Origin of the sequence: Methanofollis formosanus, from assembly GCF_019633745.1 — an archaeon.
Lineage (GTDB): Archaea > Halobacteriota > Methanomicrobia > Methanomicrobiales > Methanofollaceae > Methanofollis > Methanofollis formosanus.
The window spans coordinates 1338288-1395958 of sequence record NZ_CP037968.1 but is presented as its reverse complement, the minus strand read 5'-3'; the positions used below and the strand labels follow the sequence as shown (position 1 = coordinate 1395958).

Annotated in this window: 43 protein-coding genes and 1 tRNA gene (2 of these 44 cut by a window edge); 30 read left to right on the top strand and 14 right to left on the bottom strand. The window is 61.5% G+C overall.

Annotated features, from left to right (window positions below; genetic code table 11):
- The 5 genes in view from E2N92_RS06210 to E2N92_RS06190 are tightly spaced (at most 13 nt apart) and all read right to left on the bottom strand, a layout consistent with a single transcriptional unit that may run on beyond the window.
- Window positions 1–1743: the 5' portion of a CoB--CoM heterodisulfide reductase iron-sulfur subunit A family protein gene (locus tag E2N92_RS06210; protein ID WP_220682814.1), read on the bottom strand. 273 nt of this gene lie to the left of the window's left edge; 1743 of the gene's 2016 nt are visible here — the first part of the coding sequence; it begins with the start codon at window positions 1741–1743; its stop codon lies beyond the left edge, outside the window.
- Window positions 1744–1756: 13 nt separating this feature from the next.
- Entirely contained in the window at window positions 1757–2647 is an 891-nt protein-coding gene (gene hdrB / locus E2N92_RS06205; protein WP_220682813.1) for a CoB--CoM heterodisulfide reductase subunit B, read from the bottom strand.
- Entirely contained in the window at window positions 2648–3229 is a 582-nt protein-coding gene (gene hdrC, locus E2N92_RS06200) for a CoB--CoM heterodisulfide reductase subunit C (RefSeq protein ID WP_220682812.1), read from the bottom strand. It abuts the gene before it with no gap.
- Window positions 3230–3238: 9 nt separating this feature from the next.
- Entirely contained in the window at window positions 3239–4405 is a 1167-nt protein-coding gene (locus tag E2N92_RS06195) for a 4Fe-4S binding protein (RefSeq protein WP_220682811.1), read from the bottom strand.
- Window positions 4406–4414: 9 nt separating this feature from the next.
- On the bottom strand, window positions 4415–4693 hold the full coding sequence (locus E2N92_RS06190; RefSeq protein WP_209630558.1) for a 4Fe-4S binding protein: 279 nt from the start codon (window positions 4691–4693) through the stop codon (window positions 4415–4417).
- A gap of 310 nt (window positions 4694–5003) precedes the next feature.
- On the opposite strand from E2N92_RS06190, the gene fhcD reads away from it, so the two are divergent.
- The 19 genes from fhcD to E2N92_RS06095 all read left to right on the top strand — a co-directional run bounded on the left by fhcD (window position 5004) and on the right by E2N92_RS06095 (window position 29314).
- The gene (fhcD, locus tag E2N92_RS06185; RefSeq protein WP_220682810.1) at window positions 5004–5888 is read left to right on the top strand and encodes a formylmethanofuran--tetrahydromethanopterin N-formyltransferase; all 885 of its coding nucleotides are present in this window, start codon (window positions 5004–5006) and stop codon (window positions 5886–5888) included.
- A 579-nt stretch (window positions 5889–6467) separates the two neighbouring features.
- A complete protein-coding gene (locus E2N92_RS06180; protein ID WP_220682809.1) occupies window positions 6468–7298 on the top strand; it encodes a hypothetical protein in 831 nt (276 codons plus the stop codon).
- 238 nt (window positions 7299–7536) lie between these two features.
- Window positions 7537–12729, top strand: coding sequence for an Ig-like domain-containing protein (locus E2N92_RS06175; protein WP_220682808.1), 5193 nt, complete (start codon window positions 7537–7539; stop codon window positions 12727–12729).
- Window positions 12730–13473: 744 nt separating this feature from the next.
- The gene (locus tag E2N92_RS06170) at window positions 13474–14439 is read left to right on the top strand and encodes a tRNA(Ile2) 2-agmatinylcytidine synthetase (protein WP_220682807.1); all 966 of its coding nucleotides are present in this window, start codon (window positions 13474–13476) and stop codon (window positions 14437–14439) included.
- On the top strand, window positions 14411–15325 hold the full coding sequence (gene mmp11, locus E2N92_RS06165) for a methanogenesis marker protein 11 (protein ID WP_220682806.1): 915 nt from the start codon (window positions 14411–14413) through the stop codon (window positions 15323–15325). The genes E2N92_RS06170 and mmp11 overlap by 29 nt, the downstream gene beginning before the upstream one ends.
- Window positions 15307–16272: a radical SAM protein gene (locus tag E2N92_RS06160; protein WP_220682805.1), complete on the top strand. Its 966-nt coding sequence runs from the start codon at window positions 15307–15309 to the stop codon at window positions 16270–16272. Before mmp11 ends, E2N92_RS06160 begins: the two co-directional genes overlap by 19 nt.
- Window position 16273: 1 nt before the next feature.
- Entirely contained in the window at window positions 16274–17416 is a 1143-nt protein-coding gene (locus E2N92_RS06155; protein WP_220682804.1) for a thiamine pyrophosphate-dependent enzyme, read from the top strand.
- The gene (locus E2N92_RS06150; protein ID WP_220682803.1) at window positions 17397–18533 is read left to right on the top strand and encodes a homocitrate synthase family protein; all 1137 of its coding nucleotides are present in this window, start codon (window positions 17397–17399) and stop codon (window positions 18531–18533) included. Before E2N92_RS06155 ends, E2N92_RS06150 begins: the two co-directional genes overlap by 20 nt.
- A complete protein-coding gene (locus tag E2N92_RS06145) occupies window positions 18530–19744 on the top strand; it encodes an aconitase/3-isopropylmalate dehydratase large subunit family protein (protein ID WP_220682802.1) in 1215 nt (404 codons plus the stop codon). The genes E2N92_RS06150 and E2N92_RS06145 overlap by 4 nt, the downstream gene beginning before the upstream one ends.
- Window positions 19741–20214 carry a LeuD/DmdB family oxidoreductase small subunit gene (locus E2N92_RS06140; RefSeq protein ID WP_220682801.1) on the top strand — a complete coding sequence of 158 codons (474 nt, stop codon included), beginning with the start codon at window positions 19741–19743 and terminating at the stop codon, window positions 20212–20214. The genes E2N92_RS06145 and E2N92_RS06140 overlap by 4 nt, the downstream gene beginning before the upstream one ends.
- Window positions 20211–21029, top strand: a complete 819-nt coding sequence (locus E2N92_RS06135; RefSeq protein WP_220682800.1) for a DUF7714 family protein — start codon at window positions 20211–20213, stop codon at window positions 21027–21029. The genes E2N92_RS06140 and E2N92_RS06135 overlap by 4 nt, the downstream gene beginning before the upstream one ends.
- Window positions 21004–21954, top strand: coding sequence for an isocitrate/isopropylmalate dehydrogenase family protein (locus E2N92_RS06130; protein WP_220682799.1), 951 nt, complete (start codon window positions 21004–21006; stop codon window positions 21952–21954). Before E2N92_RS06135 ends, E2N92_RS06130 begins: the two co-directional genes overlap by 26 nt.
- Window positions 21955–22394: 440 nt before the next feature.
- Window positions 22395–22688 carry a nucleotidyltransferase family protein gene (locus tag E2N92_RS06125; protein ID WP_220682798.1) on the top strand — a complete coding sequence of 98 codons (294 nt, stop codon included), beginning with the start codon at window positions 22395–22397 and terminating at the stop codon, window positions 22686–22688.
- Window positions 22685–23029 (top strand): HepT-like ribonuclease domain-containing protein, encoded by a 345-nt coding sequence (locus E2N92_RS06120; protein WP_220682797.1) that lies wholly within the window; start codon window positions 22685–22687, stop codon window positions 23027–23029. Before E2N92_RS06125 ends, E2N92_RS06120 begins: the two co-directional genes overlap by 4 nt.
- Before the next feature lie 872 nt (window positions 23030–23901).
- Entirely contained in the window at window positions 23902–24414 is a 513-nt protein-coding gene (locus E2N92_RS06115; protein ID WP_220682796.1) for a hypothetical protein, read from the top strand.
- Between the two features lie 268 nt (window positions 24415–24682).
- Window positions 24683–25525: a deoxyribonuclease IV gene (locus E2N92_RS06110; protein WP_220682795.1), complete on the top strand. Its 843-nt coding sequence runs from the start codon at window positions 24683–24685 to the stop codon at window positions 25523–25525.
- Between the two features lie 163 nt (window positions 25526–25688).
- Window positions 25689–26816: a CPBP family intramembrane glutamic endopeptidase gene (locus E2N92_RS06105; protein WP_220682794.1), complete on the top strand. Its 1128-nt coding sequence runs from the start codon at window positions 25689–25691 to the stop codon at window positions 26814–26816.
- Window positions 26817–27095: 279 nt separating this feature from the next.
- Entirely contained in the window at window positions 27096–28613 is a 1518-nt protein-coding gene (locus tag E2N92_RS06100) for a NosD domain-containing protein (RefSeq protein ID WP_220682793.1), read from the top strand.
- A 92-nt stretch (window positions 28614–28705) separates the two neighbouring features.
- Complete coding sequence (locus E2N92_RS06095; RefSeq protein WP_220682792.1) at window positions 28706–29314, top strand: DUF2238 domain-containing protein; 609 nt, start codon at window positions 28706–28708, stop codon at window positions 29312–29314.
- Window positions 29315–29771: 457 nt separating this feature from the next.
- Here E2N92_RS06095 and E2N92_RS06090 read toward each other — a convergent pair whose 3' ends face one another.
- Window positions 29772–29933, bottom strand: coding sequence for a hypothetical protein (locus E2N92_RS06090; RefSeq protein WP_220682791.1), 162 nt, complete (start codon window positions 29931–29933; stop codon window positions 29772–29774).
- Between the two features lie 137 nt (window positions 29934–30070).
- Window positions 30071–30988 carry a metallophosphoesterase gene (locus E2N92_RS06085; RefSeq protein ID WP_220682790.1) on the bottom strand — a complete coding sequence of 306 codons (918 nt, stop codon included), beginning with the start codon at window positions 30986–30988 and terminating at the stop codon, window positions 30071–30073.
- 318 nt (window positions 30989–31306) lie between these two features.
- On the opposite strand from E2N92_RS06085, the gene endA reads away from it, so the two are divergent.
- The 4 genes from endA to pheT are packed head-to-tail and all read left to right on the top strand — an operon-like array spanning window position 31307 to window position 36659.
- Complete coding sequence (gene endA, locus E2N92_RS06080) at window positions 31307–32320, top strand: tRNA-intron lyase (RefSeq protein ID WP_220682789.1); 1014 nt, start codon at window positions 31307–31309, stop codon at window positions 32318–32320.
- Window positions 32321–32328: 8 nt separating this feature from the next.
- Window positions 32329–33582, top strand: coding sequence for a tryptophan--tRNA ligase (locus E2N92_RS06075; protein WP_220682788.1), 1254 nt, complete (start codon window positions 32329–32331; stop codon window positions 33580–33582).
- Window positions 33582–35015, top strand: coding sequence for a phenylalanine--tRNA ligase subunit alpha (pheS, locus tag E2N92_RS06070; protein WP_220682787.1), 1434 nt, complete (start codon window positions 33582–33584; stop codon window positions 35013–35015). Before E2N92_RS06075 ends, pheS begins: the two co-directional genes overlap by 1 nt.
- A 3-nt stretch (window positions 35016–35018) precedes the next feature.
- On the top strand, window positions 35019–36659 hold the full coding sequence (gene pheT / locus E2N92_RS06065) for a phenylalanine--tRNA ligase subunit beta (RefSeq protein ID WP_220682786.1): 1641 nt from the start codon (window positions 35019–35021) through the stop codon (window positions 36657–36659).
- Here pheT and hisF read toward each other — a convergent pair.
- Entirely contained in the window at window positions 36616–37422 is an 807-nt protein-coding gene (hisF, locus tag E2N92_RS06060; protein ID WP_220682960.1) for an imidazole glycerol phosphate synthase subunit HisF, read from the bottom strand. The two genes, pheT and hisF, sit on opposite strands and share 44 nt — an antisense overlap.
- A gap of 118 nt (window positions 37423–37540) precedes the next feature.
- Between hisF and E2N92_RS06055 the strand changes: the two genes are divergently transcribed.
- From E2N92_RS06055 to E2N92_RS06045, 3 genes are all read left to right on the top strand, one after another.
- Window positions 37541–38767, top strand: coding sequence for an adenosylhomocysteinase (locus tag E2N92_RS06055; RefSeq protein WP_220682785.1), 1227 nt, complete (start codon window positions 37541–37543; stop codon window positions 38765–38767).
- Window positions 38768–40698: 1931 nt separating this feature from the next.
- Window positions 40699–44601 carry a lectin like domain-containing protein gene (locus E2N92_RS06050; protein WP_220682784.1) on the top strand — a complete coding sequence of 1301 codons (3903 nt, stop codon included), beginning with the start codon at window positions 40699–40701 and terminating at the stop codon, window positions 44599–44601.
- Between the two features lie 39 nt (window positions 44602–44640).
- Window positions 44641–44838 (top strand): hypothetical protein, encoded by a 198-nt coding sequence (locus tag E2N92_RS06045; protein WP_220682783.1) that lies wholly within the window; start codon window positions 44641–44643, stop codon window positions 44836–44838.
- 738 nt (window positions 44839–45576) lie between these two features.
- Here E2N92_RS06045 and E2N92_RS06040 read toward each other — a convergent pair.
- Window positions 45577–46263, bottom strand: a complete 687-nt coding sequence (locus E2N92_RS06040) for a TIGR00266 family protein (protein WP_220682782.1) — start codon at window positions 46261–46263, stop codon at window positions 45577–45579.
- A 369-nt stretch (window positions 46264–46632) separates the two neighbouring features.
- On the opposite strand from E2N92_RS06040, the gene E2N92_RS06035 reads away from it, so the two are divergent.
- On the top strand, window positions 46633–49998 hold the full coding sequence (locus E2N92_RS06035; RefSeq protein ID WP_220682781.1) for a lectin like domain-containing protein: 3366 nt from the start codon (window positions 46633–46635) through the stop codon (window positions 49996–49998).
- A gap of 224 nt (window positions 49999–50222) precedes the next feature.
- Here the strand turns inward: E2N92_RS06035 and E2N92_RS06030 are convergent, their stop codons facing one another.
- The gene (locus E2N92_RS06030) at window positions 50223–50384 is read right to left on the bottom strand and encodes a hypothetical protein (protein WP_220682780.1); all 162 of its coding nucleotides are present in this window, start codon (window positions 50382–50384) and stop codon (window positions 50223–50225) included.
- A gap of 197 nt (window positions 50385–50581) precedes the next feature.
- Here E2N92_RS06030 and E2N92_RS06025 point away from each other — a divergent pair, with 197 nt between their 5' ends.
- Entirely contained in the window at window positions 50582–53875 is a 3294-nt protein-coding gene (locus tag E2N92_RS06025) for a lectin like domain-containing protein (RefSeq protein ID WP_220682779.1), read from the top strand.
- Window positions 53876–54381: 506 nt separating this feature from the next.
- Here the strand turns inward: E2N92_RS06025 and E2N92_RS06020 are convergent.
- The 4 genes from E2N92_RS06020 to E2N92_RS06005 form a co-directional block, all read right to left on the bottom strand.
- Window positions 54382–54453: transfer RNA gene (locus E2N92_RS06020), tRNA-Ala, on the bottom strand.
- A 154-nt stretch (window positions 54454–54607) separates the two neighbouring features.
- Entirely contained in the window at window positions 54608–55618 is a 1011-nt protein-coding gene (locus tag E2N92_RS06015) for a transcription initiation factor IIB (protein WP_220682778.1), read from the bottom strand.
- Window positions 55619–55946: 328 nt separating this feature from the next.
- A complete protein-coding gene (locus E2N92_RS06010; protein WP_220682777.1) occupies window positions 55947–56603 on the bottom strand; it encodes a histidinol phosphate phosphatase domain-containing protein in 657 nt (218 codons plus the stop codon).
- The gene (locus E2N92_RS06005; RefSeq protein ID WP_220682776.1) at window positions 56600–56872 is read right to left on the bottom strand and encodes a signal recognition particle subunit SRP19/SEC65 family protein; all 273 of its coding nucleotides are present in this window, start codon (window positions 56870–56872) and stop codon (window positions 56600–56602) included. The genes E2N92_RS06010 and E2N92_RS06005 overlap by 4 nt, the downstream gene beginning before the upstream one ends.
- A gap of 54 nt (window positions 56873–56926) precedes the next feature.
- On the opposite strand from E2N92_RS06005, the gene hypB reads away from it, so the two are divergent.
- Window positions 56927–57574 (top strand): hydrogenase nickel incorporation protein HypB, encoded by a 648-nt coding sequence (gene hypB, locus E2N92_RS06000; RefSeq protein WP_220682775.1) that lies wholly within the window; start codon window positions 56927–56929, stop codon window positions 57572–57574.
- Window positions 57575–57658: 84 nt separating this feature from the next.
- On the top strand, window positions 57659–57671 hold the 5' end (the start) of the coding sequence (locus E2N92_RS05995) for a 30S ribosomal protein S8e (RefSeq protein ID WP_220682959.1). The gene runs 365 nt beyond the window's last position; only the first 13 of its 378 coding nucleotides appear in the window; its start codon is at window positions 57659–57661; the stop codon falls past the right edge of the window.

Below are 57671 nucleotides of genomic sequence, written 5' to 3'. Positions count from 1 at the left end.
GATCGGGATGGATGCTGCGGATGCCGCACCCTCGGCCTGGGCGACGGTGTCGGGGATATCCTTGGGCCCCTGACAGACGCCGGCGAGGAAGACACCGGCGGTCGTGGTGCCGCACGGGTTGAGTTTCGGGTGAGCCTCAAGCATCCAGCCGTCCTGTGAACAGGAGACACCGAACATCTTCCTGACCGGGTCGATGTTCTCGGTGGGCTGGATCGCAGCTGCAAGGACGACCATGTCGACTTCGAGGTCGACCGGACGGCCGAGAAGCGTGTCTTCGGCATAGACGTGGAGGTTCTTGGTTTCCGCGTCCTCAAGAACGTTGGCCACACGGCCGCGGATGAACTTCGCACCCTCGTTCTGGATACGGTAGTAGAACTCCTCGTACATCTTGCCAAACGACCTGATGTCCATGTAGAAGATGTACGGCTGGCAGCCTGGAATCTTCTCCATGAGCTGGTGGGCGTGCTTGAGCGAGTACATGCAGCAGAACCGGCTGCAGTACGGCTTGCCGACACCGGTGTTGTCACGGGACCCGGCACAGAGCACGAAGGCGACCTTCATCGGGGTCTCGCCGTCGGACGGACGGATCAGGTGACCACCGGTCGGGCCGGAGGCACAGATGAGACGCTCGAACTCGAGCGAGGTGATGACGTTGTCGAACTGTTTGTAGCCCCACTCGCGCTTCTTCTCGATCTCGAACATGTCGTACCCGGTCGAGAGAATGACGGTGCCGACCTTGACGGTCTCGAAGGTGTCGGTCATCTCGAGGTCGATGGCCTTCTTCTCGCCACACGCCTCGACACAGAGCCCGCACTTTACACAGGCGTCGAAGTCGATGGTGTAGACGAGAGGCACGACCTGCGGGTGGTAGATGTAGATCGCCTTTCTCGGGGCCATGCCGAACTCGAAGGGGTTCGGCTTGATGACCGGACAGGCCGCCGCACAGTCGCCGCAGCCGTTGCAGCCGCCGCCGACGATGCCCTTGGCCGCGGCCTCGTCCTGGCTCATGACACCGCGGGCCTTCTTCCTGAGGGTGATGTCGAAGTTGCCGATGTAGCCGTCGACTTCCTCGACCTCGGTGTAGGTGTGGAGTTCGATGTTCGGGTGACGCCCGACGTCCACCATCTTCGGGGTGAGGATACACTGGGAACAGTCGAGGGTCGGGAAGGTCTTGTCGAGCTGGGACATGCGTCCGCCGACGGTCGGGTTCTTCTCGACGAGGTAGGTCTTGATCCCGGCGTTTGCCAGGTCGAGTGCAGCCTGGATCCCGCCGACACCGGCGCCGACGACCATGGCGGCGTGCTCGACCGGGACGCTCTTGGGGTAGAGGTCCTCGAGGAGGGACGCCTTGGCGGCGGCGATCCTGATGGCGTCCTTTGCCTTTGCAGTGGCGCCTTCGGGGTCGTGCATGTGGACCCAGGAGTTCTGGTCACGGATGTTGGCCATCTCGAACCTGAACGGGTTGAGACCGCCCTCTTTCGTGGCCGTCCTGAAGGTCGGCTCGTGCAGACGCGGAGTACAGGCGGCGACGACGATGCCGGTCAGGTCATGGTCCTTGATGGCGTCGATGATCTTTGCCTGACCCGGGGTCGAGCACATGTACTGGTAGTCATCGGCGACGATGACGTTGGGGAGGGTCGCGGCATATTCCTTGACTGCCTCCACGTCGATGGTACCAGCGATATTGGTACCGCAGTGGCACACAAACACACCAATTCTAGGTTGTTTCTTCTCTTCTGCCATTGATATTCCTCCCTTACAGGATCTTGTCCAGGAACGGCTTGCAGTCGATGGCGTGGAGGTCAAGTGCAAGTTCCTGGGGGCTCATTCCCTGGGCAAGGCCCAGCAGTTCGTTGTAGTGGAGTACGGGGATGCCCCACTCGATGCCGAACTTCTCCTGGATCTCGATCTGGCCGCGGTCGAACTGGAGCTGACAGAACGGGCAGACCTCGGTGAGTGCGTCGGCACCTGCCTCGTTGATATTGATCAGCTTCTCGTTCGTGATGTCCAGCGAGTGGGCGAGGTCGAAACCACGAACACCGCCGCCGGCGCCGCAGCACTGCATCTTGTTGCGGTACTGAACCGCCTCAGCACCGACTGCTTCGACGAGTTCCTCGATCCACATCGGGTTCTCGGAGTCGTCGAACCGGCGCTCCTTGAGTGGCTTGAGGAGGTGGCAGCCGTAGTGGACCGCGATCTTGGTGTTGTCGAGGGGCCTGACCACGGACTCGCGGATCTTCTCGACACCGCAGATCTTGGGGTCGTAGTAGAGTTCGGCGAGGTGGTAGACGTCGATGGAGCCCTTGAACTCCATGTCGATCTCGGCGAGGACTTCGTTGGCCTCGTCGCGGAGCTCGTCGTCTTCCTTGAGCCGCTCGTTGACCTCGTAGATCGACTTGTAGCAGCCGTTGCAGATGAGGGCGATGTCGCGGTTCATCTCTTCGGCGAGACAGATGTTGCGGGCGGCCATGGCGTACCAGACGCGGAGGTCGACGGCGCCGAACGCACCCGGTGCCGGGCAGCAGCTCGCGCCCTTCAGCGGGAGAAGTTCGATGCCGACGTTCCGGCTCGTCCTGATGGCGGCTGCTTCACAGCCGGGGTAACGGTTCGGTGCAATGCAACCGAGGAAAAACGCATACTCATGCATTTACTGCTCACCCTCTGAGAGGATTCTGTCTGCATTCTCTTTCATCTGATAGTGGTCCAGGATCTTCTGGATGCCCGGGATGAACTCGGGGTACTTGTGGGTCGTCTCAGGTTCGGCTTCAAGACCCAGTTTGACACGGGCGGCACGGTTCACGTCGTTGTTGGGGACGCCGTGGCCGGTGTTGTAGATGAGCTGGATCGTCTTGAGGAAGTTCCTGGGGACGATGTCCTCCTTGAACGCGAGGTTGCGCATCGCCATGATGACGTCGGTCGGGGCAATTTCGCGGGGGCACCGGTCGCTGCAGCTGTAGCAGGTGGTGCAGAGCCAGAGGTCCGGGTCGGTCAGGGCTTCTTTCTCAAGCCCGAGGACGGCACGGCGCATGAACTTCCGGATCCGGTAGCTCGACCGGGGGGCCGAGGGGCAGGAGCCGGTGCAGGTACCGCACTGGAAGCACATGTGTGCAGGGGTACGGCCGAGACGCTCGATTTCCTTGATAAATTCGGGGTTGCTTTCCGTCGTAGCGTGGAAGTACCTGTCCTGGAACTTCTCTTCCATTGCAGGGTCATTATATCCTTTTGCCATGTCACTACCTCACGCGTTTTCAAGGGCCTTGAGTTCCACTTCGCCGGGCGTGACGCCTTCCTTGACCTTGGAGGTCCGCGGGGTGAAGAGCTTTGCCTTGATCTTGTTGAACAGGTCGGTCTCCTTGCCCTTCATACGGATGCCGGTCCGCTTCAGGACGATGATGTCCTCACCGGGGCAGGCGTTGACACATGCGCCACAGAGGATGCAGAGGTCCTTGTTGACGGCGATGTTCGGCTCCTTCTCGCCCTTCATCTCGGCAACGGGTGCAGGGGAGGGGAGATAGATCGCGTGGGCCGGGCAGATCTCGGCACAGGTCGAGCAGCCGCCGGGGCACTTCTCGGCGTGGAACTCGATCTCGCCCTCGAAGATCTTCTCGACGGTGATCGCCTCGGACGGGCAGTTCTCGGCACACCAGCGGCAGGTGCAACAGTCATCCTCGATGATGTTGACCTTGCCGGGGAGCTTCTTGGTCTCGACCTCGCGGACGACGGTGATCGCCTCTTCGGGGCAGGCTTCGACACAGACCTTACAGGCGTCACAGAGGTTCTCGTCCCAGAGGACGTCGCCTTCGACCGCACCGGTCTCGGCGGTGAATGCCTTGCGCTTCACCGTGATTGCCGGGCAGAGCGAACCGCAGATGCCACAGACCGTACACTTGTCGGTGTCGACCTCGAAGGTGGTCTTTGCGGTCAGTGCGGTCTGGCGCTCGCGCCCGTCCTCGACGCTGCCTTCGTAGGCCGGGACGTCGCGGTCGATCGCGTCACGGGGACAGACGTCCTCGCAGACGGTGCACCGTACGCACTTCTCTTCGTCGATCTTGGCGAGCATGTCGTACTGCGGGAAGCCTTCCCGCTCTACGATGGGGAGAGACTCTTCGCCGTCGATCTTCAGGGTCAGCGAGTTGAAGGGGCACATGACCACACAGACACCACAGTATGAACACTTGACCTCGTCGATGTTCACGGGTGCTGCGTAGCTGATACCCTTGTTCCTCTTGGTCGCACCAACCATGCTGACCGTGATCGCTTCTTCAGGGCATGACTCAGAGCAGATGCCACATCCCGTACACCGCTGGGTGTCGAGAATGAGGTGGTTGACCTGCTTGAGGAGCCGCTGCTCATTGATGATATTCACACCATCTCTTGTCTTGGAGAATTTCGGAAAGATCGCCATGAGTAACCCTCACTCCTTTGCTGTCATCGGGGCCGGAGACCCGGACTGCATTGATCCAACGACCAGCCGTATAACATTGTATGGGCATGCCTCAACGCATACGCCGCAGCCGGCGCAGAGCTCGTGATCAACGTCAAGGACGGTTGCCTTGCCGTTCATCACCTTGTAGATCTTGTCGGTGGTGACAGGATCCACGGTGTTGAGCTCCAGTGCGTCCACTGGGCACGCGACCACACAATTGTTACAACCGGTACACCGTTCCATGTTGACGTGCACTGCAAATGCCATGGTTTCACGCACCAGCTATCTCGATTGAAAATCGATTAAGAAAGAGTTGGCAAATAATATAGATAAACTTTCTGAATCACCACACCCATTAAAAAGGCCCGGAAAGGCTCTCAGACAAGTGGATTATGTTGATTTTGCCCGGTCATTAACTGAAGATCCTCTATGGGCCCTGTGATCCGGATTTTTCGAGCCTTTTATCAGGTCTCGCATGGATGATCGGGTCCGGTCGTCCGGGCGGGCCGTCCGGTCACGGGTGATTTAGAAATGTTCTTCTGTTTCCCTGTTGCAACTCTGTAGCGGTGTACACATAATGGAGTATAACGGTGTGACCATCGACGAGACGTACGCTGAAGCGTTCCCCACCTGGGTGTCCAGGGTGATCATTACCGCCGTGACCGAGGAGTGGGCTTACAAGGCCGCCGTTGAGGCGACCGGGTTTGCCACCTCGGCGATCGGCTGTCCGTGCGAGGCCGGGGTGGAGGGTTTTGTCCCGGCTGAGGAGACTCCTGACGGCAGACCGGGGTATGCGATCCTCATCTGTGCCGGCAAGAAGAAGCTCAAGGAGCAGGTTGTCGAGCGTCTGGCCGAGTGTGTCCTCACCGCCCCGACGACCGCCGTCTTCGACGGTCTGCCCGAGGCCGAGGAGCGGATCCCGGTGAAGCTCCACTTCTTCGGTGACGGGTACGAGTACAAGAAGGAGGTCGGCGGCCGGCAGTGCTGGGCCATCCCGATCATGAACGGCGAGTACGTCGGTGAGGAGGACTTCGGGATCGTCAAGGGCGTTGCCGGCGGCAACTTCTTCATCATGGGCGAGAACCAGATGGCCGCGCTCATGGCCGCTCAGGCGGCGGTCGACGCGATCGCTTCGGTCTGCGGTGTGATCACCTCATTCCCGGGCGGCATCGTGGCGTCGGGTTCGAAGGTCGGGAGCAACAAGTACAAGTTCATGTCGGCGAGCACCAACGAGAAGTACTGCCCGACGCTGCGCGAGCAGGTCGAGGACTCTCTGGTGCCTGAGGGCGTGAAGGCGATCTACGAGATCGTCATCGACGGTGTCGACGAGGAGTCGGTGAAGGAAGCGATGTCCGCAGGTGTCAAGGCGGCGACCAGGGTGCCGGGCGTCGTCTTCATCAGCGCGGGCAACTTCGGCGGCAACCTCGGGCCCTTCAAGATCGAACTCAAGGACCTCTTCTAAATCTTTTTTTTCTGATCGGTCTCGATCGTCCCGGTGGGGTCGTGTCGGGGGATTGGCCGTGTCGGTGTCTGTCGCCTGGAAGACTTGAGAGGTTGTTCGGATTTTGGTGGGTTGATCGCTCTCTGTGTAGGTGATCGGGAGCCGAATGCAACGCGCAGGAGCGGTGGCTTGCAGCATTTTCTTATTTGATCTCGTATCGGCCGATGTGCCGGGAGTGGCCGTGCAGCATCTTTGGGTTCTTTTCTCTCTATCTGGAATGAAAATGGCTATTTTGTGATTGGGTTCTTTGTGGGGGATGTAGTGTTGGGGGGAATGATATCTGGTATCGATAGAAGTGGTTGTTCTTTTTTAAAGTGGATCCGTTTTTGGTTGCTATCTCTATTTGCACGGAATTGCGTCAAGAATTTGGGGCTATATTAATTCGACAATTATATATCTGATGATTTTCTGGGTATTGATCGTTGACAGTGGCCTTAAGTAAATCTTTTATAGTTTACTAGGTGTTGTCCGGCTTCTGTTGGCAGGATCCTGGTGTCTCTACAGGTGCCCGGATCACATGAACGAAAGAGATGATCTCTGATGAAACATGAAGGAAAAGCAATGGTACTGAAGGTGGCGATGGCATCGGCAGTTGTCCTGATGCTCGCCACATGTGTCGCGCCGGCTTCTGCGGCTGAATTTGCTGACAACAACCAGACGTATATCGAGATGGCAAACGGGGCGTTCTATGATCCTCATGGCGATGGCACCTACTATTTCAACTTCTCAAAAGCTGGTGGCGGCCTCAAAGCAATTCATATCACGAACAGCACGACGAACAAAAATGGGGCTGTATATGCCAATCAAAATCTGAACGGGACGTTTTACATCTCAGACACGAGTAAGAACCCGGGGTGCAGTGATTCCGCCATCGTCATGTTCGGAGTGCCGGGAGGGGCCGATACCACGAATCTTGCATTGAGCATCACGGCTTCCGGATACAACTGGACTCTGACACCGACGATTATGTTCCCGTCGTCGGGCAGTCTCACGTACTATAGTAATGCTAGTATCGGCACGTTTGGTAACGGCGATTTCCTTGAGAATGATTTAGAGTTAGAACTCGTTGACTGCAAGTGGCGCCCGTATTTCGATGAAAACTATCCGATGTACTACGGCCAGGACATGACGAACACTTCAGACACCTACAAGGTCATGTTCATCGACACTGGGCTTGGGACTCTGAACGCCACTGGTCTTGGTCTTACGGACAATGGCATGATCAAAGTTGACTATGGCATTACAGGTTATAGCGGAAATGCCCTATTCGACATCTACACCTGGTGCAATCAGTCGGTTCAGGGAAAATCCGTCTCCTGGACGAACAGAATAACAGGTACAGGAAGCAGTGGGTGGACCATCGGTTTCTAATCTTCATTTTTTATTTTTTTGAGTATTGATTCTGTAGATGTTCTCTTGATTGATCCGGATTGTTTTCTCTGTGAGGGGGGGGATCGTTTTTGTGTATATTTCCGATGTTTATGAACTATGTTATGTTGATATATTTAACAGAATAATAAATCGAAAGAATTATTATTTTACTAATTCTCGTTTAATGTATATTGTACGTCGAATGATTCCCAAATTCGATGGCTTTCGAGGTCTGATCATGAAAAAATCTGATATTCATCCCCCTGAAAAAAACCGGCAGAGAAATGTTTCCTCGCCGGTGTGGTTGATCCTTGCGATTTTCGCTGTGGTCGCGCTCTGCGTCGTCCCTGCGTGGGCGGAGAACGTTTCCGCCTCCGGCGCGAACGTATCCGGCATCGATGGCGACATGAACGGCACCGTGCTCTCTCCTCTGGATCCAGAGTCCGGAGGAGACGGCAACGTCACGACATCGATGCTGCCTGTGATCTCGTGGGTGAACGTCACGCCGGCATCCGCCGAAATGACAGTGGGCGAGGTGCGGTCGTTTTCGGCGGCGGCATATGATCCTTCGGGTGCGGTCGTTCCCGATGTCGTGTTCAGTTGGGAGAGCAGTGACCCATCGGTCGGTACGGTGAACGGCACCGGATCGTTCACGGCACTCACCCCGGGATCTGTCGTGATCATCGCCACGGTCGCGAACGGCACCGTGAACGGGAGTGCGGCGGCGACGGTGACGGCCCCGTTGCCCGAGGTTTCGCCGACACCGGTGGACACCATGGAGGTGTTGTCCTCTGTTCGTGACGTTTTCGGGGGCGTGATTCCGGCAGTGGACGACGTGTACCTGAAAGTTGCAAACGACGAAGGGGCGAGGTTCAACGATTTCGGCAACGATACATTTCGGATCAAATGGACCGGTGGGGGTCTGAATGCGGTTCACATCTCGAATTCAAGCGGGTATATGCAATATGGACAGGTCACCAACACCCACGACCAGTCAGGAACTTTTTATGTAACGGAGACCGGAGGACGCGGGTATCATGACGAAATATTCCTCTGTGTTGCAGTAAACGGAACGATTCCCGACGATTTCAAGGTACATATTCGGGCTGACGGATACCAGTGGGTACCGAATCCGATCCCTCATGCAGAACCCGCCCCCGGCACAGAACATTACGAACCGGTGACACTTGATGAGTGGTTCACCAAAGATGATTTTATCTATGGTCCGCAGACATGGCGGCCGGCGGCAGAGACCCGGTATCCGGTATTTCCCGGTCAGGACCTGAGTGATACATCAAATACATTCAGGCTGATGTTCGTCGACCTTAATGGCGGCATTCTTCGCGCTCATCCTCTCAGGGTACAGTACGAGGTTGAAAATCTGAACACCCTGCTGGCTTTCAATGTCTATGGTTATTGCAAAAACGCCGACCCTGGCGTATATAATCTCACTTCCTGGACCAATCGACTGACCGGGCCTTATCCAACAGAATTCAGTGGCTGGTACGTATCCGGTGTTCCGCTGCCTGATGCTGCAACGCTCTCGATTTCGCCTCCTTCTGCTGAAGTGCCTGCAAACGGAAAACAGAGGTTCACGGCAAGAGCGTATGATGCAAATGGTGATGAAATCAAAGGGGCACAGATCTCGTGGTCCAGCAGCGACCCTGGTGTTGGGACTATCGATAATAAGGGAATTTTCACTTCAGTCTCCGAAGGCTCGACGATTATTACCGCTTCTACAAAAGGTGCATCCCAGACTGCATCCGTAACAGTAACCGCTCCTGTTGAGAAGGTTCTGACATCCATTCTTTTAGAGCCGTCAGATGTTGTGATGTACGCGGATCAGATTGAGAACTGTACATTCACTGCAACGGGGTATGATCAGTTCGGAGACGAAATCTCTCCGGTGTTGGTTACATGGTCAAGCACGGTTCCGTCCGTCGGAACCATCGATGAAAATGGTTTGTTTACCGGACGTGGAGAAGGAACCACCATTGTCCGGGCAACTAACGGCAGCGTTTCTGGGAATGCTACGGTTGTAATCAAATCACATCCTGACTGGAACATCAACCTGATCGGAGCGGTGAACGGAATGCTGAATCGTTCAACGATCATCGACCTCTCCAAAGGCGGGCTTCTCTCATATACCGACCCCAGCGGAAAGCTGTGGGAGGGAGTCAGCCTCTCTGCAGTCATCGGGCTTGTCGATGATCAGGATCCTGCAACGTTCAATACGTCGCTGGCATCTCGCGACTATACTGTCACCGTCATCGGCAAAGCAGCAGGCAATGATAAGACCATCCAGATTACCAGCCGTGAGTTCCTCGATGGTGATAAGACCTTTATTGCCGGCTATAAAGTGGACGGGTTCGAGATCCCCGAAGAGCCGATTGATGGAAGAACATACTGGCCGCTGAAGTTGACGGGTTCGGGAATTGCGCATGTTGGTAAAAATATCGAAGAGGTCACAGAGATCTCTCTTGAGTTCCCTCCTGATATCAGAGAGATAAACATCACGCCTGATATTGTAAGGATCTGGGAGAGTGGTGAACCTCTCCAGTTCAGTGGGGAGGCGTACGATCCATCCGGGGCTGAGATCCCGTTTGTTCCATTTAGGTGGACGAGCAGCAACACCTCAGTTGGCGCCGTGAACCAAACCGGATACTTCACTATTATGGGCCCGGGCACGACTGAAGTTCGGGCCAGTTTTGCCGGAGTCGAGAGCTCAGCGACAGTCTATGTCTATCCCGACGACCTTCCCCCACATACATGGATCGTCGATCAGAGCGGCGAAGGTGATTTCAGGACAATTACTGAGGCTGTTGCCTGTGCACGAGATATTGACACCGTCCTCGTCAGGGATGGAATCTATGATGAACTGTTTAAGATTGAGAAAGGGATAACACTCAGGTCAGAGAACGGCCCTTCGGGCACAACCATCACGAATGATAAAAGGGCTTTTATGATCGAGGTTCTGGCTGACAATGTTTCAATATCAGGTTTTACCCTAAAACAGACAGGATCTGCAACATTTGCAAGTAAAAATGCAATAAGAATCACGGAAGGCGACAATTGCACGATCTCAGGAAATATTTTTTCAGATACACAGTATTGTATCTACGTCTATAAGCAGCATGTAAGTAATCTGACCCTCGCTGGGAATAAATTCAACAATTCTAAAACATCAGTTTATTTAAATACTTGTGACCATGCTCTTGTCAGGGACAATATTATCGAAAATGCCTTTGATACGTCAATTAGCATTATGGGAGATGGACGATCCTCTGGAAATATTGTGGAGAACAATACAATCTCCTCTATCTACAATAGAGGTACTGGCATTTCCTTTCTGAGGTGTAGAGACGGGAGAGTCTCAAATAATGTAATTTACAATGGTGTGAGCAAGGGACTGTATATTGTTGATACACAAAACACAGTTGTTAAGGACAATTTCATTGACGAATGCGCGGAATCGAATGTTAATTTAAGAAATTCAATAAAAGACATTACGTTCACCGGAAATGAATTAAAAGGCGGTAAAATAGGATCTTTCTATCTCAATAGCATCAAAGATGGTGACTCCTTCAATGTCTATATGAATAACATCAGTACTCATCCTAATAATCCTGGTGGCTATTTTTACTGTAGAAGTTCCTCTCCCCTAACTCTGAACTCCACGGAGCCGATCAATTACATCTACAACGGCACAACATACACCAACTTTGTCGGAAATCATTATTATCAAACCTACGCTGGCAACGACACCGACGGTGACGGCCTCGGCGACACGCCGTTTGTCGCCGGCGGCGTGAATCACTACCACCCCCTCATCTCCCCGATCGACGCCTATCTCATCCTCACCCCCACGACAGTCACCGTCTCCCCGGCCGCCACAACCCTCGAAGTAGCCGAGAGCGTGAACTTCACCGCCGAGGTCTTCGACCAGCGTGGGGAGGCGATGCCTGGCGCGGTGCCGATGTGGTCAAGCAGCAACACGACTCGTGGTGTCGTGAACGCGACCACCGGGTGCTTTGAAGCGCTCTCGCCGGGAGAGGTGACCGTCACCGCCGGGTGCGAGGGGTGCACGGCTTCTGCGATCGTCACGGTGGTCCCCGCGACGAAAAAGACGGAGACGGTCTCCTTCGAGATGCCGGACTGCACCTTCGCTGAGAACAACAGCGGGGCGCCTTCCATCTCGGTCAACGCGAGCGCCGCCAGCATCAACGGCAGCTGCCTCGCCCTGCAGGGCGACGGCTTCACCCTGACGGTCATGACCACGTCGATGGAGGAACCGGCGGGCGGGCGGATCAACGCGACCTATGACGGCATGGTCCTCGAGACCGATCCCCTCGTCGCCGACCTCCCGCTCCCCGGCACGGTCTCGGGCAGCATCCGCGCCAACCTCACCGGCCTCCCGGCCGGGGCGGGGATCACCACTACCCTCAACCAGACCATCTCCGATGAGATCATCTCCGCCTTCCAGCTCGCCGCGAGCAACGACGGCCTGGAGGTGGACGCGGTCGCCTTCACGATGAACATCGTGAAGACGAACCTGACGAACGGGAAGGAGATCACCAACGCCTCTGTCAGGATGGCCGTCAGCCCGGCATGGGTCAGGGCCCACGGCGGCGTCGGTGCGGTCCGGATCATCAGGTGGGCGGAAGACGACACGAAAGAGGTGCTGGAGACCAGGCTGGTCGGCACCGATCCCGCGGGCAACCTGATCTTCGAGGCATATTCCCCCAACGGCCTCTCGCTCTTCGGGCTGTCGGCGATCTCCCGGCCTGCGGCCGAAGGCCGGTCGTCGTCTTCGGGCGGTGATCTCTCGGACGTAGCGTCATTTGCCGGGTCGGTCCCTGCAGGGGAAGCGCGGTCGTTCTCGGTGGACCGCACCGCGATCGGCCGGGTCACGGTGAAGGCCCGCGATGCCGTCTCCGACCTCCTGGTCACTGTGGAGAAGGCGTCTCTCCCCAAGGACGTCAGGATGCCCGGCTCGACGGTCTATGAGATCGAGAAGATGACCCTGTATCGCGCCGGCCCCTCCACGATCGCGGGTCTTGTCATCGAGTTCTCGGTGCCGAAGACCTGGCTGGATGCACACGGCCTATCTGGCAGCCAGATCATGTTCCTGCAGTACACCGACGAGGGAATGAAGAATCTTCCCGTGACGCTCCAGAAGGAGGACGAGGAGAGAGTTTATTACTCGGCCGAAGCCGACGGGTTCTCGTACTTCGCGATCGTCGCGGGGAAGATCGTCGCCGCGGAGGCGCCGGTGCAGGCGGAAGAGACGCCGGTCCCGACGACTGAGGTGGTGCAGACCGCCGAGACCTCCGCGCCCCCGGCAAGCACCACCGTCCCGAAACAGACTCCGGTGATGGAGGGGCTTGCGATCCTCGCCCTCGGGGCGGCGGTCGTGATGAGAAGAAGATAATTCTTTTTTTTGCTCTGTTGAATCGAGCATGAACCCGGGGCTCAAGCATACGTGGTGAACATTCTTGTGGCTCCCCGGTGTGAGGACGGATCGATCCTTGATCCTTCTTGCGTTCGATGAACGAACAGAAATCGAGCATTGTGCCGCCCCTCGGCTATCTTCGTCGTGGGGGGTCCGGGGGGCAAGGCTCCCCGGCGCGAGATGATGGTGGAGATTCTGCGATTGGGTGGCGGCACGCCTGATCATCACGCCGGGGGCTCTGCCGCCGAACCTTCGGGATGAAGATAGGGGGGGAGGCAGAGGACGAATCGTTTGGATACAGCGTTCATATTTTGTGGGGCGGGCTGAAAACACCTCCTTTCATCTGCGATTCTGCCACTCCCCGAGCATTCGGTAGCCCGAACAATCGCGGCGATTTCCACGCGTCTACGACAGTCATATGTCGCCTCTTCTGGAGAAGAGATGTCTTGATATCTCTCACGCTCATATGGGGCACCACGGGGCCGGAAAAGTCCATGATCCTGCCGGTGTTTCGTGAACAGATGCCTCTCTGCCCCGATTCCACAATCTCTCCAATCTGAACCCGGATCAGCGGCCCTCCTCCCGGATCGGAGGGCAATCTGGACGTGGTTCTCTCTGGCCGGGGGCGGACAGAGGGGGGAGCTGTTCCTCTTGCTCACCTGCGATCCATTTATCCGTGATGCCGCCGAATATTTCGTCAACGAAATTTTCGGTGTATATGCTATGATCGTGCTGACCCCTGATGAAGTGAGAGAGCGCTTTGGACCGCTCTTTGCAGAGAAATTTATCGTGATGGTGGACGAGGAGAAGGGCCTGGCCGAGATCCTGGAGACCTGCCGGCACCGCGGCACCATCGAGTGGGACGTGATGAACCGTCGGCGTGCCGGCGGGGCGCTGACCGCCGCCGACGTCCAGGGGTCGTCGATGACCATGACCGCCCGTCTGGGCGCGTACGAACCCCACTTCGGGGCGGCCGGGCAGGAGATCGGGGGCCAGGCCCTTGCCGGCGTCGAGGTGGAGGGCGACGAGGTCGTGACCACCTGGGCCGGGATCGCCGGTGCCGGTGTCGGCGTCGCGGCGTGTCTCCCGCAGGCGCCCGGCGTGATCAGGGCCGAGTACCCGAGCGAGGAAGATCTCCACATCGGCGGGGCGCGGGCCTGTCGGGTGCGGATCGTCTCGCCGAAGTACGAGAAGGTGAGCATCGGGATCGACGACACCGATACCAAAGAGGAAGGGGCGACCTGGGTGCTGGCCCTCCAGTGTGCCGAGGCGTGCAAGGTTGAAGGAGCAGAGTACCTTAATATGAGACTGGTTCAGCTCAACCCCAAGGCGCCGAAGAAGACGACTAACTGCGTGGGGTCGGTGCTGAACTTCGCGGTCAGGCCCGGTGCGGTCGACGACCTCCTCGCCTTCGTGAAGGACTATATCGAGGAGCACGCGGTCTCGGGGGACACCGGGATCGCCTACTACCGCGGGATCGGCCTGCCCGAGACCGAGTACGCAAGGAAGATCAAGACCGAACTGCTCACCCGGGAGGAGGTGGAGGCCGAGGCGACGAGGCTCGGGATCACCTTCATCGACTCCGCGGCGAGCAAAGGCCGGATAGGTGCTCTTGGAGCTGTGCTCTGGGGCAACCGCGGCGTGGAGGCGGCTGGTCTCTATGGCGAACGACCGGATGGGAGTCTCTGAAGATCTGGTAGACCCGTATGTGATCTCGTATCCCGGGATCGTCGCCGTCGCCGATGCCGGCGGCGACCGGGCCGAGGTCGTTGAGTTCTACGAATGTATCGGCGGGGCGCAGTGGGTCCGCCGCCACTATGCGCAGAGCCCGCTCGTCGAGTCGGCACGGACGGTCGGGCCGACGACGCGCTACCTCCTGCGGACCGGTGCGGTCGACCTCGGGCTCGAAGGCTCGAAGTTCCCCGCGGGGATTGCCGGGGCGTCGGTCGAGGGCGACGAGGTCTCGGTCACCTATCTCGGGATGGGCGGCGGTGGCGTCGGTGCCTCAGCCTGCCGGGCGCGGGGCCGCGGCGTGATCCGGGCCGAGTGCGACGAGTCGGGCGGCGGGAAACTGGCCGGATCGACGGTCTGGCTTCCCCGCCGCGAGCGGGTGGTGATCGGGGTGGACGACACCGACACTCCTGAGGCGGGGGCGACCTGGACCCTGGTCCACAACATCGCCCGGCAGATCGCGGACGAGGCCTCGGTCTACCTCTCGCACACCATCGTGCAACTCTTCCCGGTGCCGGAACGGACAAAGAACTGCGTGGCCTGTGCGGTGGAGTTCGCCTCCACTGATCCCGACGGCCTCATCGAGCGGTTCGCGGCATTACTCAAACGCTACACCCTCTCCGACCAGACCGGGATGGCGGCCTTTGTGGGGTTCGACCCCTCGCCCCTCCGTGAGTATGGCGAGGCGGTGAAGCGGGGGAAGGTCTCGCGTGCCGACCTCGAAGCGGTGCTCCCCCACGTCAGGGTCGTGATGGACGGGAACGGGCTCATCGGAGCGGTCGGTGCGATCCCCTTCTACACCGACTTCGAGGAGGCGCTTGCCCTATGGACTGGCTCGGACTGAAGGCCGAACTCCTGGCCAGGGGCCGGGTGAAGGTGGTCGGGGTGCTGGCGAAGCCGTATATCTCCTCCTCGACGGCCGGGCCCGGCGCCGGCGGCAGAGGTTCTCTTTTTTTCTCGGTCGACGGCCAGCGGGTCAGGCTCGCGGTCGATCCAGAGGCCGACCTGACGCTCGTCCACGAGGGGATGGGGCGGGCGACCATCCCATTCGGGGGAGAACTGGTGCGGGGCATAATCGAACCCGCCCCTCTCCACTGTCCAGGCCAGGCCTACATCACTCTCTCTGAACAGTGCATCTTCTCGTGCAAGTACTGTGCCGTGCCGCTCAGGCAGGGCCGGGTGAAGAGCCCAGACGAGGTGGTCGGGATGGTGCGCTCGGTCCTCGGAGAGATCGACGCCATCTCGATCACCAGCGGGGTGGCCGGGAGCGTGGCGGAAGAGGAGGCGCGGGCGGTCGAGGTCGTCAGGCTTCTTGTTCCCTTCGGTCTTCCGATCGGGGTCTCCATCTACCCGACGCCGCAGACCCCGCGGGTGCTGCGGGCGGCGGGGGTCGCGGAGGTGAAGTTCAACCTCGAAGCGGCGACGCCCGGACTCTTCGCCGAGATGTGTCCTGGACAGGACTGGAACCTCCTCTGGGAGGTGCTCGAAGAGTCGGTCGGGCTCTTCGGGAAGAACCATGTCCAGAGCAATGTCATCGTCGGGCTCGGGGAGAGCGACGAGGAGATGGAAGCGGTCGTCCGTCGGCTCTGTTCCATCGGGGTGATTCCGGTGCTCCGGCCGCTGGCGCCCGGCGCCGGGCTCGCCCACTTTGCCCGGCCGTCGGCCGAACGGCTGCTCCGTCTTCATGCGGTGCTGAAGGAGGCGCTGCACGAGGCCGGGCTCGACCCGGCCGCGGCCCGAACGATGTGTGCGGCCTGCGCTGGCTGCGACCTGATCCCGGGGAGGGACTGATATGCGAGGGATCGAGTGTCTGGCGAACGCTCTCCAGGCTGCGGCCGATAGCGTCTACGGGGTGCCGGGCTACCCGGTGACCGACCTCGCCGCCGCGGCCGGGGCCGAGGTCTGCACCAACGAGAAGGTGGCCCTGGAGTACGCCCTCGGCGACTCGCTTGCTGGCAGGCGGGCGGCGGTTGTCGTCAAGAACGTGGGGATGAACCTGCTTGCCGACCCGATGGTCCAGGCGACGGCCCAGGGGATCGGTGCCGGCGTCGTGGTCGTCGCCGGCGACGACCTCCAGGCCCGGGCGTCGCAGGCGGCCGAGGACTCCCGTGCCTTCGGGCCGGTTGCGATGGTCCCGGTGGTGGAGCCCGAGGGGGGGTTCGCCCTCCCGGCCGCGGTCGAAGAGGCGTTTTCCCTCTCCGAGGCGCTCTCGCGGGCCGTCATCCTCAGAATCCTCCCCGAGACCCTTGAGGCGGAAGCGGCGGGTGCGCCTCTTCCCAGGACACCGGGCTCCGGCACGCTCGCCGACCCCGGCCTGACCAACCAGGGACGGTGGCAGCATGCCCTCCAGGTCATGGCTGCTTCATCGAATCGGCCGGCCCCCGCGGGGGTGAGAGTCACCTACCCCGCGGTGACCGCCCCTGAAGGCCCGCCCGAGCGCTTCTCAGACCGCGGGTATTCCCGGACCCTCTGTCCGAACTGTCCCTTCCGCCCGCTCTTTGCCCTGCTCGCAGAGCGAGGGATGCGGACGGCGGTCGATGCCGGGTGTTCGCTCCTCGCCGTCAACCCGCCGTACCGCATCGGGACGGCCAGTTACGGCCTGGGATCGGCGGTGGGAGTGGGGGCGCGGAGCACCGGAGTGGCCCTGATCGGAGACTATGCACTCCTCCACTCCGGGCTCAACGCCCTCATCGATGTCTACGAAAAGGAGCTCCCGCTCCTCTGTATCGTACTGGAGAACAGGCGTATGGGCATGGTCGGCGGCCAGGAGACGCCCGGTGTGGAGCGGTATCTCGAATGGGCCGATCCTGAATTCTGCCGGGCCGACGACCTGCCCGGACTGCGGCGGCTGATCGTGCCGGCAGACCGTCCGAAGACGGTGATCGTCGGCGGTGAATGCCCTGCTGGTGAATCTCATGAAAAAGTTGCATGTTGAGATCTGTGATGTAACATTGCGTGACGGCGAACAGACGCCGGGCGTCACGTTTACCCGTGAAGATAAGATGGAGATCGCGTCCCTCCTCGACGCGACCGGCGTCGAGGTGATCGAGGCAGGGTTCCCCGCGGTCTCCGCAAAGGAACAGGAGGCCGTGCGGGCGGTCTGCCGGATGGACCTCGGCGCCCGGATCTGTGCGCTCTCCCGCGCGAGAAAGGGTGACGTCGATGCCGCCCTGGACTGCGGTGTCGATATGATCGGGCTCTTTGCCGCCACTTCGGACCTCCATATCAGGACCAAATATAAGAAGAGCCGGGAAGAGGTGATGGCCGAGACCTGTGCGATGATCGAGTACGCCCACGACCACGGAGTCCAGGTACGGTTCGGGGCCGAAGACGCTTCGCGGACCGATCTCAAGGATCTCATCGATGCATACCGACAGGCGACGGAGGCCGGGGCCGACCTCGCCACCTTCGCCGACACCGTGGGGTGCATGACCCCGATGGAGACCTTTGAGCGGATGCAGGCGATCCGCAGGGAGGTCGACCTCCCGCTCTGCATCCACTGTCATGACGACCTCGGGTGCGCCACGGCAAACACCCTCGTCGCCGCGGAGGCCGGGGCCTTCCAGCTCCATACGACGGTCAACGGCCTGGGCGAACGGGCCGGCAACACCCCGCTCGAGGAGGTGCTCGTCGTCCTCGCGACGAAGGCCGGGATCAACCGCTACGACCTCTCGCAGATCGGCGCCCTATCCGACCTGGTCGCCCGGACGTCCGGGGTGGAAGTGGCCAGGAACAAGGCAGTGGTCGGTGCCAACGCCTTTGCCCACGAGAGCGGGATCCATATCGCCGCCCTTCTCGAAGATCCCTCGACCTACGAGTATTACCGTCCGGCGCTGGTGGGGCGGGAGCGGACCTTTGTGCTCGGCAAGCATACGGGACGGCACGCGATCGAGCATGTGGCGGCGTCCCTCGGCTACCACCTGAATGACGAAGGGGTGCGCTGGGTGCTGCATGAAGTGAAACGGCGCAGCGAGGCGAAGTGCAATGTGACGCCCGAGGTGCTCCGGGACCTCCTCTGCACCGCGGTGCGGGGAAGGGAGGTGCGCGGATGAGCACGCTCTCAGAGCAGATCCTCGGTGCGCCGGCCGGCGAGTATCTCGACCGGCGGGTGGACCGGGCCTTTGCCCATGACGGCACCGGCGTGCTGGCCCTGGAGGCCTGGCGGGCGATCGGCAGCGGGGTCTTCACCGATTCCGACCGCCGCCATCTCATCTTCGACCACATCGCCCCGGCCAACGCCTCGCTGACCGCCGACCTCCAGCACGAGTTGCGTGCCTTTGCGAAGGAACAGAAGGTCCATTTCTCCGACGTCGGCGGCGGGGTCTGCCACCAGGTGATGGCCGAGGGGTGCGTCCTGCCCGGCGAGGTGGTCGTCGGCGCCGACTCGCACACCTGCACCCTCGGTGCCCTCGGCGCCTTTGCGACCGGGGTCGGGGCGACCGACCTCGCGGGGGTCTGGGCGACCGGGGAGACCTGGTTCCGGGTGCCGGAGACGACCGGGATCTTCCTGGAAGGGACCTTCTCCGGGGCGGTCGAGGCGAAGGACCTCGCCCTTGCCTATGTCGCCGCCCTCGGGATGGACGGCGGGACGTACCGCGCCCTCGAGTTCGTGGGTGAGGGGGCCGCTGGGCTCTCGATGGCCGACCGTCTCACCCTCTCGAACATGGCGGTGGAGACCGGGGCGAAGGCCGGACTCTTCTATGCGGACGAGACGACCAGGCGGTACCTCGCCGGGTTCGGGCACGAGGTCGAGGTCCAGCGTCGGGAGGTCGACGGTTATCCCGACGAGGTCACGATCGACCTCGAGAACCTCGAACCCCTCCTCGCCCTCCCGCCGCGGGTGGACACCGTCTGCCCGGTCGCGGAGAAAGAGGGAGTGCCGGTCGACCAGGTCTTCCTGGGCACCTGCACCTGCGGGCGCTACGAGGACCTGGAACGCTTTGCTGCGATCGTCAGGGGGAAGACGGTGAAGGTGAGGACGGTCGTCGTCCCGGCGTCGAGGGCCGTGCTCCTCAGGGCGGTGGAGACCGGCGTCCTCACCACCCTCGTCGAGGCCGGGTGCGCCGTCGGGACGCCCGGGTGCGGGCCGTGCCTGGGTGCACATATGGGCGTCATCGGGGAGGGGGAGGTCTGCCTCTCGACGGCGAACCGGAACTTCAGGAACCGGATGGGCATCGGCGGCGAGATCTATCTCGCCTCGCCCTCGACCGCGGCGGCGACGGCGCTTGCCGGTGAGATCGCTTCCCCGGAGGGATGCCTGTGAGGGCCGAGGGCCGCGCGGTCTGCGTGGGCCGCGACATCGACACCGACCTGATCATCGCGGGCAGGTACCTGCGGACGAAGGACCGCTCCGTCTGGGCCGAGCATGCCTTCGAGGACCTCGACCCCGCCCTTGCCGGCCGGCTCAAGGGGGCGGTGATCGTCGCCGGCCCGAATTTTGGGTGCGGGTCGTCGAGGGAACAGGCACCGGTCGCCCTGAAAGAGGCGGGAGTCGTGGCGGTCGCCGCCCCGACCTTTGCCAGAATATTCTTCAGGAACGCGGTCAATATTGGTCTTCCAGTGCTTGAGTGCGAGGTCCCATGCCAGGAGGGTGAAGCGGTGCGCTTCGATCTCGATGAGGGATGGATCGAGGCCGCCGGTGTCCGCCGGCCTCTCCGACCGCTCTCCCCGCGGATGCGGGAGATCCTCCGGGCCGGGGGCCTCGTCCCCTATCTCAGCGGAGGACGTGGATGATATTTCCCGAAGAATGCAAATACGTGGGGATCGCCACCTCGCAGCCCCTGGGCGAGAAGGTCTACTTCCTCTCCCGCTGGCTGATCCGGGAGACGGCCGAGGGACCGGAGGTGCTCGCGGTCAGACTCGCCGACGGGAACGGGCTGATGCGCGAGGTGAAGGCCGGGTGGGTGCTCGCCACCCCGGACGAGACGGTGGTCTGGCCCGAACCGGTGAACTTCAACGACCGCTCCCGTCTGCTCCGCCTTGCCCGCGAGAGCGGGAAGCGGTGCACGATCTTCACGAGCCCGGACGAGTCGCGGACCTTCATCCTCGACCCGGAACCGGGGAGCCTCCTCACCGTCCATGTCTACGACATCGTCCCGCCGCGGGCCCATCTGGTCGCGGTGCTGGAGGAACTGGAGGGCGTCGGGCTCTTTGGCGACCTCAACATCACCTTTGAATATCATATCAGAGATATCCGCGACCTGGAGGCCGAGGTCTATCCCTGCCGGGCGGGCGGGTTCGACCGGACGCTGGACGCCGACCGCCTGGAAGGGACCGAGCGGGTGGCCGGGTGCCTGACGGCCAGGCAGTTCTGTGCCGAGAACTATGGCGAGGGGATCGAGATCGCCGAGATCTGTCCGCTCACCCAGGTGGCCGAGGAACCCTTCATCGCCCGGTGTTGCCGGGCCGAGCGCGAGGGTGTCGGTGTCTGGAACAAGAAGTTCGGCGGCGTGGTCCATTGGGGTGCGTCGCCGCACACCGTCGACCAGGTGCTGAGGGATATGCTGAAGGAGTGGCGAGAGGATGAAGGTAGCAGTCGTCCCAGGTGACGGGATCGGGGAGGAAGTCGTCCCGGTGGCCGAGGCGGCGCTCAGGCGCCTCCATCCCGAGTGGGACTACTTCCCGGTCGAGGTGGGGTACGGGCGGTGGAAGCGGTGCGGGGCGGCCATCGGTGCCGAAGAACTCCGGGCCCTCCGCGAGGCCGACGCGGTGCTCTTCGGGGCGGTGACCACCCCGCCAGACCCGGACTACCGGAGCGTCATCGTGATGCTCCGCAAGGATCTCGGGCTCTACGCCAACCTCCGGCCGGTCCGCGGGCCCGGCGTGGACCTCACCATCGTGCGCGAGAACACCGAGGGCCTGTACTCCGGGATCGAGTGGGAACTCCCGGGTTCGGCCTGCACCCTCCGGGTGGTCACCGAGGTCGGGAGCAGGCGGATCGCACGCTTCGCCGCGGCGCGTGCGAAGGGGCGTCGCCTCACCATCGGGACGAAGGCCAACGTGCTCAAGTCCGACGCCCTCTTCCGCCGGTGCGCCGTCGAGGAGGCCGAGGCGGCGGGGGTCGAGTGGGAGGAGAAGTACATCGACGCCCTCTGTCTGGACGTGCTGATGCACCCGGCGCACTACGCCGTCGTGGTGACCACCAACATCTTCGGCGACATCCTCTCCGACGCCGCCGCCTCCCTGGTCGGGGGCCTCGGGCTCCTCCCGTCGGCAAATATCGGGGACGACCACGCCCTCTTCGAACCGGTCCATGGTTCGGCGCCCGACATCGCGGGGAAGGGCATCGCCAACCCTGTGGCGGCGCTCAGGAGTGCAGCGATGTTGCTGGACCATGCCGGCGACCGCGAGGGAGCGGCGGCGGTCGAGGCGGCGGTGGAGAACACGCTCGGTGCGGGAATGAAGACGCCCGACCTCGGGGGGTCGGCGACGACGGTCGCGTTCGGTGAGGCGGTGCTGGAGCGTCTGGGGTGAGACGAACATTCGGAAGGGCTGCCCCAATGGAATGTTTGGATTCTCATCTGTTTTTTCATGCCGGGGGCAGCGCCCCCGGCGCGTATGGTGAGGGAAGGCATGATGATCCGACGTGCCGCCCCAATCTCACAGAATTTAGATCGTCATCTCGCGCCGGGGGGAGACCCCCGGTCCCCCCACGATGAAGATAGGTAGGGGCGGCGGTGGAACGAAGTCCCCACTAGTTCTCCTGTTTTTATAAAATGATCCAGCAACAGGAAATTTTCCTCCCTTACGCTGAGGTGTGTTCTCGCCTCATGCTCAATTTTACGAAGCCTAAATTTATTCTTCCGCCTTCCCTGCTCCCTCCTGAGGCGGAGGGCCGTGGGTGAGACAAGACGGGCAATACCTTAAAGCACCCCGGCGGCAAAAGGGGGACGTACCAGCAGGATATAACGCCTATGAAAACCCGTGCTGAAGTCCTCGATATCCTCCGGTCCCTGAAAGGAGAACTCAGAGAGCGATACCATGTCGAGCGCATCGCCCTCTTCGGGTCATATGCCCGCGAGGAACAGGGGGAGGGCAGCGACATCGATCTCCTCGTCACGTTCGGCGCCGGTGCCGACCTCTTTGATTTTGTCGGGCTTTCACAGTTTCTCGAAGAAAAACTTGGTCGTAGCGTCGATGTCGTACCGGAAACGGCACTCCGCCCGGAGATCCGTAGCCAGGTGACGCGGGACCTCCTCTTTGCATGAGACCCTCTCTCCTCTACCTCTCCGACATCACCGGTGCCCTCGAAAAGATCGAGGAGTTCACCGCGGGGATGGCCTATGACGAGTTTCTCCATGACGATAAGACCCAGAGCGCCGTCATCAGGAAGTTCGAGGTCATCGGGGAGGCAGCAAAAAAGATCCCCCGGCCCATCAGGGAGAGGCACCCTGCCGTTCCATGGAAAGAAATGGCCGGGATGCGGGACAGACTGATCCATACCTATTTTGGCGTCGACACGATGCTTGTCTGGAGGACGGTCGTCAACCGCGTGCCTGAACTCCGGCGGGAGATCCAGAGGATCGTCGAGGAGGAAGGCGGGAGATAACCATCGAACGGTGTGGGGGTTCATCGTCTCTCTCGGGACTGTGGGTTCGTCGTGCGGGTGAGAACCTATCCCATCGCCGCCCCCGCCTGTCTTCGCGCGGGGGGACCGGCCAACCCCCTGGCGAAGAGAACTATCCAGAGGATCTTTACAAAGCCTTGATCTTAAAAAGAAGGGCTTTGTAGAAAACATCCTCTTTTCATCACCACAACCCCCCTGTGACCTTCATCCATCACCTTCCCTCATGCTCACGCCGGGGGCGATTGCCGCCCGGACCCCTGGGATTGCGATAGGGTCGGGAAGGCGGAGAGATGACTACAGAGAGGGGGATGCAGTCCCCCTCCCTATCGTGATGCGGGGGGACCGGGGGGCGGCCAGCCCCCCGGCGAAGAGAACCATCACGATGATTTACCATGAAAATGATCCTGACGATCCTCTCTTCAGGTTTGCATGAGAGTTTGAACTCGCCATATTCCGTTGAAGCCGATACGAAGGGGATAGAAAATCCCTCTGATGGATCGGCCACCCCCAGTCGTCGAGATTTCCCTGCTGTCTCGCGCCGGGGGGAAACCCCCGGACCCCCCACGACGAAGATAGCCGGGGGGCGGCACGATGCTCGACTTCGATTCGCTCCTCGAACGCACGGATGAGGGTCAAGAACTGATCCAGATCTGATCTGATATTTTCATCGCGTATGCTTGAGGTGGGGCGCTCGCCTCATGCTGAATTCTACAAAGCCAAAAGAAGTCATTTTTCATACACAATATCCTTTGGGGGTCTTCAATGTCTATATTTCACGAATTCCAGATCGAAGTGCATATCTCTCAGGGCGTTGCACGATTCTGTGTCTTTTAAGATAACGAGGTCTTTTAAAAATGGATATGAAAATAAATCCGTTGGTTCTGCTGTTTTTTTCTGTCATTGCAGTTGTTTTAACGGTTGGATGTACTGATTCATCTCTCAGCGAAGGAGATACACACCTGCAAATACTCGATGGTGGTGCTGAAAATCAAAGCATTTCTTCCATCGACATTCAACCGGGTAATACGCCGGATACAACGACCCCCCCCCTTCCTTCCGCACCTCTGCCGGAACCCGCGTACGCGATCGGGGATGTGATCTCTTATGAGCAGGATTCAGACGTTGCAGAGGTCATTCTGGATTATGACTCTCAAAATGATGCGTATCAAACGGATGTGATCTTCAAATGGGACGAATATGATACCGGTGAATATGGGTGGTATCCGCACAGTGCTCCAGCGGGTACGTGGGGGTATCGCCTGGAAAGAAACGATTCGAGTTGGACCGATCGTACGTGTATGGAAAAATCCTATCCCTATGTTCTGGGACATGCCGATCCTATCGCTCTCAGAGAGGACTATGATTAACGAGGTCATCCCAAAACTCTCCAACTTTACCTTCACAGAAGATAGCGATGGATTCTGGTTGAAAGATCCTCACCCCCTCGTAGCGTAAAGAAGCACCTCTGGCCTTCCCATACGCTCGTGTCGGGGGCTCTGCCCCTCGGACCCCCGGGATGGCGATGGGGTCGGGAAGGCGACGCCGGGAGATCTCGACGAGAGCATCTCTCAAGACGCCCCCTCTCCCCCCTCCCGATCGTCACCCTCATCTCCTCCCCTCCCCCACCCTTCTCCCATGCTACGCGTCGGGTGTCATGTCTCGATCGCCGGTTCCCTGGCGGCGGCGGTGGGCCGCGCCGGGGAGCGGGGATGCACGACCTTTCAGATCTTCTCGCGGAACCCGAGGGGCTGGCGGTTCAAGCCGCTGACCGACGAAGACATCTCCGCCTTCAGAGAGACCCTCGAAGCCTCCGGGATCGGGCCGGTCGTCGACCACATGCCCTACCTCCCGAACCTCGCCTCGCCCAAAGAGGAGGTCTATGCAAAGTCGGTGACGACCCTTACCGCGGAACTCGGGCGGTGCGAGGTCCTGGGGATCCCGTACCTCGTGATGCACCTGGGCAGCCATCTCGGGACCGGGATCGAGGGCGGGAGACAGAGACTGATCGCAGGGATCCTCCGGGCCTATGAGGAGACAGAGGGCAAAACCCTCCTCCTCCTGGAGAACACCGCCGGGACGAAGAACAGCCTCGGCGGAACCTTCGAGGAGATTCAGGCAATCCTGGACGCCCTCCCAGAGGAGCGGGCTGCGGTCTGCTTCGACACCTGCCACGCCTTCGCCGCTGGGTACGATCTGCGCACCACCGACGCCGTCGGCGAGAGCCTCGACGCCTTCGACGACGTCATCGGGCTTGACCGCCTGCGGGTCGTCCACTGCAACGACTCGAAAGGCCCCCTCGGTTCCCACCTCGACCGCCACGAGCACATCGGCCTGGGTGCGATCGGCGAGGAGGGATTCCGCGCCTTCTTCTCCCCCACGGCGATCCGGCGCCTCCCCCTCATCTGCGAGACCCCGGTGGACGACCGGCGGGATGACGCCGGGAATATCAGGGTGGTGCGGGAACTCGCCGGGGCGTGAATCCGGCAGACCAGATCATCATGCCTTCCTCCATCTTCACCCCAGGGGCTCTTGCCTCCGGTATGCGTGGAGCGTGCTCCCCGGTTCGTGCCCAATTTTACACACCTGGAACCTGAGTCATCTCTATACCCCATGCCCACCGATCTAGAGGCACGGGAATTCCATGGACACACAGAGATTTCACCCCTATCTGGTCCTTCTCGCCCTGGTGGCCGGGGCGGTCGCCCTGGTCTTCGGGCTCTCCGGCGACCCGCAGAGCGACCTGGGGCTCTTCTTCTCCACCGGTGCCGAAGCGGCCCCCATCTTTCTGATCGCCACGCTGGCGTTCCTTGCCCTCGACCGCCCCCGCCTGCGGCCGGTCGTCTCGCTCCTGACCGTGCTCTTCGTCCTGGGACTTGCGCTGGTCGGCTGGTTCTTCTCCGTCGCCCCCTGGTATGGCGTCATGGGCGCCGGAGAGATGCCGGTAGAGGCTGCCGTGGTCCTCCTGGCAGGGCTGTTCCTCTCCCTCGGAGCATCTGCGCTCTGTTTTATTCTCTATTCGGTGCGGGTGAGGCGTTTTCTGGCACAGTGGATCCCGATCGACCCCGAGAACTTCGTCCACACCACGGCCTTCGTCGTCGTTGCGGCCATCGCCCTCCTGCCCCTCGTCCCCCTCCTGGTCCTCGGGCACCCGCCGCTCGTCGACCTCATCGGCGATCCTTCCATGGACTTCGGCGCACTCACCCCCACGGAAGCGGCGAAGACCGACCTCTACGGGCTGGTCTGGACCCTCGGCGGTGCGTTCCTCGCGGTGGGGCTCTTCGTGAAACGCTCCCTCCCTGAGGTGCTCGACCGTCTCGGCCTGGTCAGGCCAACCATCCGTTCCTTCTCCTTCGCCGTGGCGGTGGGACTCGGCCTGGTCCTGGTCTTCGGGGTGGTGGACCATCTCATCGTCGCCGTCTGGGAATACTTCGGGTGGTACGTCACCGACGAGGCCTACACCGAGGCGCTCTTCAGCGCGTATCTCACCCCGGTGGCGGCAGTCGTGGCGGCGATCGTCGCCGGCGTCGGGGAAGAGGTGGCGGTCCGCGGCGTCCTCCAGCCGCGCTTCGGGATCCTCCTCTCGGCCCTCGTCTTTGCCGCCCTCCACGCCTACCAGTACGCCTGGGACGGCCTCCTCTCGGTCTTCCTGGCCGGCCTGGTCTTTGCCGTCCTGCGGGCCAGGACGTCCACGACGGTCAGCGCCGTCACCCACGCCACCTATGACCTGGTCCTCTTCTCCCTGATGATCGCAGGGGTCGGCTGGATCTGATCCCGAAGACGCTCCCTCCCCCCCCCCCTCCCTTTTTTTGAGGGTCTGACCGTGTCATATTCTTCTTCGGGGTCCGATAATTTTTATCTGCATAGAGTTATCACAGAACGAATATATCCGCGCCCTCTTATTCTCTTATATGTCATCCGGTAATTTCCCTGTTGTCGTCTGTGGCATTGTGGGTATATCCCGGGTTGAATGGTGAAATTCTCCTGGAATTTCCTCTCATGAACCTCTCGATTTGCTTGAGCTTTCAGGCGCCCTGCAGGAGGTGAAGTCATGAAGAAAAAAAAGTATGATGGACCTGTGCTCGTGCTTGCATGTGCACTGATTCTTGCGACGCTGTGCAGTTGTGCCGTCCCCGCGGCGGCGACCGACATCGTCCCTGACGGAAAGTATCCGATCTGGATCAACGAATCCGGGCTCTACGCCCTGAAAGGAAACATTCTGACCGGAAATGTCTCTTCCGATTGGGCGATCATCATCAATGCCTCGGACGTCGTCCTCGACGGTGGCGGGTATATCATCGACGGTCAAGCGCTCAATGGTTCGAAAGTTGAAAACGGGATCGGGATGGAGGGGAGCAGCGCTGCCTCTCTGAGCAACATCACCCTCAGGGACATTACGATCTCAGGTTTCTATCGCGACATCATGTATGCGTATGTCGATGGAGGGGCGATTGAGGGATGTCGGGTAGCGATGGGCCGTCAATCCGGACTGTACCTCTATCGCTCGAAGAACATCGTCGTCGCGGGCAACACCATCGCTGACAATTTTATCGGTTTTGACCTCTATTCTTCCAATTTCAGCACGATCTACAACAATGTCTTCAAGAAAAACAAGGATGACCTCTTTTATGGGGGCAATCCGAACACCTGGAATGTCACCCGCCGCTCGGGCCCCAACATCATCGGCGGCCCTTCCATTGGTGGAAACTATTGGGGCCGGTACGCGAATGCGACCGATGGGAACAGCGACGGGTTCTGCGACGAGCCCTATGAGGTGTACAATAATGGTGAGGGAGTGGTCTTCTACGACATGCTGCCGCTCTTCTTCACCATCCCCCCGACGATTGAACCTACCACCGAACCAACCGCTGAACCGACCCGGGTCTCTTCGAGTGATGAAGGTGATGACTGGGCTGATCGTGTCAGTGCTCATGGCCCGATCCCTGCAGGCGGTCGGGCGGATTTCACCTTCCGCAATCTCCCGATCACCCGCGTCGACCTCTCGGTGACCTCGCCGGTCGGCGGGGCGCTCGTCGCGATCACCCCGAACGACCTTCCGCCGGATGCCGACGCGCCGGAAGGCAGGGCCGTCCTTGGGGTCTATGAGATCGTGATCAGGTATGTCGACGACAACCTCGATGAATGCCTGGTCTCCTTCGAGATCCCGGAGAACTGGCTTGCAGCGAAGGGGCTGAAGCCAGCAGACATCGTCCTGAAGTACTACGACGACGGGGTGTGGAAGGATCTTCCGACCGAACTCCTCCGTCTTGAGGGCGGGAAAGCATACTACCGTGCACAGGCCTCCGGCTACCCCTACTTTGCGATCGCAGAGACCAGGGGCGGAGCCGTGACCCCGACGCCCGTCGCGACTTCGGCAGAGGCGGAGGCAGAGGACACGCCTGTCACCAAGACTGAGGTTGGGACCGAGGTTGAGACCGAGGCAGAGACAACGGCCGCGACGACGGCACCCGATGCCGCTGAAACGACCGCGCCACAGCCTTCGCCTCTCTCCTGTCTGGCGGCGGCTGCGGCATGTGCTCTCGTCGTCCTCGTGATGCGGCGGGACTAAACTCATTTTATTTTTCGGGCCTGCAACCTGCCGAACCATGCAATGGCCCTGACTGTCAGATATATATCCCCGGCGTGCCATTCACCACTGCCATGATCTGGCGGTGGCCACCCGGTCAGGTTGCTGCGTACGTAGTCCAGGGCCTCATCCTCCTGAACGTCGGATACAGCGTTGCTATCGGGGACTATTTCCTGGCAATTGTCGGATTTTTTGGATTCCTGGTCACCACCGTGCCGTACATCGTCAGCAGACGCACCGACATCTGTATGCCCTGGGAGGTCAACCTCCTCATCGCCATCTCCCTGTACCTCCATGTGGCCGGGCATATCTCCGCATATTACGACCTCTTCTCGCCCTACTACGACAAGTTCGCCCATTTTGTCTCCTCGATCACCATCTCGGTCCTCGGGTTCGCGATGGTTCTCATCGTCGACCGGTACAGCGGTCTGCAACTGACGCGGCCGATGATCATCTTCTTCATCGTGATCTTCACGATGGCCCTCGGTGCGATCTGGGAGATCTACGAGTTCGCCTTCGACACCGTCTTCGGCACCGAACTCCAGCACGGCCTCGAGGACACGATGTATGACCTCATCTTCGACCTGGTGGGGGCGCTGATCATTGCTACGGTCGGGAACTTCTATCTCAGACGGGTGGAGAAAGAGGAGATGGTCAGGATGTTCCTGAACTCCGGGCATTGATGGCGATGGCAGGGGATTTCGAGATCTCGACCCGCCGGTTCCCCGCGCGACCGATAGGCGGGGGGCGGCGATGAAACCATATCTTCCAGATGCCCTGTTGCGAGGATCGGGATCCGCCCGCACCCTGAAGCGCTGCTCAGGAAATTTTCATCGCGTATGCTTGAGCCAGGGATTCATGTTGAATTGCTCATGAGGCGAAAGCACGCCTCAAGCATACGGGATGAAAATATCATCTCAGAACTGGATCAATTTTTGACCATCATCCTTGCGACCGAGGAGCGAATCGAAGTCGAGCATCATGCCGCCCCTCGGCCATCCTCGTCGTGGGGGGTCTCGGGGGGTTTCCCCCCGGCGCGAGATGGCTGGAAAATCTTGACGATTGGGGGCGGCCGATCCATCAGAGAAATTTTCTCTCCTCTGCGTATTGGTTTCAACAGGATATGGTGAGTTCAAAATCTCATGCAAATCTGAAGAGAGGATCGTCTGGATCATTTTTCCATGAGCATATCCCAAAACTCTCTAAGGCTTGACATCCTCTCGGACCGAAGCGCATCTTTCCAGAATTTTTCAACGCTTTCCTCCACTGGGGGACGGCAAGCCCCCCGTCAAAGAGAACCATCAAGAGGGATTCTACAAAGCCCTATTCTGGATATTTATGGGACTTGAAGCACCTCCAGAAGCCAGGTGGCGAACTTAGGCTCGAAGAAAAAAAGAAATCAAGAAGAGCAGAGTGCCGTATCCCGGCAGAAGAAATCTCTACCCTACGTTCATCCCCGCCCCTTCCGGCGACGGGGCGATCACCACGATCTCGGGAGGATCGTTCAACCGCAGATCGGTATGCAGATTCGAGGTCCCGATCCCGCGGCTGATATAGAGCGGCGTCTCTCCCTTCTGGACCAGTCCGGAGAACTCGAAATACCCGGCGTCATTCAACTCCTTCACGCCCGGGATCATGACCTGACCGCCGTGGGTGTGGCCCGCGAGGATGAGGTCGGCGTCCCAGTCGGCCCGGCACTCGGGTTCGTGGATGAGGTAGATGGTGAAGACATCGCTCTCCGGGACTGCGGGGGGATCGGCCATCCCGGCCCACCCGTCGTCGACACCGACGATCCGCACCGGCGTGCCGTCGATGGAGAGTTCGACGACCTCGTTTCTCAGCACATGGACACCGGCGCGCTCGAGTTCGGCCTCGAGCGCATCGGCGAACTCGGTGTCGGTGGTCTCGTCCCTGAGCATGCTCATGTCGTAGCCCTCCACGGTCCGGTCGGTCTCCGAGACGGCCAGCACCTTCTGCAGACCGCTGACCGTGCTCACCCCGGACTTATAATCGTGGTTGCCGAGGACGGCATACACCGGGGCATCCACCTCCCACCAGACCTGCTGGAGGGAGAGGTCGGGTTCCTCGCCATAGACGAAGTCACCGCCGATGAGCACGACCGATGGGTGCATCGCATTGATCTCCTGGATCATCTCTCTGACATGGTCGAGGTTGCTCTCCTTCAGGTGCGGATCGGCGATGAAGATCACGCCCTCGGGCGCCCCCTCGAGGGCGAGGGTGGTGGTGGAACTGCTCTGCCCCTCCCAGGCCATGTAGGTGAAGAGCATGGGCGAGCAGATGACGAGGCCGATGACCACGAAATATCTGGCTTTCAGGTCTGGTAGTCTCACGTTCATGGATGATCTTCCCTGGATCGCGGTTGACCTGTGGGGTATAAAGGTGGTGGTGTGACGGCATGACCGTCGGCCCGGCAAGGTCTCGAATTTATCGCAGAATCGGAGAATATAGAAATTTTAGCGATATGATCAGATTAATATATCACGGGATTGGTCTGGCATCCCGGAGAAGATGCCTGGAGAGTTTTTCGCAGACCCGACCACCCCGGCCGCGCTTACCCGGTATATTCACCTGCCGGTCTGAGAAAAAAGACGCCGCTCCGCGGTCTGGCAATTCCCCATCCTATTTAACCCCTGCCCCCCCAGTACTCTCCTTACGTGAAGGCGACATATGACGGTACCTGGCTCTGGCTCGGGCAGGACGGGCTCGCTCTCTACGAGAGCGGGGGCTACGGCCGGCCCGGCAAGGGGAAGCTCCGCCTCGCCCCTGAGGAAGGACTCTACCTCCTGGTGCGCAAGCGGATAGAACTGCCCGGCTACGACTTCGAGAAACTCCTGCAGGAACTCTCGAAGGACCCGGTCTTCTTCAGGCGCTACCTTGTCTACCGCGATCTGCGGGAGCGGGGCTACGCCCTGCAGACCGGCCCGCACGACTTCCGGGTCTTTCGGCGGGGCGAGCGTCCGGGCAAGGGACAGTCATATTATCTGGTGCGGGTGCTCGCCGAGCGCGACCTCGTCGACTTCGCCTGTGTCGCCGCCGAGGTGGAGACCGCCGGGAATATGCGAAAGACCTACCTCATCGCCGCCGTCGACGACGAGGGCGAACTCACCTACTATGAGGTGAAGGTCGACCACCTTGCCGGGGCAGAGGGCGAGGACCCTGTCGGGGAGGGGACGGCCCGCGGGGAAGCCTTCGGCCCGACCGGCCTGGTCGCGACCGGCACGGCCCCCTGGCTCCTGGAAGAGGGCTACGGCAAACCTTTCGACCAGGAACGGACGATGCTCTCCCCGGCCGAGATCCTCTATCTCATGGACGAGAAGAGGCTGACGCTCACCGAGAACGGCGCTCCGCTCACTCGCGAGGCCTACCAGGCAGTCGCCGCCGGCGCCGACAGCGAGATCGTCGAAAAGGCCGTCCTGTACACCGACCTCCGCCGGCGCGGCTACGCCCCCAAGACCGGGTACAAGTTCGGCCACCACTTCAGGGTCTACGGCGGCGGGGTCAAGCACTCGCTTCTCCTCGCCCACGCCCTCCCGGCCGGGACGACCCTCACCATGGCCGCGATCTCCCGTTCGGTCCGCCTGGCACACAGTGTCAAAAAGAAGATGTTGTTTGGTAGTGTACATAACAACGATATCCAGTATATCGAGTTTGCACGAATAAAAATGTGAGAATCGACATGACACAGGGGATCAATCCATGGGCAAGCAATCAGTCGATCGATGTCGGGAAACTCTTTTCCGAGTTCGGCATCGAGCCGATTGAGGACGTCACCGCCGGTCTCCCGACCGTCCCCTCCTTCATGCGCAGGGGGGTCGTCGTCGGTCACCGGGACTATGGGCTGATCGCAGAGGCGATCAGGGAGAAGAAACATTTCAACGTGATGACCGGGTTCATGCCCTCGGGCCACCCGCACCTGGGCCACCTGATGGTGATGAAAGAGGTGGCCTGGCACGTCGCCCAGGGCGGCACCGGGTACATCGGCGTCGCCGACCGTGAGGCTCACGCGGTGCGGGGGCTCTCCTGGCGGCAGTGCAAGGAGTACGGGCGCGAATATCTCGCGTGCCTGTATGCCCTCGGGTACGAGGGGCACACCTACTACCAGAGCGAGAACACCGCTCTCAAAGACCTCGCATTCGAGGCGGCCATCAAGATCAACTTCTCCGAGCTCTCGGCGATCTACGGTTTCAGCCAGGAGACGGCCCTTGCCCATGCGATGAGCGTCGCCACCCAGGTCGGCGACATCCTGTACCCGCAACTCGACGGCGGTCCGGCCCCGACGGTCGTGCCGGTCGGGATCGACCAGGACCCCCACATCAGACTGACGCGCGACGTCGCCTACAAACTCCGGCTCTTCACCGTGGAGCAGCGGGAGGGATACGTCAGCGTCCGGAGCAAGAACGCCCCCGCGGCTGCGATCGACGCCGTCCACGCCGCGTATCCGGGCTCGAAGCGGTACGAGGCCCATGTGGACATCCCGGGCGCCGACCTTGCCGGGGTCGAGGCGCGGGTGCGCGGGATCGAGATGGAGCACGGCGGGTTCGGGTTCTTCCTCCCCTCCGCGACCTACCACACCTTCATGCCCGGTCTGCAGGGCGGCAAGATGTCCTCGAGCGTCCCGGAGAGTTTCATCTCCTTCTGGGAGAGCGACAAAGACCTCAAGAAGAAGGTGATGGGGGCGCTCACCGGCGGGCGGACGACTCTGGAGGAGCAGAAGAAACTCGGCGGCGAGCCCGAGAAGTGTCCGGTCTATCTGCTCAACCTCTTCCATATGGCTCCCGACGATGAGGAACTCGTCGAGATCTGTCGCCGGTGCCGGGACGGCGAACTGATGTGCGGCACCTGCAAGAAGGAGACGCTTGCACGGACGAAGGAATTCCTGAAAGACTTCAGGGAGAAGATGGACGAAACAGCACACCTGGTGGAAGGATAATGGCTGACCTCACCTTGAATGAGAAGAAACTCCTCGTCGCCCTTGCCCCGCTCGGCGAGGCCGGGGCCGGCGACCTTGCCGCGGCCCTCGAGACGACGGAGGAGGCGGCTGTCCAGTATGCCAACCTCTGCGCCGAGCACGGGCTTGCAGCGGTCGAGCGGCTGAGCACGACGACCTACACCCTCACCCCCGAGGGCGAGGAGTACCGGGAGCACGGCCTCCCTGAGCGCCAGATCTACGAGAGTTTTGCGGACGCGATCTCGATGAAGGACCTCCAGGCCCACCCGCTCTCGCGTATCGGGATCGGGTGGCTCAGGAAGAAAGGCTGGGTCGCGATCACGAAGGGCGTTGCCGAGAAGACCGGCGAGGCCCCGGCGGGCGAGGACGAGATCGCCCTCGTCGACCCGAAGGACGGGATGTCGGGCATCGCCGACCTGCTCAAGCGCAACCTCGTCGAAGAGCACGAGGCGGTCTCGTACCGTGTCGCGATCACCCCCGCAGGCCGGGCCCTCGTCGAGGCCGGGCTCGACCTAGTCGAGGAGACCGGCACGCTCTCCAGGGAAGAGATCATCACCGGGTCGTGGCGCGAGGCAAAACTCAGGCGGTACAGCCTGGAGACCCCGCCGAAGCGCGTGTACCCGGGCAAGGTTCATCCGTACCAGCGGATCATCGACGAGGTGAAGCGGGTGCTCCTGGACATGGGCTTTGTGGAGATGCAGGGCGAGATCGTGCAGAGTGCTTTCTGGGACTTCGACGCCCTTTTCCAGCCCCAGGACCACCCGGCCCGCGAGATGCAGGACACCTTCTACCTGGACCAAACCGAACCGATGCCCGAAGGATGGGAACGGGTCCGCGACATGCACCTTTGCGGCGGCGAGACCACCTCGACCGGGTGGGGCGGCGTCTGGGACGAGGAAGTGGCGCAGAAATGCGTGCTCCGCACCCACACCACCCCGCTCTCGGTCCAGTACCTCATCTCCCACCCCAAACCCCCGGTCAAGGCCTTCGCCCTCGGCCGGGTGTACCGGCGCGAGGCGATCGACCCCACCCACCTGCCCGAGTTCGAGCAGCTGGAAGGGATCGTCATGGACGACGGGGTCTCGTTCAGGCACCTCCTCGGGTTCCTCAAGGAGTTCTACAACAGGATGGGCTTTGACGAGGTGCGGTTCAGGCCGGGCTACTTCCCGTACACCGAACCCTCGGTCGAGCCCGAGGTCTGGGTCGACGGCCTGGGCTGGGTCGAACTCGGCGGCGCCGGGATCTTCAGGCAGGAGGTCACCGCCCCGTGGGGGATCGAGACCCCGGTCCTCGCGTGGGGGCTCGGGATCAGCCGGATCGCGATGCTCCGGCTCGGCCTCAAAGACCTCAGGCAGCTCTACCGCAGCGACATCGAGTGGCTCAGGGAGAGCCCGGCGATCAGGAGGCAGGAGTGAGTCATGGCAGTCATCACCCTCAACTACGAATATCTGGAACGGCTTGTCGGTACCGATAAAGAGACCATCCTCGAACGCATGCCCCTCATCGGCTCGGATATCGAGCGCACCTTCGACGACCACGTCGATGTGGAGTTCTTCCCCGACCGCGTCGACCTGTACTCGACCGAAGGCGTGGCAAGAGCGATGCGGGGATACCTGGGGATCGAGGAAGGACTGCCCGAGTACGAGGTCACCCCCTCGGGGATCGCCTTCTCCGTCGACCCGGCCCTCGCCTCCATCCGCCCGCACCTCGGTTCGGCCGTGATCAGGAATGTCAATCTTGACGAAGCCGGGATCGAGAGCCTGATGGCTCTCCAGGAGTCTCTGCACTGGGCCCTGGGCCGCGGCCGGCGAAAGGTGGCGATCGGGGTCCACGACATGGACACCGTCACCCCGCCCTTCCGGTACCTCGCCTCGCCGCGGGACCGGCGGTTCGTCCCGCTCGACTTCGAGGACGAACTCTCGATGGAGGAGATCCTTGCCGAGCACCCGAAGGGCCGGGACTATGCCCGTCTGGTCGAGGAGTTCGAGCGCTTTCCGCTCATCGTCGACGCAAACGATCAGGTGCTCTCCTTCCCGCCGATCATCAACGGCGAACTGACCCGCGTCACCACCGGCACCAGGAACATCCTCCTCGACTGCACCGGCACCGACGAGCGGGCGGTACGGATGGCGGCCAACATCATCTGCACCGCGCTCGCCGAGACCGGGGCGACCATCGAGAGCGTCGAGATCGACGGCACGCCGTACCCCGACCTTTCCCCCGCAGAGCGGGTCGTGAGCGCGGCCGAGTGCGTCCGCCTCCTCGGGATCGACCTCACGGCCGACGAAATGGCGGCGCTCCTGCGTAAGATGCGCTTCGGTGCCGAGGCCCTGCCAGATGGAAAGGTGCGGGTGCTTGTCCCGGCGTACCGTGCCGACATCATGCACGACTGGGACATCTTCGAGGACGTCGCCGTCGCGTACGGCTTCGACACCTTCGAGGCCGCCCTCCCGCCGACCTTCACCACCGGCCAGGAGCATCCCATCGCCGTCCTCCAGCGCGAGATCCGCTCGATCTTCACCGGCATGGGCTACCTGGAGGTGATGCCCTTCACCCTCACGAGCGAGCGGGTGCTGTACGAGCAGATGCGGCGCGAGCCCTCGCCCGAGGTGCTCAGGGTCGCCAAACCGATCTCAGAAGAGCAGACCGTAGTGCGGACCGAGATCCTCCCGCTCCTCATGGAGATCCTGGAGATCAACTGCCACCGCGAACTCCCGCAGCGGGTCTTTGCGACCGGCGACGTGATCCGCGGGACCCACACCACGCAGACCGTCGCCGCGGTCTCCATCCATCCGGGCGCCGACTTCTCCGAGGCCTACGCCATGATGGAGACCCTCTGCCGCGAGTGCGGCGTGGCGGCCGAGTTCGCCGAGTCAAAAGATCCGGCCTTCATCGACGGCCGGCGCGGCGACGTCCTGGTGGACGGAAAAAGAGTAGGGGTCTTTGGTGAGATCTATCCCGACGTGCTCACCGCCTTCTCCCTCGAGCACCCGGTGGCGGCGCTCGAACTCGACCTTACCGCCGTACCTGGATACCCCGTCCGGCCAGATACTCCTTGACCTGGCTGACGGTCATCTCCCCGTAGTGAAAAACGCTCGCGGCAAGGCAGGCGTCGGCCTTGCCGAGGGCGAAACCTTCCCAGAAATGCTCGAGGGTGCCGACGCCCCCGCTCGCGATGACCGGGATGCCGACGCGTTCGGAGATTGCACGGGTGATCGGGATGTCGAACCCGGCCTTCGTCCCGTCGGTCTCCATGCTGGTGAGCAGGATCTCGCCGGCGCCCCGTTTTTCCACCTCTTGTGCCCACTGTACGGCGTCGAGGCCGGTCGGGTGCGACCCGCCCATGGTCACCACCTCGTACCAGACCTCGCGCCCGTCGGCCAGGACGACCGGCGTCGTCCCCTCCTTCATCTCCGGGTTTGCCCGCACGTCGATGGCCACGACGACGCACTGCGTCCCGAACCGCTCGGCGGCCTCGGTGATCAGGTCGGGGTCGGTGACGGCGCTGGTGTTGAGGGAGACCTTGTCCGCCCCGGCCCTGAGCACCTGCTGGATGTCCTCGATGCTGCGGATCCCGCCGCCGACGGTGAGCGGAAGGAAGAGTTCGTCCGCGGCACGTTCGATGACCGGGATGATCGTGCCCCGGTTCTCTTTCGAGGCGGTGATGTCCAGGAAGACAACCTCGTCCGCGCCCTGTTCGTTGTACCTCGCGGCCAGTTCCACCGGGTCGCCGGCGTCCCGCAACCCTTCGAAGTGCGTCCCTTTCACGACCCGCCCGTCCTTGATGTCGAGGCAGGGGATGATCCGTTTGGTGAGTGGCATGTCCATACGTCTGACCGCTCCGGGCATGAGCGTTGTGGACGCGGGGCCGCAGCACGACTTCATACTTTTTATGGCCTGGGCCGCGTAATAGAGATGGACACGAGGCTCTGGTGAAAATATGAAGACAGGTCAGCAGAAGATGGACTGGGCCAGGCAGTACATGCCGGTGCTCGGCAGCATCAGAAAGGAATTCGAGGAGACGAAGCCCCTCGCCGGCGTGACCATCGGCATGGCCCTCCATGTGGAGGCCAAGACCGCGGTGCTCGTCGAGACCCTGGCGGCCGGCGGGGCCGAGGTGTATATCACCGGATGCAACCCCCTCTCCACCCAGGACGACGTGGCCTCGGCCCTTGGCAAGGTGCCGGGCGTCCACTGCTATGCGAAGCGGGCGTGCTCGAACGACGAGTACTACGCGGCGATCAACCGGGTCCTCGACGCCCGCCCCTCGATCACCATCGACGACGGGATGGACCTGATCCACGAACTCCACACCCACCGGCAGGACGTCCTCAAGGATGTCGTCGGCGGGTGCGAGGAGACGACGACCGGGATCCACCGTCTCCGGTCGATGGCGGCCGAGGGTGCCCTGAAGTTCCCGGTGGTCGCGGTGAACGACACCCCCATGAAGCGGCACTTCGACAATGTCCACGGGACCGGCGAGAGTTCGCTGACGGCGATCATGGCCACGACCAACGCCCTCATCGCCGGCAAGGTGCTGGTGGTGGCCGGGTTCGGCTACTGCGGGCGCGGCGTCGCCAGGAAGGCCCGCGGCATGGGTACGCGGGTCGTCGTCACCGAGGTTGATCCCAGGCGGGCACTCGAGGCCCATATGGAGGGCTTCGACGTGATGCCGATGGACGAGGCGGCGAAGGTCGGCGAGATCTTCATCACCACCACCGGGAACACCTCGGTCGTCACTGCACAGCACTTCCCGCTCCTCCGTGACGGGGCGATCCTCTCCAATGCCGGCCACTTCAACGTGGAGATCGACGTGGCATGGCTCGAGGAGCACGCCGACGCGGTCGAGCGCCGGGACGGCATCGACACCTACGTGCTGGCCGAGAAGAAGGTCCATGTCCTGGCCCAGGGCCGCCTGGTCAACCTCGCCACGCCGAAGGGGATGGGTCATCCGATCGAGGTGATGGACCTCTCCTTCGCGCTCCAGGCGCTCTCCGCCCTCTATATGGTCGAGCACGGGAAGGACCTGGCGCCGGGCGTCTACGACGTCCCCAACGCCATCGACGAAGAGGTGGCGACGCGCAAACTCGCCGCCCTCGGGATCGCGATCGATGCCCTGACCGAGGAGCAGAAGACCTATCTCTCGGCCTGGGATATCGGGACATAATCTTTTTTTTCGGCCGTGGAGAATTCGGCATGAACCTCTGGCTTGAGCATACGCGATTGAACAGAGTTCAGAGAACTTCTCTCAATCGCGACAGCGCACTCGGAGGACAGTGCTCAAGTGCCGCCCCCACCGCAGGATCTTTCCTGTAATCTTGCACCGATCACTGAATCTTCTCTGTCATTGTGCGAGAGGATAGATCGGGGGACGGCAACAAAGATCGACCTTCTCCCGTCCGCTCCTATCTTCGGGGTCATGTTAACGGGACGGCGTCATGATCAAACCATGCCGTCCGACCTTCACCGGATCTGTTCTGCCGTCTCGCGAGAGGATAGGACGGGGGACGGCATCACGCGTGGTTCCTGTTGAAGAATGATCAGCCCTTCCCCGTCCGCTCCTATCTTCGGGGTCATGTTAACGAAACGGCGTCATGATCAAACCATGCCGTCCCACCTTCGCCGGATCTGTTCTGCCGTCTCGCGAGAGGATAGGGGGGGGGACGGCGATGAAGTAGTGTGCTCTCTCCCGTCCGGTTCAATCTTCGGGGTCATGTTAACGGGACGGCGTCATGATGATCAAACCATGCCGTCCCCTCATCATCGGATCTTTCCTGCCGTCTCGCGAGAGGATAGAGCGGGGGACGGCAACAAAGATCGACCTTCTCCCGTCCGCTCCTATCTTCGGGGTCATGACAACGAAACAGCGTCGTGATCAGATCACGCCGTCCCCTCATCATCGGATCTTTCCTGCCGTCTCGCGAGAGGATAGGACGGGGGACGGCAACAAAGATCGACCTTCTCCCGTCCTGCTCCTATCTTCGGGGTCATGACAACGAAACGGCGTCGTGATCAGATCACGCCGTCCCCTCATCATCGGATCTTTCCTGCCATCTCGCGAGAGGATAGGACGGGGGACGGCAACAAAGATCGACCTTCTCCCGTCCGCTCCTATCTTCGGGGTCATGTTAACGGGAAGGCGTCGTGATCGGATCACGCCGTCCCCTCATCATCGGATCTTTCCTGCCGTTTCGCGAGAGGATAGAGCGGGGGACGGCGATGAAGTAGTGTGCTCTCTCCCGTTTGGTTCAATCTTCGGGGTCATGACAACGAAACAGCGTCGTGATCAGATCACGCCGTCCCCTCATCATCGGATCTTTCCTGCCGTCTCGCGAGAGGATAGGACGGGGGACGGCAACAAAGATCGACCTTCTCCCGTCCGCTCCTATCTTCGGGGTCATGAAAACAGGATAGCGTCATGATCAAACCACGCCGTCCCACCTTCACCGGATCTGTTCTGCCGTCTCGCGAGAGGATAGGACGGGGGACGGCGATGAAGTAGTGTGCTCTCTCCCGTCCGGTTCAATCTTGGGGGTCATGAAAACAGGACAGCGTCATGATCAAACCATGCCGTCCCCTCATCATCGGATCTTTCCTGCCGTCTCGCGAGAGGATAGGACGGGGGACGGCAACAAAGATCGACCTTCTCCCGTCCGCTCCTATCTTCGGGGTCATGACAACGAAACGGCATCGTGATCAGATCATGCCGTCCCACCTTCATTGGATCTGTTCTGCCGTTTCGCGAGAGGATAGGGCGGGGGACGGCGATGAAGTAGTGTGCTCTCTCCCGTCCGGTTCAATCTTCGGGGTCATGAAAACAGGACGGCGTCATGATCAAACCATGCCGCCCCCTCGGGGGTTGCACCCCCCGGATGCATGAGAGGTGCTCCCGCATCATGCCCGATTCAACCCGGACTTTTTTGATCCCCGGTCCCGGGAAGAGGCGTCATGCATCCACCTGTTCTGATATATCGAGATTTCCTTTTTCAAACGATCTGTTAACTTGTAATTTATCACAAATCTATTATTCAAACTCCAAACCGGACAATTCATATCCTTTTTTCCCCATATGTCCCGTTTATAAAGAAGATGAGAGCCATGACCACCCCATCACGACATATTCTGATAGTGCTCGTCTGTGTGGGGCTTGCCCTCCTTGCCATGCCCGGTGCGGCCGCCCCCCTGGACCAGTCCTTCTTCCTTTCTCCGAATGAACCGGCCCCTTCCCCCGGGGCAGACGACTCTCCGACTGCCGATGCGGCCCCTGAACTTGAGGCCGCACCCCTGAATCGGTCCCTCATCCTCCCCCTGGATGATCCGGCCGCCTTCCCCGGCACAGACAGCACTCTGACTCCCGGTGCGGTCCCTGGCCTGGAGGTCGCGCCCCTGAACCCTGCGTTCGTCCGTTATCAGGAGGAACAGGAAGCAGCGAACGGCCCCGTGCTCCTCTGTGCGGTCGCTCCCGAGGACGGTATCCTCCCCCCGCTCACCGGACTCGTCCCCCCGCCCGTCACCCTGGTCTGGTCTGATGGCGGTGTTGTCGCTGCGACGGCCGAACCGCCATCGGAGGCGTACTTCAACCTCGCCGACGAGGGCCGCGTCACTGCGGTGAAGGACCAGGGAAAGTGCGGATCCTGCTGGACCTTTGCCTCCCTTGGCTCCCTGGAGTCCGCGCTCCTCACCGACGGGTTCGGCAGCTGGGACCTCTCTGAGAACAACATGAAGAACACCCACGGCTTCGACGCCGGGCCCTGCGACGGCGGCAACGCCTTCATGGCGACGGCCTACCTCTCCCGGTGGTCGGGGCCGGTGAACGAGAGCGACGACCCCTACCTCCTCCCGAACCCCTCTCCAGACTCGCCCGCCGGCCTTGCGCCGGTGATGCAGGTGCAGAACGTCACCTTCCTTCCGCCGCGTGCCGGTCCCCTCGACAACGACCTGATCAAGACGACGATCAAAGAGGAGGGCGGGCTCTATGCCGGGTTCCTGGTGAACTACTCCTGTTTCGGACCGAACGCGGTCACCTACTACCTGCCCGAGAACAGCACCGCAAAGCTCGACGGCGGCCACGGCGTCCTCCTGGTTGGATGGGACGACGCCTACCCGGCCGCGAACTTCGTCGAGACCCCGCCCGGCGACGGTGCCTTCATCGCGAAAAACTCCTGGGGCACCTCGGTGGGGGACGACGGCTACTTCTACATCTCCTACTATGACCGGAGCGTCGGGCGCTTCAAGAACCCGGCGAGGGAGTATATCGGCGACGCTGGGGCCGCGGCGACCGTGCTCTTCACCGGCGAACCCCTCGGCACCGACGACCACCTCTACCAGTACGACCCTCTCGGCTCCACCCAGAGCATCGGCACCTCGACCACGATGTACGGCGCGAACCTCTTTACCGTGGAACACTACGAAGTCCTGCACGCCGTCAGTTTCTACACCCGCGAACCCGGCACCGCGTACGAGGTCAGGGCCTCTTCCCTGGATGGAGGCCTCCCGTACCAGACCTCCTCCGCACACGGGACGATGGCACTCCCCGGCTACCACACCGTCCCGCTCGACACCCCGATGCCCCTCGTCCCGGGCCAGAACTTCTCGGTGGCCATCCGGGTCGCCTCCCCGTCCGACACCCACCCTCTCGCCGTCGAGATGCCGATCGAGGACTACTCGAGCAATGCCACCGCCCAGCCGGGCGAGAGTTTTGTGAGCCTTGATGGGATGGAGTGGGCCGACCTGACCGATTTCTTCCCTGACACCAACCTCTGCGTCAAGGCCTTCACGCGCGACCCCATCAGCGTGCCCGCGGACTATGCCACCATCCAGGCGGCAGTCGACGCCGCCCTGCCCGGCCAGATGGTCTTCATTGAAGACGGCACCTATACCGAGAACGTCGTGATCGACAAACCGCTCGCCCTCGTCGGTTCACGCGACGCCGTCATCGACGGAGGCGACGCAACCGCACTCAGCCTCACCGCGTCCAATGTCACTCTCCGGGGATTCTCGATCACCGGCGGTGACGACGGCGTCCAGGTCGCCGGCAACGACACGACGTTCGTCGACCTGCATCTCAGCGGGTGCGGAGGAGACGGGATCGAGGTTGAAGGCGCTTCAAAGACCTTCATCGCCGACACCGAGATCCTTGATGGCATGCACAACGGGATAAAGGTCAACAATGCCTCGAATGTCTTTGTGTTCGGGTGCGCTCTCACCGGGAACGGCGGCAACGGGATGAGCGTCGACGATGCCTCAAATGTCATCGCGTACCGGTGCACTCTCACCGGGAACGATGAAAACGGGATGAGAACCGATGATGCCGCCGAGGTCATTGTGCTCCAGTGCACCCTCGCAGAGAACGATGACAACGGGATGTGGGCCGTTGATACCGCCGACCTCAGTGTGTACAATTCCAACGTCTCGGTGAACCATGACAACGGCGTCGAAGTCTCCGGTTCCAACTGGACGGTATTCGTCGGCGTGAACGTCGCCGCCAACGGCGAGAGCGGGATCGCCCTCTCGTCCGCCGACGCATTCATGGTGACACGCTGCACGGCCACCGGCAACGCCGAGGCAGGGATTGCCCTCAACTATGTGAAGAACGGGGGGATCTCGCAGAACACGATGGCCGGGAACCGATGGAACCTCTTCTTCGCCCCCTCCGACGGCGCTGAAGACACCGTCATGATCGACGAGACAAACACCGTCGACGGAAAACCGGTCTATGTCTGGAACGACCGGCACGACGAGGCCGTGCCCACCGATGCCGGGATGGTGTACCTGATGGGATGCCGGAACGTCACCGCCGCGGACCTCACGCTCTCGGGCAACTTTATGGGACTGTATCTCTACAACTCGACCGACATCACGGTCAGGAATGTCCTGGCCTCCGGCAACGATGCAGGGGCGTACTGCCGGTACGTCGACAACCTCTCGGTCGACGCCTCGGCGATGGTAGCCAACGGGTTTGCGGGTTTCGTCTCGCAGAACTGCACGGCCCTCGAGGTCACGGGCTCGCGCATCGCCGACAACATCGTGGGTGCGATCGTTGTCGCCGACGATCCGGCCGACACCCTCTTCTGGCGCAACTCCTTTGTCAACAACAGCGCGGGCCACCTCGGCGCGATGGGGGAGGTCACCCTGAACACCACGGCGCCGGTTGCATACCGCTATAACGGCACCTACTACAGCCGTGCCCTCGGCAACTACTGGGACGACTATGCGGGCACCGACACCGACGGCGACGGGGTCGGCGAGACGCCGTACGCCGCCCGGAATATCTTTACCCTGACGAGCGTCAACGACACCTGCCCGCTGGTCGAACCGGAGGACCGGTATGTGCTTGGTGCCCCCCGCAACGACGGCAGGGATGACTGGGGCGGGATCGGTGCCGCCGGCGACCTGAACGCGGGCGCCACCACCTCGATGCAGTTCGAGGGTTCGGCGGTGACCGAGATCACCCTCACCGCTGCAAAGCGGATCGACGGGATCATGGTGACCGTCGCCCGGGCGACAGACGGGCCCGACGACCTGGACAAACCGGTCTACCAGTACCTTACCGCTACCCTCACCTATGTCGGCGACGATGCGATCGCGGAGGCGGTCTTCACCTTCGACGTCCCGACGGCATGGCTGAAGGCGCAGGGCCTCTCCCCCGCGGAGGTCGCCCTCTGGCGCTATCACGACGGGACGTGGATTGAACTCCCGACCGAGATCGTGCGCGAGGAGAGCGGCTCGATCGTCTACCATGCGACGTCGCCCGGGTTCTCGTACTTCGCCGTGGCGGCGGGCCGGACGATCGAACCGGTGCCGACCGTGCCGTCTACGGAGCCCGGCGCAATCCCGGTGAACGCCACCGCGGAAAAACCGGCCGTCTCCGAAACACCGGTCCCGGCCGTCACCACGACGACCGCGAACCCCACACCGACCACCCCGGCGCAGAGTCCCCTGCCCTGGTGGTCGGCAGTGCTCGCGGCCGGCGGCGCCCTTGCCCTCCGGCGCCGCCGGTGAGAGGAAGATATTTCCTCCTCTCCTTCACACTTTTCTCATATGGACCGTTCGCACACTCGGAGTATTCTTGTCCTCTTCGTCGCCGTGATGGTCGGCATCCTTGCCAGCCGTTTTATCAGATCGCTCTGGCCCGACCCGGTCGTCATGTTCGTCGCGACGGCGGGCGTGATCATGGCGGTCGACCTCCTCCTCACCGCCCTCCTGGAGCGGACGGGGTGGGGAGGCGGCCGGGAGTAATGAAAGGCGAGTGGGTTTTGTAGAATCGGGCATGAACGCGGAGTTCAAGCATACGGGATGAAAATATCATATCAGAGTTGGATCAGTTCTTGACCCTCATTCTTGCGTTCGAGGAGCGAATAGAAGTTGAGTATTATGCCGCCCCTCGGCTATCTTTGTCTTCTCGACTCCCTTCGGTCGTCAGCGAAAGTCTGCGGCTCGTGGCACATCTTTGATTTGCCATGGGCCGAAGGCTTTCGAGAGAGTCCCCGGCGAGAAGATGGGGGAAGGCGGTTGAATCGCACTCGCACCCAGAAAAGGTGAGGGTTTACCATGAAAATGATCCTGACGTCATCTCTCCAGGTTTCCATAATGGTTTGAATCCACCAAACGCCTTCAGGACTGATACAGAGATTGCAGATGCATCTCCTGAATGATCGGGCCTCTGCCTTCCCTGCCCTGTCTTCGTCCCGGGGTCCGGGGGCAGCGCCCCCGGCACCGATGTTTGGGAAGGCGTGATGATCCGATGTGCCGCCCTCATCGTAGAATCGTTCCTGGAATCTCGCACCGGGGGGTTTCACCCCCCGGACCCCCCACGACGAAGATGGGTGGGGGCGGCAATGAAGTGGTCGCTCTATGTGGTGTCCTGCTCCGAAGAGGGAACAAGGATCCACTCACCAGAGACCACCAGGAATGTTCATCCTGTATGCTTGAGCCAGAGGTTCATGCCCGATTCTACACAGCCGAAAAAAAGGTAATTTAGTCCCCCGAGGTCTGGGTCGGGAGGTAGGGGATGAGCGACCCGGCAAGTTTGGCGATGTCCATCGACTGGAGGACGACCTTGCCCGGGCCGGTGAGGGTGGTCAGGAAGAGTCCTTCGCCGCCGAAGAAGACCGTCTTCACGCCGCCGGCCAGTTCGATGGAGTAGTCGACGGTCGAGTCGAACCCGACCACAAGTCCCGTCTCGGCCCGGATCGTCTCGCCCGGAGCAAGGTCCATCTCGATGGTGTCGCCGCAACAGTGGAGGAAGGCCCTGCCGTTCCCGTGGAGGCGCTGGAGGATGAACCCCTCGCCGCCGAAGAACCCTGACCGCAGCTTCTTCGTGAAGGCGACGTCGAGGGTCACGCCCTCCTCAGAGCAGAGGTAGGCGTCTTTCTGGGCGATGAACTCTTTTCCGTCCACGTCCACCGGGAAGATCCGGCCCGGCACATTCCCGGCAAACGAGACGAAGCCTTCACTGCCGTTCGGGGTGAACTCGGTCAGGAAGAGGCTCTCGCTGGTGAGCATTCTTTTGATCCCGCCGAAGAGACCGCCCTTCAGGTGGGAGTCCATCTGCATGTTGCCGCTCATGTTCACCATGGCCCCGGCCTCGGCGTTGATCTTCTCGCCGTGCGAGAGGGCGATTTTGACCATCTGGAGGTTGTCTCCGATTATCTCGTACTTCATCTGAGATCGTGTATTCGTCTGGCAGCACTTCCATATGATATCTCTGTTTCGGCCGGGGCGGCGCGCCGGATTTTGTCTCTTTTTTTAAGGTCGCTATGGGGATTTATCATCTATTATGGCGGACCGAATGCATTGTATCGTACGATACAATGCAGGCTCTCATCCGTTACGCCGGAGATTCGGCCTCATCCGTCGCTTTGTCCGGGCAGAGGGTGACGGCCGAAAATCGATTCATTTCAGTATTGTAATATATGGACGTTTCTGTTTTTTTATCGGGCCAATATCGAATCATTATTGAGTATATTTTATTTTTCGCCCGAATCGGTCGAGTTTTTACCATATTTGTTCCTTTTTATGAATGTGCCGGAGATGAGCACCATGACCAACCAGCACCTGCCGATCATACTTCTCCTCTGCCTGTGTATCGCACTCCCCGTCGTGCCGGCGGCGGCGGGCCTCGATATCGAGGCCGCACCGTTGAACCCCGACTTTGTCCGGTATATGGATGAGCAGGAGGCGGCACCTCCCGCGGTGCCTCTGTTCCTTGCGGCCGCACCCGCACCTGAACCGTCGGAGAACGAATATCCCGTCTATCCGAACAGTCTGATCCCTGCGCCCGGCACCCCGCTCTGGCCTGACGGATCCGCTTCCGTCGTTGCGACGGCCGAACCACCCGCGGAACCGTACTTCAACCTTGCCGACGAGGGCCGCGTCACCACGGTGAAGAACCAGGGGAAATGTGGGGCCTGCTGGACCTTCGGCGCCCTCGGGTCGCTTGAGTCCGCGCTCCTCAACGACGGCCTGGGCGAGTGGGACCTCTCTGAAAACAATATGAAGAACACCCACGGCTTCGACGCCGGGCCCTGCGACGGCGGCAACGCCTTCATGGCGACGGCCTACCTCACCAGGGGGTCGGGGCCGGTGAACGAGAGCGACGATCCCTACCTCCTCCCGGTTCCGTCCCCTGAGTCCCCTACGGGGCTCTCGCCGGTGATGCAGGTCCAGAACGTCACCTTCCTCCCGCCGCGGGACGGTCCCCTCGACAACGACCTGATCAAGACGACGATCAAAGAGGAGGGCGGGCTCTATGCCGGGTTCCTGGTGAACTATTCCTTGTTCGGACCGAACGCGGCCACCTACTACCTGCCCGAGAACAGCACCGCGAAGCTCGACGGCAGCCACGCCGTCCTCCTCGTCGGGTGGGACGACGCCTACCCGGCGGCGAACTTCGTCGAGACCCCGCCCGGCGACGGCGCCTTCATCGCCAGGAACTCCTGGGGCACCTCGTCGGGGGACGACGGCTACTTCTCCATCTCCTACTACGACCGGAGTATCGGGCGCTTCCAGAACCCTGCGACCGAATATATCGGCACCGGCCGGGCCACGGCGGCCGTGCTCTTCACCGGCGAACCGGCCGATTCCTACGACCACCTCTACCAGTACGACCCCCTCGGCTGGACCACCAGCATCGGCACCGGGGTCTCGACCACGATGTACGGTAAGAACCTCTTCACCGCGGAGCGCTACGAATTCCTGGAGGCGGTGAGTTTCTTCACCCGCGAGCCCGGCACGGCCTATGAGGTCAGGGTCGCCCTCATCGAGGGGGACACCTCCCGTCAGGTGTATGCCGCCAACGGGACGATGGCGCTCCCGGGTTACCGCACCCTCCCGCTCGACGCGCCGGTGCCCCTCGTCCCCGGCCGGGAATTTTCGGTGACTCTCAGGGTTACCGCCCCGGCCGACACCCACCCCCTCGTCGTCGAGATGCCGGTTGCAGGCTACTCGAGTGGAGCCGCAGCCCGTTCAGGCGAGAGCTTTATCAGTCTCGACGGGGGAGACTGGGACGACCTGACCGCCTTCTTCCCTGACACCAACCTCTGCATCAAGGCCTTCACGCGCGATCCCGTCAGCGTGCCCGGGGACTATGCCACCATCCGTGAGGCCGTCGCTGCCGCCACGCCGGGCGATGTGATCCTTCTCGGAAGCGGCGTGTACAACGAGAACGTCGTCATCGACCGGCCCCTCACCCTCATCGGGAATGGCGACCCGGTCGTCGACGGAGATGGCGGGGACGTGCTCACCCTGACCGGGTCGAATATCACTGTCCGGGGAATCACCCTCACCGATGGCGCCGACGGGATCCTGGTCGTCGGCAATGACGTCACGCTCGCGGACCTGACGGTGACCGACTGCAGTGAGAACGGCATCGCCGTCACCTCCTCTGCATCGTTTACGCTGACCAACTGCACGGCAGTCGGAAATGCCGGGGCCGGCCTGAACTTCGACGATGTGAGGAACGGCACGCTCTCCCGGAACACGATGGCCGGGAACCAGTGGAACCTCCGCTTCGTCCCGGCCGCGGGTTATGAGAGTTCGATCGCGATGGACGAGACGAACACCGTCGACGGCAGACCGGTCTATGTCTGGACCGGGAGACACGACGAGGCCGTGCCCGGAGATGCCGGGATGGTGTACCTGATCGAGTGCCGGAACATCACGGCAGAGGATCTCGCCCTCTCCGGCAACTATGTCGGCCTGGTCGTCTCCGACTCGACCGGCGTCACCGTCAGGAACGTCACGGCCACCGGGAACTTTGCCGGGGCGTTCTGCCGGGGTTCGGACGCCCTCTCGATCAGCGACTCCGCCTTTGTGGGCAACGCGTACTCGGGGTTTTCATCTCTCAACTGTACGGCGACGACCGTCACCGGTTCGCGTATCGCCGACAACACGGTGGGCGCGTTCCTTGCCGCCGCAGATCCGACCGACACGGTGCTCTGGCAGAACACCTTTGCAAACAACACCGGCGGCCACCTCTCCCTCGAAGGGCAGGTCGCCCTGGACTCCACCACCCCGCTCCCGTACCGTTATAATGGAACCTATTTCATGCAGAGACTCGGCAACTTCTGGGACGATTATGCCGGCACCGACACCGACGGCGACGGCATCGGCGAGACACCGTATGCCGTCCCGGGTCTCAACGACACCGCACCGCTGGTCGTCCCCTCCGATCACTATGGGGTCGGCGAAGTCCCGCCCCCGACTCCCACCCCGACGCCGACACCCGTCCCGCCCGCACCCGCACCCGCCGGCGGCGGGGGAGGGGGAGGCGGTGGCGGAGGACACCGTGCTCCTTCCCCGCCCCCGATGCCCTTCCCGATGGAACCGGCCGCCCCTCTCCATGAGGCCTCGTACGAGGTGAAGAGTCAGTCCGCCGTCTCGGCGGTCGACCTGACCGCGGCCGCCGACCTCGCCGGTGTCAGGGTGACCGCCGAGAAGAAAGCCCTGCCCTCAGACATCGTCCCGCCCGCAGCCGCGGTCTACGAGTACGACGAGATCACGCTCTCCCATATCGCCGACGCTGATCTCCGCGGCGCTCTGATCTCCTTTGCCGTGCCCCTCGCATGGATCGAGGCGCAGGGCGCCGGGACGCAGGATATCCTCCTCCTCAGGTATCGTGACGGCGCCTGGGTTCCCCTGAAGACGAGGTTTGTGAAGGAGGAGAACGGCGAGGCACGGTATGTGGCGGAGACACCGGGCTTCTCGTACTTCGCGATCGCCGTTGCGGAGAGGCCGCAGGGAGAGGAATCTCCGGCCACGCCGGCGGTTGTCGAGGAGGCCCCGGCCGGGACACCGCCCTCCGATGCCCCCCCAAACCCGCACCCGACCCCGGTCGGGCTTATCATCCCCTGCCTGGCGGCAGGTATTGCCGCCCTCCTCCTTGTCAGGAGGAGGTGAGGGCTCTTTTTTTTGGCTGCGTCGATACCGGGGGATCTCATAACGTCCCCTGGAACTTCGTTTCGGGAGCGATTCTCCGGAGTCCTGAAAACAGAAGGATATTTTATGAGATTACTCAATACATCTCGATCGATATATAGTTGATCGCCGTTGGAACGATTCTCTCGTACTTCGTCTGAGATTGTCGATCTCTCAGGCAGCACATTCAAAGTGAAAATCCGGTTTCAAGGCGGTTGTGGCGGCCGGTCATCTCTTTTGATGGTCATTATGAACGGTATCGGAATATGATGTGCTTCATCTTGCCGGTTGCTCATGAGGGCGTATTTCATCTCCTTTTCAGTGCCGGTAGGTGGTACGGGCTGAAAATCGCCGAATTCGGGTATCATGACATCTGGAAATTTCTGTTTCGCGATCCAGAAAAAAATTGAATCTCTACCGAGTATATCCCATTTTCCGATCTGGGGGCTCGACCCATTATTATATCTCCATCATTTTATGCATCGTATCGAGATGAAAATCCATGTCCCATCCGCACTTCACGATCATAGTTTTTCTCCTCTGCCTGTGTCCATTTCTCGCGGGCGTGCAGGCAGCGGATCTTGAGATCGAGACCGCACCGCTGAACCCCGATTTTGTCCGGTATATGGAGGAGCAGGAGGCAGCACATTCCAGGGCAGCGACACCCGTACCCCGGACGTCGGAGAACAATTATCCCATCTGCCCGGAAGGCCTGATCCCTCCGCCCGACACCCCGCTCTGGTCCGGGGGTGCCGTCGCTGCGACGGCCGACCCGCCGACTGAACCGTACTTCAACCTCGCCGACGAGGGCCGCGTTACCCCGGTGAAAGACCAGGGACAGTGCGGCACCTGCTGGGCCTTCGCCTCGCTGGGATCGCTTGAGTCCACCCTCCTCGGGGATGGGTTGGGCGAGTGGGACCTCTCGGAAAACAATATGAAAAACACCCACGGCTTTGATTGGGGGCCTTGCTACGGGGGCAACCCCTTCATGGCGACCGCTTACCTCGCCCGGGGGTCAGGGCCGGTGAACGAGTCTGACGACCCCTACGTTCCGTCCTCATCCTCAGTCTCGCCCACCAACCTCGATCCGGTGCTCCATCTCCGGAACGTCACCTTCCTCCCGCCGCGTGCCGGTCCCCTCGACAACGACCTGATCAAGGCGATGATCAAAGATGAAGGTGGTCTCTATGACAGTTTCCTGATGAACTACTCTGCCTTCGGGACGAAATACACTACCTACTATCTATCCGAGAACAGCACTGCATATTACGACGGCGCCCACGCGGTCCTCCTCGTCGGATGGAACGACACCTACCCGGCGGCAAACTTCGTCGAGACCCCGCCGGGCGACGGCGCCTTCATCGCCAAAAACTCATGGGGCGCCTCGAGTGGGGACAACGGCTACTTTTACATCTCCTATTATGACAAGAGTCTCGGGCGTTTCCAGCTCAGGCGGACCGAATTTCTCGGCACCGATCGAATGGCAGCGGCCGTGCTCTTCACCGGCGAATCGCTCGACACCTCCGACCATATTTACCAGCACGACCCCCTCGGGTGGACCGCCAGCATCGGCACCGGTAAGACGACCACGATGTATGGGATGAACGTCTTCACGGCGGAGAGGACGGAGAGCCTGACCACGGTCGGTTTCTACACCCGCGAACCCGGCACCGCCTACGAGGTCGGGGTCCACCTCGCCGACGGGGACCGGGTCAGTCAGGTCTATGCCGCGAACGGGACGATGGTGCTCCCGGGTTACCACACTCTCCCGCTCGACCGGGCGGTGCATCTCACTCCCGGCCGGAACTTCTCGGTGTCGCTGAGGGTCACCTCTCCGACCGACACCCATCCCCTCATCGTCGAGAAACCGCTCTATCGTTACTCAAACCAGGCCACAGCCCATCCAGGCGAGAGTTTTGCGAGCTCCGACGGGGTTTCCTGGTATGACCTGACTGAATTCTACCCGGACACCAACCTCTGTATCAAGGCCTTCACGGTCGATCCCGTCAGGGTGCCCCAGGACCATGCCGCCGTCCAGAAGGCCGTCGACGCTGCGGTGCCGGGGGGGATGGTCATGGTCGCAAACGGGACATATCACGAGAACGTCGTGGTCGACCGGCCGCTCACGCTCGTCGGGGACGGCGACGTGGTCTTCAACGGGACCGGCGGGGGGGACGTGCTCACCCTCACCGGGCCGGGGATCACCGTCAGGGGCTTCGCCCTCACCGGCGGCCGCAACGGAGTTCTGGTCACCGGCGAGGACGCCGCGCTCGCGGACCTGGCGGTGACCGAATGCAGCGGGAACGGCATCGTGGTCGACGGGACCGCCGGTGCCGGCGTGCTCGGGTGCACCGTCTCCGGGTGCGGTGCCGATGGGATCGCCGTCGCCTCCTCCGCATCCTTTACGCTGACCGACTGCACGGCGATCGGGAATGGGGGGTCAGGTCTGAACCTCGCCGCCGTGAAGATCGGCACGCTCTCGCAGAACACGATGGCCGAAAACCGGTGGAACCTCAGGTTCGCCCCGACCCCGGGCTATGAGGGGACGGTTCGGATAGACGAGACGAACACCGTCGACGGGAAACCGGTCTATGTCTGGGCCGGGCGGCACGACGAGGCCGTCCCGGCGGACGCCGGCATGGTGTACCTCGTCGGGTGCCGGAACATCACCGCCGAAGGACTCACCCTCTCGGGCACCTATATCGGCTTCGCCGCCTCCGACTCGGCTGGCGTCGCGGTCAGGAATGTCACGGCCGTCGACAACTACGCGGGGCTCTCCTGTCTCAACTGCACGGCGACGACGGTCACCGGATCCCTCATCGCCGACAACACGGTGGGTGCGGTCCTTGCCGCCGGGAGTCCGGGGGACACGGTGCTCTGGAAGAACACCTTTGCAAACAACCCCGGCGGGAACCTTGCCCCGAAGACGCCGGTCGCCCTGAATAGCGCCGCTCCGATCCATTACCGCTATAACGGCGCCTCGTTCGCGCACGTCCTCGGGAACTCCTGGGACGACTATGCGGGCACCGACACCGACGGCGACGGCATCGGGGAGATGCCGTATGCCGTCGAGGGCGTCATCGACACCTCCCCGCTGGTCGAGTCGGCCGACCGCTATGCGGTCTTTGTCCCGCCTCCACCGACCCTGACCCCCACGCCCGCACCGACCGCGACTGTGACCGCGGCGCCGTCCTCGCCCTCCACCCCCCGCGGCAGCGGTGGCGGTGGCAGTGGCGGCAGCCGGAGTGCCCCACCGCCGCCCGCCGCACCCTCGCCGGACGAACAGGGTGTCTCTCTCCATGAGGTCTCGTACGAGGTGAAGGGCCGGTCGGCGATCTCTACGATCGACCTGACCGCGGCCGCCGACCTCGCCGGTGTCAAGGTGGTCGCCGAGAAGAAAGCCCTGCCTTCCGATATCGTCCAGCCCGCAGCCGCGGTTTACGAGTACGACGAGATCACGCTCTCCCCTCTCACCGGCGTCGATCTCCGCGGCGCTCTGATCTCCTTCGCCGTGCCCCTCGCATGGATCGAGGCGCAGGGCGCCGGGACGCAGGATGTCCTCCTCCTCAGGTATCGTGACGGCGCCTGGTCCTCCCTCGAGACGACGTGTGTGAAAGAAGAGAACGGCGAGGCACGGTATGTGGCGGAGACACCGGGCTTCTCGTACTTCGCGATCGCCGTTGCGGAGAGGCCGCAGGGAGAGGAATCTCCGGCCACGCCGGCGGTTGTCGAGGAGGCCCCGGCCGGGACACCGTCCCCCGAGGCGCCTACAACAACCCCGGAGCGGACCCCGGTTGGGCTTGTCATCCCCTGCCTGGCGGCAGGTCTTGTATTCCTCCTCTCAGGAAGGAGAAGATAAGGGTAAGACTGTGAAGAATCGTTCATGAGGTGGAAGCACACCTCAAGCATACTTTTTCGTCGCAGTTTGTGGTGGTGTGCCAGAATGGAACGGAAAAATCGACTCAGATAATATGCCGGGTAAAATCCCTCCTCACTTTTCATCTGGGAGGGGTCCATTCGCACCTGATCGGCCTGCTGCCCCTATTGAGAACTTTCACCGCCATCTCGCGCCGGGGGCTCTGCCCCCGGACCCCCACGACGAGGATAGCCAGGGGGCGGCGATGAAACCAGATCTTCCAAAGGTTCTGTCGCGAGGATTGGGATCCCACCCACACACCGTAGCGCAGCTCAGAAAATTTTCATCGCGTATGCTTGAGCCTAGGGTTCATGCCTGATTCTACAAAATCCGGACGTTCATAGAGAAACAGATTCCTCTCTTCACTCCGTCCATTCATGGCGTGGGAGGTTCTGAGGCACCCCCGAAAAAACGCTCACGCTCTTCTCCAGAAAAATCTTCAAAAGGAATGGACCCGGCGGGATTTGAACCCGCGGCCTCATCGTTGCGAACGATGCGATCTACCCCTGATCTACGAGCCCGTGCATGGAATCAGTGCCTGATCCTGCCAGGTACTGTTGCCTCTGTTCCCTTATATCTGTTCCTGATGAATCCCTCGCCGCCGGCACCCCCACCTCCCGCGGAGGAGACTCTGACACAAAGGGCGCGCCGACGCCGGGAGAGAAAAAAATGAGATCAGAGAATGATCTCGATATCCAACTTCTCTGCCAGTTCCTTGTACCGGTTCCGGATCGTCACCTCGGTGACGCCCGCCACCTCGGCCACCTCACGCTGGGTGCGCCGTTCCCCGGAGAGGATGGAGGAGATATAGATCGCCGCCGCCGCGACGCCGGTCGGCCCCCGGCCGCTCGTCAGTTCGCGTTCGCCTGCCTGCCGCAGGATCTCGACCGCACGGCTCTGCACCTCGCCCTTCAGGGAGAGCCCCGAGCAGAAGCGCGGCACGTAGTCGATGGGCGAGGTCGGCAGGAGCTTGAGCCCCAGTTCGCGGGAGATGAACCGGTACGTCCGGCCGATCTCTTTCCTCGAGACCCTGGATACCTCGGCGATCTCGTCGAGCGTCCTCGGGACCGAGCACTGCCGGCACGCCGCATAGAGCGCGGCCGCCGCGACACCTTCAATCGACCGGCCCCTGATGAGGTTCTTGTCCACCGCATCGCGGTAGATAACCGCCGCCGTCTCGCGCACGTTCCTGGGCAGACCGAGGGCCGAGGCCATCCGGTCCAGTTCGGAGAGTGCGAAGGCGAGGTTGCGCTCGGTGGCGTTCGAGACCCTGATCCGCCGCTGCCACTTGCGCAGACGGTACAACTGGGCCCGGTTCTTCGAGGAGATCGCCCGGCCGTACGAGTCGCGGTTCCTCCAGTCGATCATCGTCGAGAGACCCTTGTCGTGGATCGTGAAGGTCATCGGCGCACCGACACGGGACCGCTTCACCCGCTGGTCGTGGTCGAAGGCCCGCCACTCAGGACCACGGTCGATGAACTCCTCGTCGAGGACCAGTCCGCAGTTCTTGCAGACCAGTTCGGCCCGCTCGTAGTCGTGGACCAGCTGACGGCTGCCGCACTCAGGGCAGACCGTCTCGCTCGTTGCCTCCCTCTTGACCTCCTTCTCTCTGACCGGGGTGCGGACTCTCTTCTTGAGGGCCTCGCGCTCGCTCTGAAGCATCTTTAGTTTCTCGATTTCTGCCATTTCCCATCACCTTTTGTATAGAGTTTCTCGCCCGCGCTCTGGCTGTGGTCTCCCCGGCAGAAGACCGCGGCATAGGGCGAAGCGACGTTCCCGAATATGTCCACAACTTTCCCGATTGGTCTGAGGCGCCTACTGAACACGTCGCCATAGAGGCGGGGGAGCCTGGCGGCGTCGCATCTGACGATCAGCAGACGAGAGCCGCAAGTTTTAACTACGGTGCCCAAAAGTTTCAATAGAGTAACCTCGGCAAAACTCCGATGGATATGGAGTGATGTATATAAATGAGTTTCGACAGTATTTAAAAGTATCGTAAAAATATAAATGTCGGTTACATCCCGAGTAAATCCGAAAGAATATTTATAGATGCTGATCTCCGGCACTCGTCCTCTGTTAGCCCCGCACCGCGAGCAACAGCCATTCTCTCCTCTGCACTCATCAGGTCGGAGGGCGCATGGGCGTCTGAGTCCACGACCACCATGCACCCGGCCTCCCTGGCGGTCACCGCCACGTACCCATTCGTCCGGTTATGGCCGGCCCGCGCCGTGATCTCCAGGGCGATCCCGTTCTCTGCGGCAAGGCGTGCGTCCTCGGGGGTGATAAATCCCGGATGGCCCAGGACATCGACGTCGGGGCAGACGCAGGCGGCATGGTTCGTCCCCGGTGCCACCGGTTCGACGGTCGTCTCGCCGTGGACCACCACCAGGTCCGCGCCCTGATCTTTCGCGAAGGCGGCGAGCCCGGCGATCTCCTCCGGCGGGACATGGGTGATCTCCACCCCGCAGAGGAGTTTCACTCCGTAGCGTGCGGCGCTCTCCCTCAGGCACGCCGTCGTCTCGACGACTGTCCTGATATTCGAGCAGTCGACATGGTCGGCGATCCCGACGACCTCGTAGCCGAGGACCGAGAGCCGTCTCACCAGTTCGATGGGCAGCAGCTCGCCGTCGCTGAGCGTGGTGTGGGTGTGCAGGTCGTACAGCCCGCTCATCTCTTCACCTCGAGGGCCCGCGCCACCTTCAGGATCAACGCACTCTTGGGGCCCTCATAGTCGACGACGACCCGGCCCTCGCGCTTGTGCCAGTGGGCGGGGTGGTGCTTCTCCTCGGTCCTGAAGGAGCACCCGCATTTTTTGAGGGCGTCCTTGAGGTCGGCGAGGCTCGGGTCCCTGACCGCGAGGGCCTTCGGGACGCGCCGCCCTTGGGCCCGTCTCAGACCGGCATGAAAATAGCAGGGATAGAGGACGCAGACACGTTCCATGACTGTTTAGGTAGATGGTGAACCTATATAGGAGTCACGTTCTATACTCAATGTATGCATCACATTGACGTCCAGATCGAGAAGGATGTGTATGCGGCGAACGACAAACTTGCCGCCGCCAATGCCGCCCACCTCAAGGGACACGGAGTCCGGGCCTTCGACCTCCTCGGCGCGATCGGGTCGGGCAAGACCTCGCTCATCGAACGCCTCGCTCCCCTCCTCAAAGCCCGTGGGCTGAATGCGGGCGCGATCGCCGGCGACGTCTACGGCGACGACGACTTCAAGCGGATCGTCGCCCTCGACATCCCGGCCGTCAATGCCAACACCGGCACGGAGTGCCATCTGGACGCCCACCTGGTGGAGCACGCCATCGAGCACCTTGCCCTCGACGATATCGACATCCTCTTCATCGAGAACGTGGGCAACATGGTCTGCCCCACCGACTTCGCCCTCGGCGCCGAGAAGCGGATCGTGGTCGTCTCCTCGACCGAAGGCGACGACGTCGTGAACAAGCACCCGATGATGTTCCGGGGCTGTTCCATCGGGGTGATCAACAAGGTCGACCTCGCCCCCCTGGTCGGCTGCGACCTCGACCGCATGGAGGCCGACATGCGCCGGTACAACCCCGAGATGCAGATCTTCCGGACAAACATGAAGACCGGCGAAGGGATGGAAGCGCTCCTCGATGCCGTTCTGAAGTGATCAGAAATAAATACAGAGAGCCTGAATATATATAGCACTCTCTATGGGATTCTGGTCTCACAGAAGATAACCTGAGGTGATATTATACAGTGGCAAG

What these genes read in the sequence shown, in the direction of transcription:
- hdrB (WP_220682813.1), bottom strand. Translation starts at nt 2,647, where the DNA reads ATGCATGAGTATGCGTTTTTCCTCGGTTGCATTGCACCGAACCGTTAC.
- hdrC (WP_220682812.1), bottom strand. Translation starts at nt 3,229, where the DNA reads ATGGCAAAAGGATATAATGACCCTGCAATGGAAGAGAAGTTCCAGGAC.
- E2N92_RS06195 (WP_220682811.1), bottom strand. Translation starts at nt 4,405, where the DNA reads ATGGCGATCTTTCCGAAATTCTCCAAGACAAGAGATGGTGTGAATATC.
- E2N92_RS06190 (WP_209630558.1), bottom strand. Translation starts at nt 4,693, where the DNA reads ATGGCATTTGCAGTGCACGTCAACATGGAACGGTGTACCGGTTGTAAC.
- fhcD (WP_220682810.1), top strand. Translation starts at nt 5,004, where the DNA reads ATGGAGTATAACGGTGTGACCATCGACGAGACGTACGCTGAAGCGTTC.
- E2N92_RS06180 (WP_220682809.1), top strand. Translation starts at nt 6,468, where the DNA reads ATGAAACATGAAGGAAAAGCAATGGTACTGAAGGTGGCGATGGCATCG.
- E2N92_RS06175 (WP_220682808.1), top strand. Translation starts at nt 7,537, where the DNA reads ATGAAAAAATCTGATATTCATCCCCCTGAAAAAAACCGGCAGAGAAAT.
- E2N92_RS06170 (WP_220682807.1), top strand. Translation starts at nt 13,474, where the DNA reads ATGATCGTGCTGACCCCTGATGAAGTGAGAGAGCGCTTTGGACCGCTC.
- mmp11 (WP_220682806.1), top strand. Translation starts at nt 14,411, where the DNA reads ATGGCGAACGACCGGATGGGAGTCTCTGAAGATCTGGTAGACCCGTAT.
- E2N92_RS06160 (WP_220682805.1), top strand. Translation starts at nt 15,307, where the DNA reads ATGGACTGGCTCGGACTGAAGGCCGAACTCCTGGCCAGGGGCCGGGTG.
- E2N92_RS06155 (WP_220682804.1), top strand. Translation starts at nt 16,274, where the DNA reads ATGCGAGGGATCGAGTGTCTGGCGAACGCTCTCCAGGCTGCGGCCGAT.
- E2N92_RS06150 (WP_220682803.1), top strand. Translation starts at nt 17,397, where the DNA reads ATGAAAAAGTTGCATGTTGAGATCTGTGATGTAACATTGCGTGACGGC.
- E2N92_RS06145 (WP_220682802.1), top strand. Translation starts at nt 18,530, where the DNA reads ATGAGCACGCTCTCAGAGCAGATCCTCGGTGCGCCGGCCGGCGAGTAT.
- E2N92_RS06135 (WP_220682800.1), top strand. Translation starts at nt 20,211, where the DNA reads ATGATATTTCCCGAAGAATGCAAATACGTGGGGATCGCCACCTCGCAG.
- E2N92_RS06130 (WP_220682799.1), top strand. Translation starts at nt 21,004, where the DNA reads ATGAAGGTAGCAGTCGTCCCAGGTGACGGGATCGGGGAGGAAGTCGTC.
- E2N92_RS06125 (WP_220682798.1), top strand. Translation starts at nt 22,395, where the DNA reads ATGAAAACCCGTGCTGAAGTCCTCGATATCCTCCGGTCCCTGAAAGGA.
- E2N92_RS06120 (WP_220682797.1), top strand. Translation starts at nt 22,685, where the DNA reads ATGAGACCCTCTCTCCTCTACCTCTCCGACATCACCGGTGCCCTCGAA.
- E2N92_RS06115 (WP_220682796.1), top strand. Translation starts at nt 23,902, where the DNA reads ATGGATATGAAAATAAATCCGTTGGTTCTGCTGTTTTTTTCTGTCATT.
- E2N92_RS06110 (WP_220682795.1), top strand. Translation starts at nt 24,683, where the DNA reads ATGCTACGCGTCGGGTGTCATGTCTCGATCGCCGGTTCCCTGGCGGCG.
- E2N92_RS06105 (WP_220682794.1), top strand. Translation starts at nt 25,689, where the DNA reads ATGGACACACAGAGATTTCACCCCTATCTGGTCCTTCTCGCCCTGGTG.
- E2N92_RS06100 (WP_220682793.1), top strand. Translation starts at nt 27,096, where the DNA reads ATGAAGAAAAAAAAGTATGATGGACCTGTGCTCGTGCTTGCATGTGCA.
- E2N92_RS06095 (WP_220682792.1), top strand. Translation starts at nt 28,706, where the DNA reads ATGATCTGGCGGTGGCCACCCGGTCAGGTTGCTGCGTACGTAGTCCAG.
- E2N92_RS06090 (WP_220682791.1), bottom strand. Translation starts at nt 29,933, where the DNA reads ATGGTTCTCTTTGACGGGGGGCTTGCCGTCCCCCAGTGGAGGAAAGCG.
- E2N92_RS06085 (WP_220682790.1), bottom strand. Translation starts at nt 30,988, where the DNA reads ATGAACGTGAGACTACCAGACCTGAAAGCCAGATATTTCGTGGTCATC.
- E2N92_RS06075 (WP_220682788.1), top strand. Translation starts at nt 32,329, where the DNA reads ATGACACAGGGGATCAATCCATGGGCAAGCAATCAGTCGATCGATGTC.
- pheS (WP_220682787.1), top strand. Translation starts at nt 33,582, where the DNA reads ATGGCTGACCTCACCTTGAATGAGAAGAAACTCCTCGTCGCCCTTGCC.
- pheT (WP_220682786.1), top strand. Translation starts at nt 35,019, where the DNA reads ATGGCAGTCATCACCCTCAACTACGAATATCTGGAACGGCTTGTCGGT.
- hisF (WP_220682960.1), bottom strand. Translation starts at nt 37,422, where the DNA reads ATGCCACTCACCAAACGGATCATCCCCTGCCTCGACATCAAGGACGGG.
- E2N92_RS06055 (WP_220682785.1), top strand. Translation starts at nt 37,541, where the DNA reads ATGAAGACAGGTCAGCAGAAGATGGACTGGGCCAGGCAGTACATGCCG.
- E2N92_RS06050 (WP_220682784.1), top strand. Translation starts at nt 40,699, where the DNA reads ATGACCACCCCATCACGACATATTCTGATAGTGCTCGTCTGTGTGGGG.
- E2N92_RS06045 (WP_220682783.1), top strand. Translation starts at nt 44,641, where the DNA reads ATGGACCGTTCGCACACTCGGAGTATTCTTGTCCTCTTCGTCGCCGTG.
- E2N92_RS06040 (WP_220682782.1), bottom strand. Translation starts at nt 46,263, where the DNA reads ATGAAGTACGAGATAATCGGAGACAACCTCCAGATGGTCAAAATCGCC.
- E2N92_RS06035 (WP_220682781.1), top strand. Translation starts at nt 46,633, where the DNA reads ATGAGCACCATGACCAACCAGCACCTGCCGATCATACTTCTCCTCTGC.
- E2N92_RS06030 (WP_220682780.1), bottom strand. Translation starts at nt 50,384, where the DNA reads ATGATACCCGAATTCGGCGATTTTCAGCCCGTACCACCTACCGGCACT.
- E2N92_RS06015 (WP_220682778.1), bottom strand. Translation starts at nt 55,618, where the DNA reads ATGGCAGAAATCGAGAAACTAAAGATGCTTCAGAGCGAGCGCGAGGCC.
- E2N92_RS06010 (WP_220682777.1), bottom strand. Translation starts at nt 56,603, where the DNA reads ATGAGCGGGCTGTACGACCTGCACACCCACACCACGCTCAGCGACGGC.
- E2N92_RS06005 (WP_220682776.1), bottom strand. Translation starts at nt 56,872, where the DNA reads ATGGAACGTGTCTGCGTCCTCTATCCCTGCTATTTTCATGCCGGTCTG.
- hypB (WP_220682775.1), top strand. Translation starts at nt 56,927, where the DNA reads ATGCATCACATTGACGTCCAGATCGAGAAGGATGTGTATGCGGCGAAC.